At 60.8% G+C, this 56,730-nt stretch carries 50 protein-coding genes (1 of these 50 cut by a window edge); 30 read left to right on the forward strand and 20 right to left on the reverse strand.

All coding sequences use genetic code 11. From position 1 onward, the window contains the following. On the forward strand, positions 1–285 hold the 3' end of the coding sequence (locus tag INR99_RS04395; protein ID WP_194115095.1) for a methyl-accepting chemotaxis protein. The gene continues 1,827 nt to the left of window position 1, outside the view; only the last 285 of its 2,112 coding nucleotides appear in the window; its start codon lies beyond the left edge, outside the window; the stop codon is at positions 283–285. Positions 286–515: 230 nt separating this feature from the next. Next, positions 516–4,220: a hybrid sensor histidine kinase/response regulator gene (locus tag INR99_RS04400; protein ID WP_194115096.1), complete on the forward strand. Its 3,705-nt coding sequence runs from the start codon at positions 516–518 to the stop codon at positions 4,218–4,220. A gap of 47 nt (positions 4,221–4,267) precedes the next feature. Here INR99_RS04400 and INR99_RS04405 read toward each other — a convergent pair whose 3' ends face one another. Continuing rightward, complete coding sequence (locus INR99_RS04405; protein ID WP_194115097.1) at positions 4,268–4,861, reverse strand: DNA-3-methyladenine glycosylase I; 594 nt, start codon at positions 4,859–4,861, stop codon at positions 4,268–4,270. Further along, on the reverse strand, positions 4,858–5,760 hold the full coding sequence (locus INR99_RS04410) for a LysR family transcriptional regulator (protein ID WP_194115098.1): 903 nt from the start codon (positions 5,758–5,760) through the stop codon (positions 4,858–4,860). The genes INR99_RS04405 and INR99_RS04410 overlap by 4 nt, the downstream gene beginning before the upstream one ends. 93 nt (positions 5,761–5,853) lie before the next feature. Here INR99_RS04410 and INR99_RS04415 point away from each other — a divergent pair, with 93 nt between their 5' ends. The 6 genes from INR99_RS04415 (at position 5,854) to INR99_RS04440 (ending at position 13,831) form a co-directional block, all read left to right on the forward strand. Next, complete coding sequence (locus tag INR99_RS04415; protein WP_194115099.1) at positions 5,854–6,360, forward strand: lactoylglutathione lyase family protein; 507 nt, start codon at positions 5,854–5,856, stop codon at positions 6,358–6,360. 312 nt (positions 6,361–6,672) lie between these two features. Further along, on the forward strand, positions 6,673–7,461 hold the full coding sequence (locus INR99_RS04420) for an inositol monophosphatase family protein (RefSeq protein WP_194115100.1): 789 nt from the start codon (positions 6,673–6,675) through the stop codon (positions 7,459–7,461). 251 nt (positions 7,462–7,712) lie between these two features. Then, the gene (locus tag INR99_RS17310; RefSeq protein WP_228098082.1) at positions 7,713–9,734 is read left to right on the forward strand and encodes a carbohydrate-binding protein; all 2,022 of its coding nucleotides are present in this window, start codon (positions 7,713–7,715) and stop codon (positions 9,732–9,734) included. Positions 9,735–9,962: 228 nt separating this feature from the next. Beyond that, a complete protein-coding gene (locus INR99_RS17315) occupies positions 9,963–11,948 on the forward strand; it encodes a glycoside hydrolase family 19 protein (protein ID WP_228098083.1) in 1,986 nt (661 codons plus the stop codon). Positions 11,949–12,127: 179 nt separating this feature from the next. Then, positions 12,128–12,982: a sulfurtransferase gene (locus tag INR99_RS04435; RefSeq protein ID WP_194115101.1), complete on the forward strand. Its 855-nt coding sequence runs from the start codon at positions 12,128–12,130 to the stop codon at positions 12,980–12,982. A 69-nt stretch (positions 12,983–13,051) separates the two neighbouring features. Next, positions 13,052–13,831: a substrate-binding periplasmic protein gene (locus INR99_RS04440; protein ID WP_194115102.1), complete on the forward strand. Its 780-nt coding sequence runs from the start codon at positions 13,052–13,054 to the stop codon at positions 13,829–13,831. A gap of 45 nt (positions 13,832–13,876) precedes the next feature. Here INR99_RS04440 and trhA read toward each other — a convergent pair whose 3' ends face one another. From trhA to alaS, 3 genes are all read right to left on the reverse strand, one after another. After that, complete coding sequence (gene trhA / locus INR99_RS04445) at positions 13,877–14,494, reverse strand: PAQR family membrane homeostasis protein TrhA (RefSeq protein ID WP_194115105.1); 618 nt, start codon at positions 14,492–14,494, stop codon at positions 13,877–13,879. 80 nt (positions 14,495–14,574) lie between these two features. Next, positions 14,575–14,835 (reverse strand): DUF1653 domain-containing protein, encoded by a 261-nt coding sequence (locus INR99_RS04450; protein WP_194115107.1) that lies wholly within the window; start codon positions 14,833–14,835, stop codon positions 14,575–14,577. A gap of 86 nt (positions 14,836–14,921) precedes the next feature. Further along, a complete protein-coding gene (gene alaS / locus INR99_RS04455) occupies positions 14,922–17,552 on the reverse strand; it encodes an alanine--tRNA ligase (RefSeq protein ID WP_194115109.1) in 2,631 nt (876 codons plus the stop codon). Between the two features lie 347 nt (positions 17,553–17,899). Here alaS and INR99_RS04460 point away from each other — a divergent pair, with 347 nt between their 5' ends. Then, complete coding sequence (locus INR99_RS04460; protein ID WP_194115111.1) at positions 17,900–18,121, forward strand: bacterioferritin-associated ferredoxin; 222 nt, start codon at positions 17,900–17,902, stop codon at positions 18,119–18,121. 91 nt (positions 18,122–18,212) lie between these two features. Here INR99_RS04460 and bfr (INR99_RS04465) read toward each other — a convergent pair whose 3' ends face one another. The 3 genes from bfr (INR99_RS04465) to pepN form a co-directional block, all read right to left on the reverse strand. Next, a complete protein-coding gene (bfr, locus tag INR99_RS04465; protein ID WP_194115112.1) occupies positions 18,213–18,683 on the reverse strand; it encodes a bacterioferritin in 471 nt (156 codons plus the stop codon). Between the two features lie 18 nt (positions 18,684–18,701). Beyond that, on the reverse strand, positions 18,702–19,172 hold the full coding sequence (gene bfr / locus INR99_RS04470) for a bacterioferritin (protein ID WP_194115114.1): 471 nt from the start codon (positions 19,170–19,172) through the stop codon (positions 18,702–18,704). 127 nt (positions 19,173–19,299) lie between these two features. Next, entirely contained in the window at positions 19,300–21,942 is a 2,643-nt protein-coding gene (pepN, locus tag INR99_RS04475; protein WP_194115117.1) for an aminopeptidase N, read from the reverse strand. Positions 21,943–22,173: 231 nt separating this feature from the next. Between pepN and INR99_RS04480 the strand changes: the two genes are divergently transcribed. Together INR99_RS04480 and INR99_RS04485 are read left to right on the forward strand one after the other, a co-directional pair. Then, positions 22,174–23,862 carry a nitrite/sulfite reductase gene (locus INR99_RS04480; RefSeq protein ID WP_194115118.1) on the forward strand — a complete coding sequence of 563 codons (1,689 nt, stop codon included), beginning with the start codon at positions 22,174–22,176 and terminating at the stop codon, positions 23,860–23,862. Further along, a complete protein-coding gene (locus INR99_RS04485) occupies positions 23,859–24,356 on the forward strand; it encodes a DUF934 domain-containing protein (protein ID WP_194115120.1) in 498 nt (165 codons plus the stop codon). Before INR99_RS04480 ends, INR99_RS04485 begins: the two co-directional genes overlap by 4 nt. A gap of 469 nt (positions 24,357–24,825) precedes the next feature. On the opposite strand, the gene INR99_RS04490 is transcribed toward INR99_RS04485, so the two are convergent. Further along, positions 24,826–26,499, reverse strand: a complete 1,674-nt coding sequence (locus INR99_RS04490; protein WP_194115122.1) for a SulP family inorganic anion transporter — start codon at positions 26,497–26,499, stop codon at positions 24,826–24,828. Between the two features lie 137 nt (positions 26,500–26,636). On the opposite strand from INR99_RS04490, the gene murI reads away from it, so the two are divergent. The 4 genes from murI (at position 26,637) to INR99_RS04510 (ending at position 31,036) form a co-directional block, all read left to right on the forward strand. Continuing rightward, the gene (gene murI, locus INR99_RS04495) at positions 26,637–27,446 is read left to right on the forward strand and encodes a glutamate racemase (protein WP_194115123.1); all 810 of its coding nucleotides are present in this window, start codon (positions 26,637–26,639) and stop codon (positions 27,444–27,446) included. Continuing rightward, a complete protein-coding gene (locus tag INR99_RS04500) occupies positions 27,446–27,808 on the forward strand; it encodes a CidA/LrgA family protein (protein WP_194115125.1) in 363 nt (120 codons plus the stop codon). Before murI ends, INR99_RS04500 begins: the two co-directional genes overlap by 1 nt. After that, complete coding sequence (locus INR99_RS04505; protein ID WP_228098084.1) at positions 27,805–28,539, forward strand: LrgB family protein; 735 nt, start codon at positions 27,805–27,807, stop codon at positions 28,537–28,539. The genes INR99_RS04500 and INR99_RS04505 overlap by 4 nt, the downstream gene beginning before the upstream one ends. A 67-nt stretch (positions 28,540–28,606) precedes the next feature. Next, the gene (locus INR99_RS04510) at positions 28,607–31,036 is read left to right on the forward strand and encodes a response regulator (RefSeq protein WP_194115127.1); all 2,430 of its coding nucleotides are present in this window, start codon (positions 28,607–28,609) and stop codon (positions 31,034–31,036) included. Positions 31,037–31,086: 50 nt separating this feature from the next. Here the strand turns inward: INR99_RS04510 and cysG are convergent, their stop codons facing one another. Continuing rightward, positions 31,087–32,478 (reverse strand): siroheme synthase CysG, encoded by a 1,392-nt coding sequence (gene cysG, locus INR99_RS04515; protein WP_194115128.1) that lies wholly within the window; start codon positions 32,476–32,478, stop codon positions 31,087–31,089. Between the two features lie 128 nt (positions 32,479–32,606). Here cysG and INR99_RS04520 point away from each other — a divergent pair, with 128 nt between their 5' ends. From INR99_RS04520 to msrQ, 3 genes are all read left to right on the forward strand, one after another. After that, positions 32,607–32,918 carry a c-type cytochrome gene (locus INR99_RS04520; RefSeq protein ID WP_194115130.1) on the forward strand — a complete coding sequence of 104 codons (312 nt, stop codon included), beginning with the start codon at positions 32,607–32,609 and terminating at the stop codon, positions 32,916–32,918. Between the two features lie 126 nt (positions 32,919–33,044). Continuing rightward, complete coding sequence (gene msrP, locus INR99_RS04525; protein ID WP_194115132.1) at positions 33,045–33,965, forward strand: protein-methionine-sulfoxide reductase catalytic subunit MsrP; 921 nt, start codon at positions 33,045–33,047, stop codon at positions 33,963–33,965. Then, on the forward strand, positions 33,965–34,546 hold the full coding sequence (msrQ, locus tag INR99_RS04530) for a protein-methionine-sulfoxide reductase heme-binding subunit MsrQ (RefSeq protein WP_194115134.1): 582 nt from the start codon (positions 33,965–33,967) through the stop codon (positions 34,544–34,546). The genes msrP and msrQ overlap by 1 nt, the downstream gene beginning before the upstream one ends. Before the next feature lie 33 nt (positions 34,547–34,579). On the opposite strand, the gene INR99_RS04535 is transcribed toward msrQ, so the two are convergent. Continuing rightward, entirely contained in the window at positions 34,580–35,161 is a 582-nt protein-coding gene (locus INR99_RS04535) for a putative metalloprotease CJM1_0395 family protein (protein WP_194115136.1), read from the reverse strand. A gap of 165 nt (positions 35,162–35,326) precedes the next feature. On the opposite strand from INR99_RS04535, the gene gmk reads away from it, so the two are divergent. From gmk to trmB, 6 genes are all read left to right on the forward strand, one after another. Further along, positions 35,327–35,941 (forward strand): guanylate kinase, encoded by a 615-nt coding sequence (gmk, locus tag INR99_RS04540; protein WP_194115138.1) that lies wholly within the window; start codon positions 35,327–35,329, stop codon positions 35,939–35,941. 80 nt (positions 35,942–36,021) lie between these two features. Further along, positions 36,022–36,231, forward strand: coding sequence for a DNA-directed RNA polymerase subunit omega (gene rpoZ, locus INR99_RS04545; protein ID WP_194115140.1), 210 nt, complete (start codon positions 36,022–36,024; stop codon positions 36,229–36,231). Between the two features lie 11 nt (positions 36,232–36,242). Next, complete coding sequence (locus INR99_RS04550) at positions 36,243–38,426, forward strand: RelA/SpoT family protein (RefSeq protein WP_194115142.1); 2,184 nt, start codon at positions 36,243–36,245, stop codon at positions 38,424–38,426. Between the two features lie 474 nt (positions 38,427–38,900). After that, positions 38,901–39,101: a sulfur carrier protein ThiS gene (gene thiS / locus INR99_RS04555; RefSeq protein ID WP_194115144.1), complete on the forward strand. Its 201-nt coding sequence runs from the start codon at positions 38,901–38,903 to the stop codon at positions 39,099–39,101. Between the two features lie 85 nt (positions 39,102–39,186). Further along, positions 39,187–39,981 (forward strand): thiazole synthase, encoded by a 795-nt coding sequence (locus INR99_RS04560; protein WP_194115145.1) that lies wholly within the window; start codon positions 39,187–39,189, stop codon positions 39,979–39,981. 476 nt (positions 39,982–40,457) lie between these two features. Further along, entirely contained in the window at positions 40,458–41,171 is a 714-nt protein-coding gene (gene trmB, locus INR99_RS04565) for a tRNA (guanosine(46)-N7)-methyltransferase TrmB (protein ID WP_308431448.1), read from the forward strand. 60 nt (positions 41,172–41,231) lie between these two features. Here trmB and INR99_RS04570 read toward each other — a convergent pair whose 3' ends face one another. Then, on the reverse strand, positions 41,232–41,384 hold the full coding sequence (locus INR99_RS04570) for a hypothetical protein (RefSeq protein ID WP_194115147.1): 153 nt from the start codon (positions 41,382–41,384) through the stop codon (positions 41,232–41,234). Between the two features lie 120 nt (positions 41,385–41,504). On the opposite strand from INR99_RS04570, the gene INR99_RS04575 reads away from it, so the two are divergent. The 3 genes from INR99_RS04575 to INR99_RS04585 are packed head-to-tail and all read left to right on the forward strand — an operon-like array spanning position 41,505 to position 43,710. After that, positions 41,505–42,047, forward strand: coding sequence for an LPP20 family lipoprotein (locus tag INR99_RS04575; RefSeq protein ID WP_228098085.1), 543 nt, complete (start codon positions 41,505–41,507; stop codon positions 42,045–42,047). Next, positions 42,047–43,300 carry a flagella assembly protein FlgT middle domain-containing protein gene (locus INR99_RS04580; protein WP_194115148.1) on the forward strand — a complete coding sequence of 418 codons (1,254 nt, stop codon included), beginning with the start codon at positions 42,047–42,049 and terminating at the stop codon, positions 43,298–43,300. The genes INR99_RS04575 and INR99_RS04580 overlap by 1 nt, the downstream gene beginning before the upstream one ends. After that, positions 43,297–43,710 carry a hypothetical protein gene (locus INR99_RS04585; protein WP_194115149.1) on the forward strand — a complete coding sequence of 138 codons (414 nt, stop codon included), beginning with the start codon at positions 43,297–43,299 and terminating at the stop codon, positions 43,708–43,710. Before INR99_RS04580 ends, INR99_RS04585 begins: the two co-directional genes overlap by 4 nt. Before the next feature lie 10 nt (positions 43,711–43,720). Here INR99_RS04585 and INR99_RS04590 read toward each other — a convergent pair whose 3' ends face one another. From INR99_RS04590 to INR99_RS04610, 5 genes are all read right to left on the reverse strand, one after another. Beyond that, the gene (locus INR99_RS04590) at positions 43,721–44,434 is read right to left on the reverse strand and encodes an SPOR domain-containing protein (protein ID WP_194115150.1); all 714 of its coding nucleotides are present in this window, start codon (positions 44,432–44,434) and stop codon (positions 43,721–43,723) included. Then, a complete protein-coding gene (locus tag INR99_RS04595; protein WP_194115151.1) occupies positions 44,431–45,186 on the reverse strand; it encodes a type III pantothenate kinase in 756 nt (251 codons plus the stop codon). Before INR99_RS04595 ends, INR99_RS04590 begins: the two co-directional genes overlap by 4 nt. Position 45,187: 1 nt before the next feature. Then, complete coding sequence (locus INR99_RS04600) at positions 45,188–46,150, reverse strand: biotin--[acetyl-CoA-carboxylase] ligase (protein WP_194115152.1); 963 nt, start codon at positions 46,148–46,150, stop codon at positions 45,188–45,190. Positions 46,151–46,152: 2 nt separating this feature from the next. After that, entirely contained in the window at positions 46,153–46,686 is a 534-nt protein-coding gene (hslV, locus tag INR99_RS04605) for an ATP-dependent protease subunit HslV (protein ID WP_194115153.1), read from the reverse strand. A 73-nt stretch (positions 46,687–46,759) separates the two neighbouring features. Continuing rightward, the gene (locus INR99_RS04610; protein ID WP_194115154.1) at positions 46,760–47,971 is read right to left on the reverse strand and encodes an STAS domain-containing protein; all 1,212 of its coding nucleotides are present in this window, start codon (positions 47,969–47,971) and stop codon (positions 46,760–46,762) included. A 183-nt stretch (positions 47,972–48,154) separates the two neighbouring features. Here INR99_RS04610 and INR99_RS04615 point away from each other — a divergent pair, with 183 nt between their 5' ends. Continuing rightward, on the forward strand, positions 48,155–51,694 hold the full coding sequence (locus tag INR99_RS04615) for a DUF748 domain-containing protein (protein ID WP_194115155.1): 3,540 nt from the start codon (positions 48,155–48,157) through the stop codon (positions 51,692–51,694). 29 nt (positions 51,695–51,723) lie between these two features. Here INR99_RS04615 and INR99_RS04620 read toward each other — a convergent pair whose 3' ends face one another. Continuing rightward, a complete protein-coding gene (locus tag INR99_RS04620) occupies positions 51,724–52,323 on the reverse strand; it encodes an arylesterase (protein WP_194115156.1) in 600 nt (199 codons plus the stop codon). 23 nt (positions 52,324–52,346) lie between these two features. Further along, positions 52,347–53,225, reverse strand: a complete 879-nt coding sequence (rarD, locus tag INR99_RS04625; protein WP_194115157.1) for an EamA family transporter RarD — start codon at positions 53,223–53,225, stop codon at positions 52,347–52,349. A 144-nt stretch (positions 53,226–53,369) separates the two neighbouring features. Here rarD and INR99_RS04630 point away from each other — a divergent pair, with 144 nt between their 5' ends. Together INR99_RS04630 and INR99_RS04635 are read left to right on the forward strand one after the other, a co-directional pair. After that, complete coding sequence (locus tag INR99_RS04630; RefSeq protein ID WP_194115158.1) at positions 53,370–53,753, forward strand: DUF6394 family protein; 384 nt, start codon at positions 53,370–53,372, stop codon at positions 53,751–53,753. A gap of 19 nt (positions 53,754–53,772) precedes the next feature. Further along, on the forward strand, positions 53,773–55,473 hold the full coding sequence (locus tag INR99_RS04635; RefSeq protein ID WP_194115159.1) for a potassium channel family protein: 1,701 nt from the start codon (positions 53,773–53,775) through the stop codon (positions 55,471–55,473). Between the two features lie 108 nt (positions 55,474–55,581). On the opposite strand, the gene trpC is transcribed toward INR99_RS04635, so the two are convergent. Then, complete coding sequence (gene trpC / locus INR99_RS04640) at positions 55,582–56,391, reverse strand: indole-3-glycerol phosphate synthase TrpC (protein ID WP_194115160.1); 810 nt, start codon at positions 56,389–56,391, stop codon at positions 55,582–55,584. Positions 56,392–56,730 lie beyond the last annotated feature (339 nt).

Genomic DNA, 56,730 nt, shown 5'->3' on the forward strand with positions numbered 1-56,730 from the left:
GAGCAGGTGGTGGCGGGCTCGCGTCTGGCGGAACAAGCCGGCCAGCAGATGGAAGTAACCGAACAGAACACGGCGCAGCTGGTGAGGGCGGTACAGCAGATTGCTGCGGCGTCCGAAGCTCAGGTTCGGGTGAACCGTGATCTGGTGGTGCGTACCGAGGCCATTAATGCCTCCACGCAATACACGAACGAAAAGCTGAAAGAACAGGCACAGCATACCTATAGCCTCGTTGAGTACGCCCGCGGCCTGCTGTCTGCCGTTCGCGTATTCAAGCTGCCGGGCTGATGCGCAGAGGCGCGGGGGGCGGCTTGGCTCCCGTACTGCCCTTCAACCGTTCTCGATGCAGAAATGCCCCGAGCGTCGTTTGCGAAATGCCTGAGGTAGGTGCTGCCCAATAGGGCGAGCCGGCTCGGGCGACTGCATTTGTTCTCTACCGTCACCGGTGCCAGGCCGGTGCGAGTAATCCGCGTATTCCACAAGGGGGCCCAGTGCTCGCTGAATCGTCTGCTGCAATTTTGGCAGCACTAGCTACTGCCATTGATCATTATCACCAGGCTGCCACGGCCGAAGATGCTGCGCTAGCGCTGCGCGATGCCGTCCGTGTGGTGAACCAGCTGGGATCGCTGGCTGAAGATGTTGGCCAGATTGGTTTCTGCAGTTACTGCAGCATGCTGGGTGAGCAGCTCGGGCTTGTTGCCAGTCAGGGGGGCAGCCGAGTTTCTGCCGCCATGGTGTCGGTCATGGGGGCTTATCTGGGCAGTCCATCGGAGCAAACCCGCGCGGATTTGCTGGCGGTGCTGGCTGATCCATGCTGGAGCAGCCCGCTGGGGCACGATGACCTCCTGCTGATGGCTCAACTGCTGACGCTGGATATGTCCCTGGCTGAGGATGCTGGGGCAGGTGTGTCTGGCGCAGTGGAAGATGCCATACTGGACACTGTTCTGCTTGGCGATGTTCCGCAAACGCCTGATGACGGCGGTGAGGCCGAATTGCTGGCCTCGTTGGCAGAGCTCGAAGCCGAGGCGGCCACTGCCGCGCATGAATTGTTCGATTCCTTCGGATTGATTGATGACATTGCGGCATTGCTGCGTCAGGACTGGCATCGCCAGAGCCTTGCAAAAGCGCTACAGGCCTTGTCACTAGCTGCCCGCCATCAGCAGCAATTGGCTCTGGATTCACTGTGCCAGCATCTGGACAAGCTCTTGGAAGTTCGGGCCTGCCGCTGTCGCGAGCAACTGTCCGAACAGTTGCCCCTGCTGTTGCTGGATGCCGTGCTTGGCGACGCAGGTTGCGTTGCGGGGCTTTGGCAGCGGGCGGACGCCCTTTTTGCCGAGCAGTCTGATGCCGATTGCCTGGTTGACGTCGCCAACTGCATGGCTCCAGTCGCGCCGCAGGATACTGCTGCGAGCATGGTCGTTGCGACCGATGCTGACGATCCCGCTGTAGCGGAAGACATGCTCGCGATTCTGATTGCCGAACTGGATGACATTAATAGCCAGTTGCCGGCCCTGCAGGGGGGCGACAGTGGCCAGGAGTTGCTCGCGGAAATGCGCGGTTTGCTTGGCCGTCTTGAGGAAGTCTGCCGTGGTATAGGCATGCAGCCGCTGGCGGAATTGCTGGCGCTGATCGCGCAATCGCTGCACAGTAGCGATGTGGCAAGCCGCGATCTTGGCGAGAGCCTGTTACTGCTGCCATTCCGCCTGGGCCAGTATTGCAGGAATCTGCAGGACGAGCAGATTGTTGACGCACTGCTGGGCGGGCTGCCACTCACCGCAGCACCCAACTCCGCAATATTGGATGCATTGAAGCACCGTCTGCTGGCGCAGCCGCTGATGGCGGCCCAGCTGGCTGATCTCCCGCTGCGGCAGAAAGTGGCGCAAGCAGCCGATGTATCACTGGCTATTCCTGAAGATGTGAATCCGGAGCTGATGGAAGGCTTGCTGCAGGAGTTGCCCGTGCAGGCCGCCGCTTTTGCCCAGGCCATGCAGAAACTGGCAGCCGGGCAGGGTGCTGCAGCCGATATCGAGCTCGCCAAGCGTGCTGCACACACTCTCAAGGGGGCCGCCAATACGGTGGGGGTCGCCGGCGTTGCCAATCTGACTCACCATCTTGAGGATGTACTGATTGCCCTCTCGGAGCACGGGCGAATGCCGGGGCAGGAAATGGCCATGCTCCTGACCGAGGCGGGTGATTGTCTCGAGAACATGGCCGAGGCATTGATGGGCATTGCGCCTGCACCAGCCGACGGTCTGGCCGTTTTGCAGCGAGTTCTGGATCTGGCCAACGCGATTGACTGTGACGGTATTCCCGCTGCTCTGCCACTTGCCGATAGCCGGGCAACACCAGAGTCTGCCGCCGTGGTTGCGGCCGAGCCCCCTCAGGAGCAGGCAGAAGCCATGCTGCGCATTCCGGCCGCACTGGTTGACGAAATTCTTGGCCTGCTGGGCGAATCGATTGTCTCGGTGGCACAAATGCGTGAACTGCTGACACAAGCCAGGGAAGTCAACCGGCGCATGCGCATGCAGAACCAGAATGTTCAGCAGCTGGTGGCTGATTTCGAACAGCGGCTCGAGGTACGCGGCCAGGGTAGTGCCTTGCTGGCTGCGAACCAGGAATTCGATGCGCTGGAATTTGAAAGCTACAACGAATTGCACTCGATTTCGCGGCGGCTCACCGAGGCCAGCACGGATTCGCGTGAACTGGGGCTGGAAACGGAAAGTCTCTATCAGCGTCTGGGCGAAGCCATCGAAATGCAGCACAAGCTGCAGGTCAGCAACCAGGAGGTGGTAATGCGTACGCGCATGGTGCCGGTTAGCACCATCGAGGCCCGCCTGCAGCGCGCCGTGCGACAGACTTCGCGTCTGCTGGACAAGGATGTGGCCCTGATCGTACAGGGCGAACAAACCCTGATCGATAGTCATCTGCTCAACACGATTGTTGATCCACTCATGCATGTGCTGCGCAATGCCGTCGATCATGGCATCGAGAATCCCGCAATCCGCCTGCACGCAGGCAAGGATGAACAGGGCCGGATCTGCTTGTCCTTTGCCCGTGAGGGTAATGCAATTGTGGTGCGCTGCAAGGATGATGGCGGCGGCCTGGATCTGCCGGCAATCCGGCAGAAGGCCGAGAGGCTGGGGCTGGTCGGGCATGATGCAGTTCTCAGTCGCACTGAAACCGCGCGCCTGATCCTGCGGCACGGTTTTTCGATCCGCGACGAAGCCAGCCAGGTTTCCGGGCGCGGCATCGGGATGGATATCGTGCTGTCGACGGTCAATGCGCTCAAGGGTAACCTGATTCTGCATTCCGAGCAGGAGCAGGGCTTGCTGGTCGAAATGCGCTTCCCAGTTTCACTGGTTGCCAGCCATGCCCTGCTGGTTGAGTCCCAGCAACACCGGATGGCGATTTCAACCAGCGGCATTCTTGACTTGATCTATTACGATCTGGCTGATGTCCACAGCGAGAATGATGGAGGACGCGCGATCAGTGTCGGCGAGCAGCGCGTGCCGCTGATCGAGCTGGAAAAACTCTTCGGCTTGCCGGTGCCGGCAATCAGCGCCCAAAAGGCTGGCTTGCCAGCGATCGTGTTGCAGCTGGATTCGGGGGCATTGAAGGCCGTGCAGGTGCAGCGTGTCATCGATTCGCGCGATATCGTGCTGAAGGATCTCGGCCAGTTTGTGCCGCGCATCCCCGGTGTACTGGGCGCAACCGTACTGGGCGATGGTAGCGTCGCAACGGTGGTTGATCTGCGCGAATTGCTCGATAGTGAATTGATTGCGCTGAACGCGCTGGCAGCCGCAGGTCCGGATGCCGATGCGCCGCAGCTGCCACGGGCGTTGGTGGTTGATGATTCGATCTCTGCACGCCGAGCGACTACGCAATTCATGCGCGACTCAGGCTTTGAAGTTCGTTCGGCACTGGATGGTCTGGATGCGATCGAGCAGCTGGAAAACTGGCAGCCCGATATCGTACTGGTCGACATGGAGATGCCACGGATGAATGGCCTGGAGCTGGCCGCGTATTTCCGCACGCAGGAGCATCTGCGGCAGATCCCGATCATCATGATTACCTCGCGCTCGACCGAGAAACACCGCCGTCAGGCAGAGCTTTCAGGTGTTTCGCGCTATCTGGTGAAGCCCTTTCAGGATGAAGTGCTGATCACCCAGGTCATGGATCTCATGCAGCAGACCGGCTCGCCGGCTAGGGCGCTGGCGGTATAAGTCAGCACCCGTACCCAGCTCTGGGCCCGTGCCATCGCAGAGCAGGTTTATGGCCGGGCAAACGTCTGTCGCGCGGCAGTCACCCGCGCGCGGATCACGCAGTCGGCAGCGTGATCGTTGACCAGCCCCATTGCCTGCATCAGCGCATACATCGTCGTTGGCCCGACGAATTTCCAGCCCCGTTTTTTCAGGGCCTTGGACAGCGCCAATGATTCGGGCGTTTGCGCAGCAACTTGCGGGCCGGGGGCGGCCTGCGGCTCGTAGCGCCAGAAAAACGTTGCCAGCGAGCCGGCTTCGTCAACCAGCTCCAGCGCACGCTGCGCATTATTGATCGTCGCCTCGATCTTGCCGCGATGGCGCACGATGCCGGCATCCGCCAGCAGCCGCGCCACGTCGGCTTCCGTATAGCTTGCAACGATGCGGAAATCGAAACCGTCAAAGGCCCGGCGGAAGTTATCGCGCTTCCTGAGAATGGTGAGCCAGCTCAAGCCCGACTGGAAACCCTCCAGACACAACTTCTCGAACAGCCGCACGTCGTCCGCCACCGGATAGCCCCATTCATGGTCGTGGTAGGCGAGGTAGTCTGGTGCCGCGCCGCACCAGCGGCAGCGGGGGAGGTGGTCGGGGGCGAGTGTCGTCATGTCGGTAGCGGAGAATGAGTGGGGGATAAATGCTGTGCAAGCAGCTCATGAATCTGGCGGGATGCGAGTTCGGCCTGGCGGCTGAGCGGCCATTCCTTTCTGCGTACTAACCAGAGCGTGTCGGATACAGGGTGGCTTTGTGGCCACAGCGTGATGGCTTGCTGATCATGAAATGCGTCGATGGCCAGGCGGGGCAGAATGGCAAACCCCATGCCTGCTGCAACCGGCTGCAGGATCATGCCGATCTGATTGATGAAACCGCGCTGCGGCAACTCGGCCAGCCGGCGGCCGGGGAATGCCCGGGCCAGCCAGCGCGTGGCCATGGCCTCCCCGTCCGGATGGCCAATCCAGCCCAGTTCGCGGAGGTTTTCCCAGCTGGCCGCCGGCTTTGCTGCCGGCAAGGCCAGGCACAGCTCTTCCTTGCCCAGCGCCTCGCAAAGCAGATTGGGTGCAGCAGGTGGCAGGGTGACAATGCCCAGCTCGACGTCCTGCGCCAGCAGTGCTTGAGTCACGCTGGGCTCGGGGGCGAAGCGCATCTCCAGCGTGATGTCCGGGTGCTCGCGCAACCAGGCCAGCAAGCGGGGATAGAGTATCAGACCAACGCTGCCCGGAGTGGCCAGCCGAATCGGGCCACGCACCGGCCCTTCGGCCTGCAGTGCATCGCGCAGGCGGCTTTCGGCAATCCCGATTTGCTCGGCATAGTGTAGTACGGCCAGCCCGCGCGGCGTCAACTCCTGCCGGCGCCCGTTGCGCACAAACAGCCGGCCGGTCTGCGCCTCGAGCCTGGCGATATGCTGGCTGACTGCGGCCTGGGTCAGATTGAGCTGCTCTGCCGCCTGCGTGTAGGTGCCTGCGTTGACCACAGCGAGAAAAGAGCGCAGCCAGAGTGGGTTAACCATAATGAATTTTTATGTTTTCCATTACTTGATCTCGGTTCTTGTTATTCATTGCCCAGAATAAACTGGTGCTACCGATTTGAACAGGAGCCAGCAATGCAGACCCAGACTTATCCACGCAATTTCTCGCACATCGGCCTTACCGTCACCGATCTGGACGCCGCCGTACGTTTCTATACCGAAGTGATGGGCTGGTACCTGATCATGCCGCCGACCACCATTACCGAAGACGATTCGGCCATCGGCATCATGTGCAACGACGTATTCGGGCCGGGCTGGGGATCATTCCGCATCGCCCACCTGTCCACCGGTGACAAGATCGGCGTAGAGCTATTCGAGTTTCCCCACAGCGAGCGCCGCGAGAACAATTTCGAATTCTGGAAGACGGGTGTGTTCCATTTCAGCGTGCAGGATCCGGATGTGGAAGGGCTGGCCGCCAAGATTGTCGCGGCCGGTGGCAAGCAGCGCATGCCGGTGCGCGAGTACTATCCCGGGGAAAAGCCGTACCGCATGGTCTACATGGAAGATCCGTTCGGCAACATCGTGGAAATTTACAGCCACAGCTACGAGCTGACTTATTCGGCAGGTGCGTATCAGGCGTGACTTTTCGCTGCCCTATGGGTATGTTGCCAAAGCTGATTCATATCAGGGGATGTGCGGCCATATCCAGTTGGGTATGAGGTGTGGCGGGCTCGCTTTCCCTCTGCCAGCGCGAATGTTCCTGCGGGTGTTCTGCCCCCACGGTGCCTGGCCGCCGCCCCCTATGCAGCCATTGCCAGGGGCGGGTTGTCGCGCGCGGATACCTAGCAAGTTGCAGGAAATTCTGCCGCATTTTCTGCCCGCGGCCATGACGCTGATCCCCGTGCTGTGATAGCGTCGCACCCTGCCAAAGACGACCGAAAGGAAGCCCTCATCATGACCCTTGCCATCCCCGCCGAGCTGATCACGCTGGCAGGCCAGCTAGCCGACGCCAGTGCCGCCGCCATTCGCCCGCTGTTTCGCAGTGCCTTTGCCATTGATGACAAGTCGGATGACAGCCCGGTAACCGTGGCTGATCGCGAGGCCGAGCGGGTCATGCGTGCGCTGATCAATGCGTTGCGTCCGCAGGATGGCATCATCGGCGAGGAGTTTGGCGCGGAGCGCGCGGATGCCGAATGGGTATGGGTACTCGATCCGGTTGATGGCACCAAGTCCTTCACCGTGGGCCGTCCGCTGTTTGTGACGCTGATTGGGCTGCTGCATCGCGGTGTGCCGGTGCTCGGGGTGATCAATCAGCCGATCACCGGCGAGCGCTGGCTGGGCGGGGAGGGCGTGCCGACCACGCTCAATGGTGAAGCGGTGACGCTGAATGAAACCCGCGAGCTTGCCTGTGCCCGCATTGGTAGTACGGGGCCGGAGTATCTCTCTACAGGCCTTGCAGCATTTGAAGCGCTGGCCAATACCTGTCGCTACAAACTATGGGGCGGTGATGGTTATCTTTATGCGCAGGTCGCCAGCGGCTGGCTGGAAGTGGTGGTGGAGGAAGGCCTGAAGCTGCATGACTTTGCCGCGCTGGCGCCGGTGGTGAATGCCGCCGGGGGCAAGATGACCGACTGGCAGGGGCGGCCACTGACCATCGCCAGCGCCGACACTGGCCGCGTGCTGGCAGCGTGCAATCCGGCACTGCACGCGCTGGCCTTGCCCGCGATGCAGGTGATTGACTGAGCGTGATGATGCCTGACCGGCAAAGCTGACAAAACCGCTTGTCTCTTCCTGCGCCTTGGCAGCAGATTCTGATTTACGCCGCGAAATCAGCCGCCTATACTCGTCCGAGCCTGTAAGCTTACAGCTTGCAGGCCGGCCAGACCCAGTTTCCGGATACAGGAGACAGGCCTTGCTGCAGCAACAATTCCAATAATCGTTGTGTGACAAACCCGCAACGCCCGGGAGTGGCGGGAGGGTGGAGGATGAGAGCAATGAAAGTACGCAAGATGAGTCTTGCCGTGCGCGGTATCGCTTTGGCCGCGTTTATGGCCGGTGGTGCCAGCCTGCTGAATGCAGCGGTGCCCGGATGGTCGGGCAGCAAGATCGCCATGGGCGGGGTGATCAACGGCGGTGACGAAGCAGTGCTGCTGCAGCAGCGCCCGGTGGATGCACTCTTCACCTATGCCGGCATCGGCGGTGATGGCGACCGCACCCGCATCATTACGCTGGACACCAAGATCGACAAGATCATGAAGCAGATCCGGGCGATGGAGAGCAACCTCGCCGGGGAAACCTTCATGCCGACCATCGTGTTCTACACGGTCGACGCCAGCTCCAGCACCTACACGGCCAAGCTGGATCTGAGCAATGACAGCACCAATCACTACCTGCGCAATCACTACATCAACCTGATCAGCATGGCCAAGCAGCTGCAGTCCTACAAGGATGCCAAGCATCCGGTACCGGCGACGCTGCTGCTGAACCCGGATTATCTCGGCGAACTGCAGAAGCAGTGCGAGCCGACCTACTGCGACATTCCCTTTGACATGGCCGTGCCGGTAGCATCCGGCCTGACCGAGGCCTTCGATTATCTGGGGCTGGACAAGTCGCAGATCCCCGCGCAGTTCATGGCGGGCAACACGACCATTGCCGAATACAACCAGTCGGTCAGCTGGCTGGTGCGCCAGTTCGGTCCGGATATTCCCTTCGGCTGGCACGTGAACGTGTGGGCAGGGGACAAGCGCGGTCACGGCTGGCTGCAACTGGCCAGTACCACGCCGTCGATGGTGCCGGAGCATGTGACTGCCGTGAGCAACTTCCTCACGCAGATGAAGGTGTATGGCAATACCAACACCGCCTGGCTACCGGATTTCATCGCTTTCGACAAATGGGAACGTGATGCATTTGATGCGAGCCAGAGCGGCCTGCCTGTGCGCGGCGGCTATCTGTACAACGCGCCGGTGATGAATGCCTATCTCGATTACGTGAAGGGCGTTTCGGCTTCGGTCGCGCGTCCTGCGATGCTGTGGCAGATCCCCGGTGGGCATCTGCAGACAACGGGTGATGTCGATACCCGTGGCGACCACGGCTCGGCTGAGCCGGACTGGATTCTCGGTAATCCGGCGGTCGACCAGTATCTGTCGAATGTGCTGCCCTATATCGCCAACACCGCGATGCCGGACCCGACCACCAGTACCAATGTCTACTACCAGGGTGGGGCCAAGACGGTAAAAGCGCATCTGACCTGCCCGGCCTCCGAGCCGACCTGCTGGCAGACCGGACACCTCAACAAGCTGAAGGATGCCAATGTGTTCTCGGTGCTGTGGGGCGGTGGTTCGACCACATCGATTGCCGGCACCGCAAACGTCAAGGATGACGGTGGTTGGCTGTTTGCCCGCATCAAGGCGCTCGGGCTCAATAACGGCACTGGTAGCAGCGCGGCGATTCCGACGCCTGCCCCCACGCCGACCCCGGTGCCCGGAAGCAACTGCACGGCCTGGCAGAGCACGGTGGTATACAACGCCAACGATTGTGTGACCTACAACGGCGTCAATTACAAGGCGCAGTGGTATACGCAGGGCGACAATCCGGCGAGCAATTCCGGTGGACAGTATGACGGTAAAGTGTGGCTGATCCTGTCTGCGGCTTCGCCGACCCCGACCCCGACCCCGACGGCAACACCCACGCCTACCCCAACCGCAACGCCCACGCCCAAACCGAGCGCGACCCCCACCCCGACTCCAACTCCAACGGCTACACCTACACCAAGTGCGACGCCGACGCCGACACCGACACCGACACCGACACCGACGGCGACTCCGAGTCCAAGCGTTACTCCGACAGGGACGGTGGCAGCTTGCTATGCCGCTTGGAGTGCATCTGGCACCTATCTGGCCAATCAGACGGCCAGCTATGGTGGCCGCAATTACAGCGCCAAGTGGTGGACCAAGGGTGACGTGCCGACCGATTCCGGCGCCTGGGGCGTCTGGAAAGACCTGGGTATCTGCCGCTGATGAACGGCTGCAGCGTGACTCGCTGACGCGAGTTGCGCAGCAGCATTCCATTTCCATGATCGGCTGACGCGGTGCAATCTTCCCCGCCGCGGCCGGCTGGCGATCTGCCGGCCTGTCAGCACCCCGTCGCTGTTCAGGGGGCTGATTGCCTGGTTCGGATTTGACTCCGCCGGCTGGCATAGCGGCCAGCATCCGCCGTCGCCTGACGACTATTGATGGAGCACTATTATGAAAATTCGCATGCGAACCACTGCAGCTGCCTGCCTGGTTGCCCTTGGGTCACTCGCCCCGTTGCCATATCTGGCCGGCGTTGCCCAGGCCGCCAGCGCCTGGCAGGAAGGCGTGACCTACACCGCAGGCACCGTGGTGACCTACAAGTCCAATGACTACAAGGCGCTCGTGACTCACACCGCCTATGTTGGTACCAACTGGAATCCGGAAGCATCACCTACGCTTTGGGGGTTGATCGGGCCGAGCAGTGCAACTCCGACCCCGACGGCAACTCCTACCCCAACAGCAACTCCTACCCCGACAGCAACTCCTAGTCCTACTCCGACGGCAACCCCTGCTCCGACGGTAACGGCTACTCCTGCACCAGCAGCAACGTGCTATGCGGCCTGGAAATCCGGTACCGCCTACGTGTCGCCAAACCGTGTGACCTACAATGGCCGCAACTATGAAGCCAAGTGGTGGACGACTGACACGCCGAGCAATTCCGAATGGGGCCCGTGGAAGGATCTGGGCTCCTGCACAGGCAGTACCGCAACGCCTACGGCAACACCCACGCCTACGGCAACACCCACGCCTACGGCAACACCCACGCCTACGGCAACACCCACGCCTACGGCAACACCCACATCCACAGTAACGCCCACACCGGCTGTGACAGCAACTCCGGTGCCGACGGCCACCCCGAGCCCCTCGCCCGTTGCCTCCTACAAGCCGCAGATTACGTATGTTCCGCAGCCCTCAGGCTACCCGAGCAGCAGCCAGTTTGCCGCAGCCGAACAAGCGCTGGCGACCGGTGTGGGCAGTGATGCCGGTACGCTTGAACGTATCCGCGCCGCCTTGCGCGTGCGCCCGGATAGCGAGGTCGAGGCGGTTCTACCGGGGCGTGCCGCCAATCCGGATAATGTGCTGCGCGTCGAGCGGGTGCTGCCGCAGGCCAAGTTTGACCAGCTGTTGCCGGTGCGCAACGTTGCTTATACCTACACCAATCTGCTGCGGGGTGTCGCCAAATTCCCGGCGTATTGCGACAACTACACCGATGGGCGCAACGCCGATGCCATCTGTGCCAAACTGCTCGCGACGTCGCTGGCGCACTTCACCCAGGAAACCGGCGCCAGCTGGTCAACACTGACCCCGGCTGGCGTGAAGGCCTATCCGGACAATTACAACGCGGTGCTGGCGACCATGCCGCAGGACACGCCAATTCCGACCTGGAACCAGGCGCTGTGGTATCTGCGCGAAATGGGTTACAACGAGGGCTCGGCAATCGGTGCCTATCAGGATTGCTACAAGGGCGCAGGCAGCTCGATCTGGGGCATTTTCTATCCCTGCGGGCAGAATGCCCAAGGTAAAAACCTCGACTACTTCGGCCGTGGTTCCAAGCAACTGTCGTACAACTACAACTACGGCCCGTTCAGCAAATCGCTGTATGGCGATGTGAACGTCCTGCTCGACAATCCGGGCAAGGTTGCCGATACCTGGCTCAACTTCGCCTCGGCAATCTGGTTTGCCGTCTACCCGCAATCGCCCAAACCGCCGATGACCTGGGTGGTCGATGGTACGTGGAAGCCCAATGCCTATGATGTGTCGCAAGGCTTGCTGCCGGGCTTTGGCGCGACCATCAACATCATCAATGGTGGCATCGAGTGTGGTGGAGGCAGCGATGTACAGCAGGCCAAGAACCGTATCGCGGCATACAAGGAATACGCCAAGGTGCTGAATGTCGACATCAGCGGCGAGCAGCTGTCCTGTGCCAACATGCGGCCGTTCTCGGAAGGCTCCGCGGCAGCGACCAAGACCTATCTCGACAAGAACTGGGGCTATAACGCCGCCAATCCGAATGGTGCCAGCTACGCCTGCAGTCTGGTGGCTTATCAGACCCCCTTCTCGATTGCCCAGCCGGGTGATTATCAGTCCTGTGTGGATTACTTCTTCCGCGGCAAGGTTCTCTTCAATGGTCAGGTGACCGTGGACAATACCAAGTAATTGCGATTGTCTTCACCCATCAGACGGGCTTCTTCGGGAGCCCGTTTGGCTTTGGCACTGGTGAAGAGGCGTGCCAGCGCTGCTCTGCAGCATGGTTCTGCAATCGTCCGCGCCTTGCCTGACAGCGGCTTCGACTTCTTGTACGCTTGCGGCTTACATGACTTTTTGCAGGAGCTGTTATGTACCCACTAAGCAGTGTGTCCGAACTGCAAACCCGTCTGGGTGCGCCGGAACTGGTGATCGTTGACTGCCGGCATGAGCTGGCCAATCCGGCCGCCGGGCGTGCGGCCTACCTTTCGGGGCATATTCCCGGCGCGATTTTCCTGCACCTCGATGAGGATCTGTCTGGCCCGATGAACGGTCGCAATGGCCGTCATCCCTTGCCCGATGTGCGTACTCTGGTGCAGAAACTGGCCGCAGCCGGCATCGGCAGGGACAGTCACGTGGTTGCCTATGATGCAGCTGGCGGCCCGTTTGCCGCCCGGCTATGGTGGTTGCTGCGGTGGTTGGGACTGGGCGATGTTCAGGTGCTGGATGGAGGCTGGCCGGCCTGGCTGGCCGCCGGCGCACCGGTCAGTACGGCATTGCCACCGGCACAGCAGACTGATCTGCGTGCGGAGGCCGATTGGTCGCGCGTTGTGACTGCAGATGAAGTCGAAGCCAATCTGGCTGTGCCTCAATTCACGCTGGTTGATGCCCGCAGCCCCGAACGCTTTGTCGGCATCGGTGAAACGCTGGATCCGGTGGGTGGCCATATTCCGGGAGCCCGAAACCGCTTCTTCATGCATAACCTGCAGGCGGACGGCCGCTTCAAACCGGGCGCCGAACTGCTTGCCGAGTGGCTGGGAGTGCTGGGGGAATGCGCGCCGGAGACCGTGGTGCATCAGTGTGGCTCGGGGGTGACCGCCTGTCATAACCAGCTGGCGCTGGCCGTTGCCGGCCTGCCGCAAGGCCGGCTGTATGCCGGCTCCTGGAGCGAGTGGTGCAGTGACCCGCTCCACCCGGTCAGCACCGAGCCGCCTCCCGACCGCTAGACAAAGCTGGCTTTCTGCGGCCGATCTGATTCAATGAAAGGTAGCTTGCCGGCAGGAGGAGGGCTGAGGATGAATACTGCGCATTTATTCCGGTGCATGGCAGGGTTGCTGGCCTGGCTGGTGATCCTGCCGGTCTGGGCGGCCCAGAGCATTACCCTGACTCTGCAGGAGTACCCGCCTTTCATGGGTAAGGATCTGCCGTATCAGGGTTTGCTGACCCGGGTCGTGGTGGCGGCGTTTGCCCAGCAGCATATTGCCGTGAAACTGGAATCCGTACCGAATAACCGTGCGATCGAGGCACCACGACGGGGTCTCTACGATGGCAGTTTCGGCTGGGCTCGTTCACCCGAGCGGGAAAAGGATCTGTTCTACACCGAATCCGTCATGGCGTTGCGCATGGTGTTCTGCCAGCGCAAAGGGGAGAGCTACCCCTGGCAGACACTCGAGGAGCTTGCGCCTTATCGCATCGGGGCGACCAGCGGCAATTATTACTCGGACGATTTCACCAATCTGCAGAAAAGTGGTGTGTTGCAGGTGGATTTTGCCGGCAGCGATGTGGCTAATCTGCGCAAGTTGCTGGGCAAGCGCATCGACCTTTTTCCGATTGATGCCGAGGTCGGCCCCTATCTGATGGCGACCAATCTCGCGCCCGAAGAAACCACACAGTTGAGCTGCCAGGACAAAGCCTACTGGACGGCGCCATTGCATGTGGTGATCAGCCGGCAGCGGCAGGATGGAGGGCAACTGGTGCAGCAGTTCAATACGGGACTGGCCAAGCTCAAGCAGAGCGGTGAATTTGCCCGCATGCTGGATGAAACCCGGCGCCAGATCAATCAGCAGGCTCAGTAGCGGCTCACCTTGGTTACTGCAATAATCACACGCCCTGATTTCTTGCTAGTTCACATAGAACAGCACGCTGACAAACTGGCAGATGCTGCCGGCGAGCACGAAGAGGTGCCAGATGCCATGCCCGTGGCGGATGTGCTCGTCGTTCAGGAAAAAAAAGATGCCCGCGCTGTAGATCAGGCCCCCTGCCAGCAACCAGATCAGGCCAGGTGTGGCCAGGTTGCTGATCAGTGGGCCGGCAGCCAGCACGATCAGCCAGCCCATCGTGACATAGATCAGCATTGACCATAGCCGGGTGCGTTGCCCGATCAGCAATTCCTGGGCGATGCCGATGAGCGCCAGTCCCCAGTTGATGCCGAACAGTGTCCAGCCCCAGACACCGTGCAGCGTGACCAGCGTAAATGGCGTGTAGCTGCCGGCGATTAGCAGGTAGATCGCGCAGTGATCCAGGCGCTGGAAGAATGCCTTGTGGCGCCCGGAGGCACCGTGGTACAGCGTCGAGCACAAGTACAGCAGAACCAGTGTGCTGCCGTAGATGCTGAAACTGACCAGTTGCCAGATGTCTCCCGCAAGGCTGGCGCTGACCACCAGTGCGGTCAGGCCGCTCAGGGCCAGCAGGGTGCCACCGAGGTGGCTGAAGAAGTTGAAGCGCTCGCCGTAATGCATGACGGTTCCTTGGGACAGGGCGTCATCATGCGCGCTTGCGGCAGGGTTGGCTCGGCACTATTTACAGCGCGACTGGGGAACTATGCGGCAGTGTCCACTGGCGCGAAGCGCGCAACAGTCTGGCCGGCAACCTCAACGGTCTCGATGAACATCGCATACGGACGCACCCACAGTGCGCCTTCACCATACCGCGGGCGGTAGACAACCAGCCATTCCAGTGTTTCGCTGTGACGGGCCAGGTCAATCACGTCGTACTCATTGCCCTTGTAATGCCGGTAGCGCCCGAGTGTCAGTGGCGGACGGGCTGGTAGTTTTTCTTCGGGTATCGGGCTGGCGGCCATTATTTTCAAGTCCCTTGGTGGTATAGGCGGTGGTGTATGGAAAAAGGCCTCCTTGCGGAGGCCTTTTGTCGCTGCTGGCGCAAAGATTACAGCTTGCCTTCCAGCCAGGTGGCCGCTGCCTTCAGGGCCTCGGCGACCTTGCTGGTGTCGGTGCCGCCAGCCTGGGCCATGTCCGGGCGGCCACCGCCCTTGCCGCCGACAACCTGCGCGGCGACATTGACCAGTTCGCCGGCTTTTACCTTGCCGGTCAGATCCTTGGATACACGGGCAATCAGGCTGACCTTGCCGTCACTGGTGGCGGCCAGCAGCGCAATACCGCTTTCCAGGCGATCCATCAATTTATCGCTCATCTCGCGCAGCGTGCCGGCATCCACGCCCTCGACATTGCTGCCGATGCACTTCACGCCATTGATGGTGCGCATGCCGACACCGATCAGGTTGTCGAGCTGCGAGAAGGCCATCTGGCCCTTCAGTGCGGTGACTTCCTTCTGCGCGGCCTTCAGTTCGGCCTGCAGGCGTTCCAGCTTGCTGACCAGTTCGCCAGCCTGGGCGCCGGCAACGCCGGTTGCGGTCTTCAGCTCGCTATCCAGGCCCTGCACAAAGCTCAGCGCGCCTTCGCCGGTCATCGCTTCCACGCGGCGTACGCCCGCGGCCACACCACCTTCGGCGACGATCTTGAAGAAGCCGATGTCACCGGTGCGATGCACGTGGGTGCCACCACACAGTTCGGTCGAGAAATCGCCCATCTTCAGTACGCGCACTTCATCGCCATACTTCTCGCCAAACAGCGCCATGGCGCCGGCCTTGATCGCGTCGTCGTAGCTCATGCTGGCCACGTCTACCGCGTAGTTCTGCATGATGACGTGATTGACCACCGCTTCGAGCTTGCTGATTTCTTCCGCGGTGACAGCCTTGGGGTGGCTGAAGTCGAAGCGGGTGCGCTCGGCATTGACCAGCGAGCCCTTCTGCTCGACGTGCTTGCCCAGCACTTCGCGCAAGGCGGCATGCAGCAAGTGGGTCGCGCTGTGGTTGCGTTCGGTGTTGCGACGGGCGTGCAGATCGATGGTGGCGGTGACGTCGTCACCGACCTTCAGGCTGCCGCGCGCCAGCTTGCCCTGATGGCCGAAGACGTCGGCCTTGATCTTCTGGGTATCGAGCACATCGAACAGTGCGCCCACGCCACCGACGGTAAAGATCTCGCCGCGGTCGCCGACCTGGCCACCGGATTCGGCATAGAACGGGGTGTGATCGAGTACGACCACGCCTTCGTCACCGGCCGCCAGTTCCTTGACTGGCTCGTTGCCTTTGTAGAGGGCGATGACCTTTGCTTCGCGGCTGGTCAGCTCATAGCCATGGAAGCAGGAAGCGTCGCCCTCGTAGGCCAGACCCGCGCTCATCTTGAAGCTGCCGGCGGCCTTCGATTGCTGGCGCTGGGCTTCCAGCATTTGTTCAAACACGGCGATGTCGACGGTGACATTGCGTTCGCGGCACACGTCCGCGGTCAGGTCGATCGGGAAGCCGTAGGTGTCGTGCAGCTTGAACGCCACTTCACCATCCAGGACATGGCGGCCGCCACCCAGTACGGTGTCGAGCAGCGTCATGCCGTTTTCCAGCGTCTTGCCGAAGACTTCCTCTTCCTGACGCAACGCATCTTCGATATGCGCCTGTTTCTGGCGCAGTTCCGGGTAGGCATCGCCCATGACTTCGGCCAGCGGCGCGACCAGTTTGTGGAAGAAATAACCCTTCTGGCCCAGCTTGTAGCCGTGGCGTACCGCGCGGCGGATGATGCGGCGCAGGACATAGCCGCGGCCATCGTTGGACGGCAGCGCGCCATCGGCAATCAGGAAGGCGCAGGAGCGGATGTGGTCCGCGATCACACGCAGCGACGGGCTGTCGGCATCCGCCGCGCCGGTGGCTTTCTGGGCCGCGGCCAGCAGGTGCTGGAACAGGTCGATTTCGTAGTTGGCGTGCACCTTTTGCATCACCGCCGAAATGCGCTCCAGGCCCATGCCGGTGTCGACCGAGGGCTTGGGCAGCGGATGCAGCGTGCCGGACTCGTCACGGTTGAACTGCATGAACACGTTGTTCCAGATTTCGATGAAGCGGTCGCCGTCTTCATCCGGGCTGCCCGGAGGGCCGCCGGCGATGTGGTCGCCGTGGTCGTAGAAAATCTCGGTACACGGGCCGCAGGGGCCGGTGTCGCCCATCTGCCAGAAATTGTCCGAGGCGTATGGCGCGCCCTTGTTGTCGCCGATGCGCACGATCTTGTCCGCCGGTACGCCGACTTCCTTGTTCCAGATGTCAAAGGCTTCGTCGTCGGTCGCATACACCGTGACCATCAGCTTTTCCTTCGGAATGCCCAGCCATTCTGGGCTGGTCAGGAACTCCCACGCGTACAGGATGGCGTCGCGCTTGAAGTAGTCGCCAAAGCTGAAGTTGCCCAGCATTTCAAAAAAAGTGTGGTGACGTGCGGTGTAGCCGACGTTTTCCAGATCGTTGTGCTTGCCGCCGGCGCGCACGCATTTCTGCGAAGTGGTGGCGCGGCTGTACGGGCGCTTGTCAAAGCCGAGGAACACGTCCTTGAACTGGTTCATGCCGGCGTTGGTGAACAGCAGCGTCGGGTCGTTGTGCGGGATCAGGCTCGACGAGCTGACGATCTGGTGGCCTTTGGAGGCGAAAAACTCAAGAAACTTGGAACGAATCTCTGCTGCTTTCATGGCAAGCGGACCTGAATGGTAAAGAGAACAAAGGCGGCAATTTTACGGGAATTCGGGCGTGCGCGGATAGCACTTCCACCCGGGCTGCAGCATGGGAGCATGTTGTGCATGCAGTTGTGGCCACGCTCCTGTGTGCGGAGGGCCTGTCGTTCCCGGGCACGGCAGCCGGTGTTGCTGGGGTTGTATGGGTATGCATTGATTCGCTAGATTATTCATGGCCTGTAAACGCATAGGTGCGCATGTATGCTGGGGTGTGCAAAGTACCGATGAATGGCGAATGAGAATGCTTGCTAATAAGCTGCCGGTTAAGGAATAATTGAGAACAGTTATCACATGGATTGCCCCGCATGTACGTCTGCCTTTGCAACAATGTCACCGACAAACAGATCCGTCAGGCTGTCGCAGGCGGGGTCGACTCCTTTCTCGAATTGCAGTTCGAGACCGGCGTGGCAAGCTGTTGCGGCAAGTGTGAAAGCTGTGCGCGGGAGGTGATGAGCGAAGCCCTCTGCGCCAAGAGCAGCAGTGTGGCCTGGTTCCCCAGCCCGGCGCGGGCCTTGCAGGCCGCCTGACAGTATCCAATTTGTTCAAGCGGCAGGTTGGCCGCCGCAATGAAAAACGGGAAGCCTGGCTTCCCGTTTTTGTTGATCGCCGCGAGTGCGTTCAGCTCATCTGCGACTGCAGATAATTCGGCAGGCCGACGTGCTTGATCAGGGTGAGTTGCTGCTCCAGCCAGTGTGCGTGGTCGACCTCGGTATCGTCCAGCAGTGTGGTCAGCATCTCGCGGGTGACGTAATCGCGTTCCGTTTCGCACAGTGCAATCGCGGCTTTCAGCGCGGCGGCGACGTCGTATTCGGTCTGCAGATCGTTTTTCAGCATGGTTTCGACATCGCCGCCGATGCGCAGTGCCGTGCGCGCGGCAACGTTGGGGGTGCCATCCAGAAACAGGATGCGCTCGATCAGCCTGGTGGCGTGGCCGAGTTCATCGTCGCGTTCGTGATGAATGCGCTCGTAGAGTTTCTCAAACCCCCAGTTGCGGTACATCTCGCTGTGGACGAAATACTGGTCGACCGAGGTAAGTTCGGCGGCGAGGAGCCCGTTGAGTGCCTCGATGACTTTGCTGCTGCCTTGCATGGTGTCTCTCCTTGTTCCTTATTCGCCCATCTGCGACTGCAGGTAGTTGGCCAGGCCAATATCCCTGATCAGCGTCTGCTGGGTTTCCAGCCAGTCGAGAAATTCTTCCTCATCCTCCAGCATTTCGGTCAGCTCTTCGCGGCTCACATAATCCTGCGCGGCTTCGCAGGCCGTGATCGCCGCGCGCAGGGCGGCAATGTGGGCGCTGACCAGGCGCTGGTCGCACTCCAGCATTTCCACCGGGTTTTCGCCGATGAAGAGCTTTCCCAGTTGCTGCAGGTTGGGCAGCCCTTCAAGGAACAGGATGCGTTCGATCAGCTTGTCGGCGCGCTTCATGGCGTCGATGGACTCGTGATAATCCTTGTCGTTCAGGCCTTTGTAGCCCCAGTTCTTGTACATGCGGGCATGCAGAAAGTACTGGTTGATGGCGGTGAGCTCGTTGCCGAGGACGGTGTTGAGCTGCGCGAGGACGGTCTTGTCGCCTTGCATGCGGTTCTCCTTGGTTGTGGCAGGGCCGTTCTGTGCAGCCCGTTGCCGGAAAGTGTATGCCTTGCGCGGTTAATTACAACCTTGATTTGATTGGTGTTTTAAGGATTGATAGCTGTTCTCGTTCCGCTCATGCGGCCAGTGCCTTGCTGACAATCTCGAAGGTGTCTCCAGACAGTCCTTCATGCGCGGCGATGCGTTCCAGTTCGGTGCGCATCAGCTGGCGGCGATGGGCGTCGACCTTGGTCCAGCGGTTGAAGCACGTCGCCAGCCGGGCTGCGATCTGCGGGTTGAGGGCATCCAGCTCCAGAACGCGATCAGCTGCAAAGGCGTAGCCGTAGCCGTCGGCAGAATGGAAGTGCGCGAGGTTCTGCAGGCAGAAGGCATTGATGAGCGCGCGGACCTTGTTGGGGTTTTTCAGCGAAAAGGCCGGGTGTTCCAGCAGGTGTTGCACGCGTGAGAGGGTGCCCGGACGGCGGCAGGTGGCCTGCAGGGCAAACCACTTGTCCATGACCAGGGCATCGGCCTGCCAGTGCGTGGCGAAATCCGCCAGCTGTGCTTCGCCACCATCGCGGTTGACCAGCGCGCGCAGGCTGGCGAGACGGTCGGTCATGTTGTCGGCCTTGCGATACTGCTGGGCCAGCAGATCGCCGATCATGCCTTCGTCCAGCTCGGCGAGATAATCGAGGCACACGTTCTTGAGACTGCGCCGCGCCACCTGTTCGCCATCGTAGCGGTAGGGCGTGCCGTCGTTGAGCTGCTGGTAGCGCAACAGCAGTTGCGGGCGCAGCGCGCGCGCCAGTTGCAGTTTGACCTGCTGGCAGGTCTGCGCCAGCAGCACCGGATCCACATCGGCAAGCTGCTCCAGCAGATAGTTTTCGCGCGGCAGCTCCAGCATCAGTGCGACCAGCGCCGGATCCAGCTCCGGGTGAGCCAGCAGGGAACGGAAGGCCTCGCAGAACTGCGCCGGCACACTGACCGCGCCGCCGCTGGCCACTGCGGCGTACTGTGCGCACAGCAGGCGCACCGCGTAGGTGTTGGCGGCCTCCCAGCGCGCAAACGCGTCGTCGTCATGCGCCATCAGGAAGACCAGCTCTTCGTCGCTGTAAGGGTAGGCCAAGGTGACCGGTGCCGAGAAGTCGCGCAACAGCGACGGTACCGGCGGGCAGGGCAGGTTGACGAAGGTATAGCGCTGTTTCTCCGCGCGCAATTCCAGTACGCGGCTTGTTTCTCCGCCGTGCGCCTCGCCGTCCAGTTGCAGGGGGAGGGGCTGGCCGCGGCGGTCGATCAGTGCGATGGCGAGCGGGATGTGCATCGGTTGCCTCTCCGACTGACCGGTCTGTCCCGGAGTCGGAGCCAGGCTCTGGCGCACGGTCAGGGTAAAACTGCGCGCGGCTTCGTTCCACTCGCCATGCACGTCCAGATGCGGTGTGCCGGCCTGGCTGTACCACAATGCGAATTGCTCCAGATCGGCGTGGTTGGCGTCCGCCATCGCGGCGCGAAAATCGTCGCAGGTCACCGCTTGCCCATCGTGGCGCTTGAAATACAGGTCCATGCCGCGGCGGAAGCCCTCGCGACCCAGCAATGTGGCGTACATCCGCACCACCTCGCTGCCTTTTTCGTAGACGGTCCAGGTGTAGAAATTGTTGATTTCCAGGTATTCGTCAGGCCGCACCGGGTGTGCCTGCGGGCCGGCGTCTTCGGCAAACTGGTACTCGCGCAGGGCACGTACATTCTGGATGCGCTGCACTGCACGCGAGCCGATGTCACTGGAAAATTCCTGGTCGCGGTAGACGGTGAGGCCTTCTTTCAGCGACAGCTGGAACCAGTCGCGGCAGGTCACGCGGTTTCCCGTCCAGTTGTGGAAGTATTCGTGCGCGACCACCGAATCGATGCCGTCGAAATCGGCATCGGTCGCGGTGTCAGGCTTGGCCAGCACATACTTCGTGTTGAAAATATTCAGGCCCTTGTTTTCCATCGCACCCATATTGAAGTCGCTGACCGCGACGATCATGTAGGTGTCCAGATCATATTCCAGGCCGAAGCGCGCTTCATCCCACTGCATGGCTTTTTTGGCGGCCGCGACGGCGTGCGCGCACTTGTCCAGATTGCCCGGCTCGACATACACCTCGACCGCGACGGTGCGCCCCGAGGCGGTGACGTGGGTATCGGCCTGCACGACCAGCTTGCCGGCGACCAGCGCGAACAGATAGGCGGGTTTGCGGAAGGGGTCGACCCATTTGACCCAGTGGCGCCCCTTGTCCATGGCGCCGCTGCCCACGCGGTTGCCGTTGGACAGCAATACCGGGTATTTCTGCTTGTCGGCGATCAGCGTAGTGGTGAATTTCGCCATCACATCAGGGCGATCGAGGTAATAGGTGATCTTGCGGAAGCCTTCCGCCTCGCACTGGGTAAAGAAATTGCCGCTGGACACATACAGACCCATCAGGCTGGTGTTGCTGGCCGGATTGATGCGGGTGACGATTTCCAGAATCGCCTCTTCCGGCATGGCCGGAATGATCAGGCACTGTTCGTCGCGCTGATAATCGCTGGCCGGCAGCGGCGCACCATCGAGCTTGATCAGCTCGAGTGTCAGTGATTCACCATCAAGAATAAGGGGGGTATCAGCCGCGACCCCTTGATTCCGCTTGATGACCAGCCGGTTGGTTACCCGGGTATCGGTTTCATTGAGCTCGAAGGTCAGATCGGTGCGGTCAATCAGATAGGCGGGAGCGGTGTAGTCGAGGCGGCGGATGGCGGTGCGGTCGGTCATGTCCGGATAAGCTGGCGATAAGCAAAACCCGCGTAGCTTAACCTCTGTATCGGGATGTAACAATCAGTGAATGTGCCATTGCTTGCGATCCCGCAAAGCAGCAGGGGGAGTCTTGCGTTTCTATATAGCTTTTTTAGAGCGTCTTAGACGCAAATATTCGTTTTACCTATATGCAAACCTCGGTATAGTTGCCACCCTAAGCCCAAACCTAGCCCCAAGAGCGCAGATCCGATGTACATCTACGACGAATACGACCAGAAAATCGTGGACCAGCGCGTAGCGCAGTACCGCGACCAGACCCGCCGCTACCTCGCTGGCGAACTCACCGATGACGAATTCCGCCCGCTGCGCCTGCAGAACGGGCTGTATATCCAGCGCCACGCACCGATGCTGCGCGTCGCCATTCCCTACGGCAACCTCACCAGCCGCCAGGTGCGCAAGCTGGCCGAGCTGGCCGCGAAGTACGACAAGGGCTATGTGCATTTCACCACCCGCCAGAACGTGCAGTACAACTGGCCGGCACTGGAAAATGTGCCCGAAATGCTTGCCGAGCTGGCTTCTGTCCAGATGCACGCGATCCAGACTTCCGGCAACTGTATCCGCAATACCACGTCCGACCAGTTCGCAGGTGTGGCCTACGACGAGATTGTCGATCCGCGGCCGTGGTGCGAAATCATCCGCCAGTGGTCGACCTTCCACCCCGAATTCGCCCACCTGCCGCGCAAATTCAAGATCGCCGTGAATGGCGCCAAGGAAGACCGCGCAGCGATCATGGTGCACGACATCGGCATCACCGTGAAGCTGAATGCCGCGGGCCAGGTCGGCTTTGAAATCTACGTCGGCGGTGGTCTGGGCCGCACGCCGATGATCGGTGATCTGATCAAGCCGTGGCTGGAGCCGGAGCACCTGCTGACCTACCTCGATGCCGTGCTGCGCGTTTACAACCGCTACGGCCGTCGCGACAACAAGTACAAGGCGCGCATCAAGATTCTGGTGAAGGCCATGACCCCGGAAGCATTTGCCGCCAAGGTCGAGCAGGAGTGGGCGCATCTGAAGAGCGGCCCGCAGACGCTCACCGATGAAGAAATCGCGCGCAATCACCGCTTCTTCACGGCCCCGGCCTACGAAACCCTGCAAGGCGACGATCCGTCCTTCCTGGCAGCCATCGAGGCCAGCCCGGCCTTCTCGCGCTGGGTGGACCGCAACGTGTTCGCGCACAAGGTGCCGGGCTATGCCGCGGTGACCCTCAGCCTGAAAAAGCACGGCGTGCCGCCGGGCGATGCCACTGTCGAGCAGCTGGAGGCCGTGGCCGAGCTGGCTGACCGTTTCAGCTTCGGCGAGCTGCGTGTCTCGCACGGGCAGAACCTGATTCTGGCCGATGTGAAGGAAAGCGAGCTGTTCGCGTTGTGGGAAGAAGCCAAGCGCATCGGCTTTGCCACCCCGAACATCGGCCTCTTGACTGACCTGATCTGCTGCCCGGGCGGCGATTTCTGTTCGCTGGCCAACGCCAAGTCGATTCCGGTCGCCAAGGCGATCCAGGAGCGCTTCGACGAGCTGGATTACCTGTTCGATCTGGGCGAAATCGACGTCAACATCTCGGGCTGTATCAATGCCTGTGGTCACCACCACATTGGCAACATCGGCATTCTGGGCGTGGACAAGAACAACGCCGAGTTCTACCAGATCACGCTGGGAGGTCGTCAGGGCGCCGATGCCCAGATCGGCAAGGTGATTGGCCCCTCGTTCGCGCAGGAAGAAATGGCCGACGTGATGAGCAAGATCATCCAGGTCTTCGTGGAAAACCGCGAAGCTGACGAGCGTTTCATCGATACGTTTGATCGTATTGGCGCAGACCCGTTCAAGAACAAGGTGTACGAAGGTAAACCTGCCGGCAAGGCCAAGAAGGAGGTGGAAGCATGAGCCGCATCATCGTAGATAAAGCCATTGTCGAGTGCGACGCTCCCATCCTGCGCGTGGGTGAAGACGGCAGCTTCCCGGCTGTTCCGGCCAGTGGCCTGGTGTTCGTGTCGCTGCCGCAGTATCTGGCACAGAAAGCCGAACTGACCGCCCGCGGCGATGTTGGCGTGTGGTTTGCGCCGGCGGATGAGCCGGAGGTGCTGGGCGATGAGGCGGCTGGGCTCGCCTATATCGCGGTTGAATTCCCGGCCTTTACCGATGGCCGCGGTTTCTCGATCGGGCGGCTGTTGCGTGAAAGATATGGCTTTACCGGCCAGTTGCGCGCGTTTGGCGATGTGTTCAAGGACACGCTGAACTACCTCGCCCGCTGCGGCTTCAACGCCTTTGTCGTGCGGGCTGACAAGGACATCGAGGATGCGGTCAAGGGGATCGACGACTTCACCGAGTTCTATCAGAGCGCCGTCGGCCAGCCGCAACCGCTGTTCCGCCGCCGCTAAATCAGGTTGATTCGAGTGTATTGACCGGCAGTCATTTCAGAATAATTGCTGTAAGCATATACCCCGCTAACCAGGCAAAGCCCGTCCATGTGACGGGCTTTGTGTTTATTGCGGGCTACCTGGAGCCGCCACAGGCCGAGGATGGCGATAGCGGTTCGCCGTCTGCCGGATGGAAGGCATGGCCGTTTGTGCTGACTTCTGCTGGTTGCCTGTGGGTATATTGCGTAGCTCATTAACAACAAACAAGTTCAACCATATACCTGGCAATGTAATTACTCGGGGGTTCTTGCTGTCGGCGCTGATCAGCATCAAGCGTGGATCGGTTCAACGTTGTGGCAAATATGATCGCTGATGCAGTATGTGCAAGTAGTCGCGTGTGATGGAGACTTGGTTAGTTACCATGCTTCATCCATATGCCGTACCTGGTATGTACGGCAGCTTGCAATCAGGCACCCGTAAGGGCGTGACCTCAGGCACTTTGATCCCCCGTAGCCTGATTGGTGGCGTACTGATCGTTGAGTTCAAGTGCAGCCTGAAGGGTTGTGCGATAGCCCTCTGTTCCGAGTAAAGCTAGCAAGCCGGCTCGCTCCAGTTTGCCGAGCACATTCGGATTGGCTTCGCAGGCAATCACACGGATGTGTCGCTGCTGCAGCTGGAGAATAATTTTCTCAAGTGTTTGCAAGCCTGTCATATCCATGAAGGGCACGTGATGCAGGCGGATGATCTGTGTGCGAGCTTCGGTGTGTGTAGCGATCAGTGCCCGTTCACATTGTTCGGCAGCCGCGAAGAAGAAGGGGCCGTCGATGCTGTAAACCAGCGTCCCGTTCGGGAGTGACGAGCGCCCCATGATGGCCAGTTCATGTTTGAGGTCCGGTTCGCCCTGGCTGGTGACGCTCACCGTGCTGGCCATGCGGCGCAGGAACTGCAGGATGGCCAAAATTACGCCAATCTGCACGGCGACCACCAGATCGGTAAATACGGTCAGCACGAAGGTAATCAGCAGGATCGCCACATCCGCACGCGGCGCGTGAAACAGCATATGCACGAAACGGTGTGCTTCGCTCATGTTCCAGGCAACGACAAACAAGATGGCAGCCAGTACCGCCAGCGGTATGTGCCCGGCCAGCGGCGCCAGTAGCAGCAGGATGGCCAGCAGCGTCATGCTGTGCACGATGCCAGCCAGTGGCCCCGTGCCGCCATTGCGTACGTTGGTGGCGGTGCGGGCAATCGCGCCGGTGGCCGCGAATCCGCCAACCAGGGGGGTGAGCAGGTTGGCAATGCCCTGACCGATCAGTTCCTGATTGGCATCATGCCGTGTGCCTGCCATGCCGTCGGCAACGACGGCGGAGAGCAGGGATTCGATGGCACCGAGCATGGCGATGGTGAAAGCGGGTCCGATCAGTTGCAGAATGCGACTGAAGGACAAGTCCGGCATGACCAGTTCGGGCAGCTGCTGCGGAATTCCACCAAAAGCGCTCTGGATGGTGCGGACGCCCTCAAAACTGGCGAAATACTGCACTAGTGTAATGCCGACCAGGGCAATCAGCGGACCGGGTACGCGGCGCAGGCCGGGCAAGCGGTTGCCCCGCAGCGTCAGCAGCAGGGCAAGGCTTGCCAGTAGAGTGGTCGGGCCATGCAGACCGGGGATCTCGTGCAGCAGCCCCCAGACTTTTTCATGGAAGTGGGTGCCGGGCGGGTTGGCCAGCCCGAAAAAATAGGGCCACTGACCGACCCAGATCACCATGCCGATACCACTGGTGAAACCGAGTATGACAGGTGCCGGGATGAAGCGGATGACGGCGCCCATGCGCGCCAGCCCCAGTAGCACCAGCATGATCCCCGCTAGCAGGGTTGCAGTTTCCAGCCCCGCGATTCCATAGCGGGCAGTGATGTCGGCCAGGATGACGACAAAGGCACCGGTGGGCCCGGCGATCTGCAGTCGCGAGCCACCAAAGGCTGCAACCGCAAAACCGGCGATGATGGCGGTGTACAGCCCCTGCTCGGGTTTCGCGCCGCTGGCAATCGCGAAGGCCATTGCCAGCGGCAGTGCGACGACGCCAACGATCACGCCCGCGATCACATTGGGCAGCCAGTTGCTGCGGGTAAATAATCCGGCTAGCCAGGCTTCACGCAATGCAATCATGGGGAGCTCCTCCTCGTTTCAGTGTACGCCTTGGCGGTCCGGGATGAGGAACTGCTCGGTAACGTAATTTGTTGCACTGCGACGTGCTCGCATGATGGGGAGGGCGGGGGTAAAATCGCCTTTTCTACGAGGATGTCATGCAAACATCGCTTCCCCAGCATCCGATTGGTGTGTTCGATTCCGGCGTCGGCGGCCTGACCGTGGTGCGCGCACTGATGGATCGCCTGCCTTTTGAAAACATCATCTATTTCGGCGATACGGCCCGTGTTCCCTATGGCGTGAAATCGGTTGCCACCATCGAACACTACACCCAGCAGATCGCCGACTTCCTGCTCAGACAGCAAGTCAAGATCCTGATCATCGCCTGCAATACCATGGCTGCAGTTGCTGCCGACAAGGTGCGTGCGGCTTCACCGGTCCCGGTGCTGGACGTTATCGAAGCCGGTGCGCGCAACGCGGTCGCCCGTTCGGCCAGTGGCGGCATCGGAGTCATCGGTACGCCGACGACCATCAATTCCAACGCCTATGCCCGCGCAATTCACCGCCTGAATCCCGATAGCCGCGTGTACTCGCAGGCTTGCCCGCTGTTTGTACCGCTGGTGGAAGAAGGCTGGCTCGATCATCCGGTCACCCGTCTGACTGCGCAGGAATACCTCAAACCGGTCTTTGTCGAGAGTATCGATACGCTGGTGCTGGGTTGCACCCATTATCCGCTGATCAAGCCGCTGCTCAGTGACATTACCGGCCAGCGTTTGCAATTGGTCGACTCTGCGCTATCGATTGCGGATCAGGCCGCGCAATTGCTGCAGGACAGCGGGCTCGCCAATCCGCAGCACGAATTGCCCGATTATCAGTATTACGTGACCGATCTCCCGGTGAAATTCCAGACCATCGGTGAGCGTTTTCTCGGGCGCAGTCTCAACCGTCTGGATCTGGTCAGCCTCTGATGCTGTACGGATTTACCTTTCTGGTGATATTCCAGCTGCTGGGTGAGGTACTCAGCCGGGGGCTGCATCTGCCGGTGCCCGGGCCTGTGCTGGGCATGCTCCTGCTGGTCGCCTGGGCGGTGATCAAGCGGGGCGTGGATGACCGGGTTGGCCGGGTGTGCTCCGGCCTCCTGCGCTATATGGCGCTGCTGTTTGTTCCTGCCGGAGTCGGCTTGATGCTGCTGGGGCCCTTGCTTCGTGATGAAGGCTGGGCCATGTTGGCTGTGCTGGTATTGTCGACCATCATCACGCTGCTGGTGGCCGGGCTGACTTTGCACCGGTTGTTGCGCCGACGGCATCCATCGGCTGACGAGTTCTCATGAGCTTTGCCAATCCGCTTGACTCACAAGCCATGCTGCTGGCTTTGCAGACCGCGCCTTTCCTGTGGCTGGGAGTAACGGCCGGCTGTTTCCTGCTGGCGGAGCGGCTCTATGCCCGGACACGGCATTTCCCGCTGCTGCACCCGGTGCTGGTGAGCATCGTGCTGATCGTGGCGATTTTGCGTCTCTGCGGTGTGCCCTACCAGTCCTATTTCAGCGGGGCCCAGTTGTTTCACTGGCTGCTGGGAACCGCGACGGTCGCGCTGGCGGTGCCCTTGTTTGATAATCTTCAGCGGGTTCGAGCCTTGCTGTGGCCACTCCTGATCGCCTTGCTCATCGGCGGGCTGGCCGGCATGCTGAGCGCACTGGCACTGGGCAAGCTGTTCGGCTTGTCGCCGGCGGTGCTGGTTTCCTTTGTGCCGAAATCCGTGACGACGCCGATCGCCATGGCTTTGTCCCAGCACGCGGGAGGACTGCCGGCATTGACTGCAAATGTCGTCATCCTTACCGGCATTTTCGGTGCCATGATTGCCGTGCCGTTATTGTCGCTGTTTGGGGTGCGCAGTGACATCGCCCAGGGATTTGCACTTGGGATTGCAGCACATGGCGTAGGTACAGCAAGGGCCATGCAGATTTCGCCGACGGCCGGGGCATTCGCGGGGCTGGCGATGGGGCTCAATGGTGTGCTCACCTCGCTGACACTGGCGCTATTGCTGGCATTCTGGCCTGCCTGAGACCATTTTTCTGCTGTACCAAATCTGCTTGCTACCTATAGTTCAGCTGATACCAACTGGGTGATGCATGAACTGGCGCAATCTTGGCGAGCTGCTCCTTCCCGCGTTCTTCTTGCTGACTGGGGCAGGGCTCCTGACCAGCCATCTGGCCTCGCAGGAGGAGGCACGAGCCTGGCAACAGGCTGAGGAAATTGCGCTCAACGAGGCTGGCCAGTTGCGCTCGGCTGTCGAGTCCGAACTGAACTCGACGCTGTTTGTCGCAGGGGGCCTGACGGCCTTTATCCGAACCGCCGAACCCGCCCAGCTGGAGCGGCAACTACCGGCGATGATGGCACTGCTGTATGGCCAAGCCCGCAATCTGCGCAATATCGGCATTGCGCCCGACAATCGGATTCGCTGGGTATTTCCGCTCACGGGCAATGAAAAAGCCATCGGCCTGTACTACCCGGACAACCCCAAGCAGTGGCCGGCAGTTCGTCAGGTCATCGAATCGCGCCAGCCTTTTCTTGCCGGCCCCATCGCCCTGGTTCAGGGGGGGCAGGGGCTGATTTTCCGTATTCCGGTTTTTACCACGGATGGGCGCTACTGGGGCTTGATCAGTTCCGTGGTCCAATTGGAAACATTCTGGAACAGGGTGGGTATCCGCGAATCCGCCCATCAGGGACGCCTGAGAATTATCGGTGCGGATGCGCAGGGCGCGCATGGGGGGGTGGTATGGGGTCAGACGGTGCCTTTGAGTGGCCATACGGTCAGCCTGCCGATCCGTGTGCCCGGGGGCAGCTGGCAGCTGGACTACGCCGTACAGCTTCCCGGCGGGGAGCGAAGTGCTGCGAACGTCGTCTGGGTGGCGGGGGGCATCATTACGTGCCTGCTGATTGTGGCGCAGCTACTGCTGGTGCTGGCCGTGCAGCGTGATCGCCAGCGCGTGGCGGCACTGTCAAAAGCCAAAGATGCGGCAGAAGCCGCCAGTCGCGCCAAAAGTGTCTTTCTGGCCAATATGAGCCATGAAATCAGAACACCCATGAATGGCGTCATCGGCATGAGCCAGCTGCTGCTGGATACGCCGCTTAGTCCGCAGCAGCGCGATTATGCCCAGACCATGCGCAACAGCTCGGAGGCTTTGCTTACCGTGCTGAACGATATCCTGGATTACTCGAAGATCGAGGCCGGCAAGCTGGAAATCGAGCACATCGAGTTTGCCCCGGCGCCCCTGCTGGAAGATGTATGCGATCTGCTGGGCTTGCGCGCGCAGGAGAAGGGGCTGGAGTTGCTTTGCGATATTGATCCGTTACTGCCGGCAAAGCTGCTTGGTGATCCGAACCGCTTGCGCCAGGTTGTGCTCAATCTGCTGGGAAATGCCATCAAGTTTACACAGGGCGGCGAAGTGGCCTTGCTGGTGCGCGTCATCGAGGCCGGTGAACAGCTGGTCCGGGTGGAAATCAGTGTGCGTGACAGTGGCATCGGTATCGCCGCCCATCAAGTCGAGTCGATCTTTGAAGCTTTTCGCCAGGGTGATGCTTCTGTATCGCGCCAGTTCGGCGGCACGGGGCTGGGGCTTTCCATCTCGCGTCGTCTGGTGGCGCTGATGGGCGGTGAGCTGACCGCCAATAGTGCCGAAGGCGTGGGATCCTGGTTCAGTTGTCTCCTGCCCTTCCAGATTGCCGCGCCACCGGCTGCAGCGGCCTGGAGCCTGCCCGAGGGAAGCCAGGTGCTGCTGGTCGAGCGCAATCCTTATGCCCGTGCCTTGCTGGCACTGCAGATCGGGCGCTGCGGTGGACAGCCGCTGCTGGCGGGAACGCTAGCCGAAGCCCTTGATCTGCTGGCGCGCGCTCAAGCCGAGGGGACGCTCCTGACACTGGCACTGCTTACCAGAGAGCTGGATGATGGTGACGGCTTCCTGCTGGCGTCCCAGCTCAAGCAGGCTCAGCCCGGCTTGCCGATGATTCTGTTGCAGGGGCGCGAGCGGCCATTGACTTCACGCTTCTGGCAGGAGGCAGGGTTCGCCGACACGCTCGACAAGCCGGTGCGACAGAGTTTGCTGCCCGTGGTGCTGTCGCGGGTGATCCATGGCCGTCTGCCGGTGGCCGAGCCGCCGAAAGTCTTGCCGGTCTTGCCGCAAGTTGAGCTGCCCTTGCTGCTGGTTGAGGATAATCCCGTCAACCGCAAGGTGGCGCTGGCGATGCTGGCCCGGCTGGGCTTGAGTGCCGATGAGGCCGGCAATGGGCTGGAGGCCCTGCAGATGCTGGCCCGAAAGGATTACAGCGCGGTGCTCATGGATGTGCAGATGCCCGAGATGGATGGGTTGACCGCGACGCGCGTGCTGCGCAAGGGGGAAAAAAAGGTGCGAAATCCAAACATCCCGGTGATCGCCATGACAGCCAATGCCATGCTCGGCGATGAGGCCGATTGCCGCGCTGCCGGTATGGATGATTACATCAGCAAGCCGGTGCAGTTTGACCGGCTGGCTGAAGTTATCGCGCGAATTCTTGCGAAGTGAATGGGTATTGCTTTCGAGGCAATAATATAAAAAGATTGTGTGCTTATAGGTTATTGGGTATGTCGCCAGTTCAGTGTGGCGTGCAGCTTGACCACATCACCGATGATGATGAGGGCCGGCGGTTTGATGCCGGCTTGCGCCAGATCGTCAGGCAGACTACCCAGCGTGCTGATGACCACCTGCTGGTCGGCGCGTGTCGCGTTGGCGACGATTGCCGTGGGGGTATCCACCGCTCGGCCGTGCTCGATCAGCTTCGCACAGATCGTTGGCGCTTGTGCTACGCCCATGTAGACGACCACCGTTTCGGAAGGGTTGACCAGCCGTGGCCAGTCCAGCTCGATTTCGCCATCGCGACGGTGGCCGGTGACAAAGGTGACCGATTGGGCGAAATCGCGATGGGTGAGTGGGATGCCGGCATAGCAGGAGGCGCCGGCCGCGGAGGTAATGCCCGGAACGACTTCGAAGTCGATGCCGGCGGCCGCCAGTTCGGCAATTTCTTCGCCGCCCCTGCCGAAAATGAAGGGGTCGCCGCCCTTGAGCCGCAGTACCTTCTGGCCCTGTTGCGCCAGTTTCACCAGTAGCTGGTTGATTTCGTCCTGCGGTAGCGCATGGTTGTTGGATTTCTTGCCCACGTAGATGCGCTCGGCGTCGCGGCGCACCAGCTCCATGATGTCGGCGCTGACCAGGTTGTCATAGAGCACCACATCAGCCTGCTGCATCAGGCGCAGGGCGCGGAAGGTCAGCAGGTCGGGGTTCCCCGGGCCGCTGCCGACCAGATACACCGCGCCGCGCTTGAGCGTGCTGCTGTCAGCTTGCCGCAGTGCCGTGGTGATTTCCTCGCGGACTGCCGTGACTTCGCCGGCGAACACGCGGTCCGGCAAGGGGCCGGACAGAATGTGCTCCCAGAAATGCCGCCGCGCCGCGGGGTCCGGCAGTTTTTCCTTGGCCAGCGGCCGCAGTTCGCTGGCCAGTCGTGCCAGATCGCCATAACCGTGCGGAATCAGCGCCTCCAGCTGCGCCCGGAGCTGGCGGGCCAGTACCGGAACACCACCTCCGGTGGACAGGGCCACCATCAGGGGCGAGCGATCAATGATGGCCGGGGTGATGAAGCGGCTGTGCTGCGGATCGTCCACGCTATTGACCAGAATGCCGGCTGCTTCGGCATCGCGGAATACGGCGGCATTCACTGCCGCGTCATCGGTGGCGCTGATGATCAGCCGCCAGTTGCGGGCCAATTGGTCCGGCGTGTAGACGCCTGCGTGCCAGACCAGTTTGCCGCTCTCGTGCAGGGCTTGCAGTTCTGCATTGAGCGTGGGAGCGACCAGCTCCAGCGCCGCGCCGGCGGCAAGCAGCAGGCGCGCTTTGCGCAGCGCGATGTCTCCTCCGCCGACAATCAGGCAGGGTTGTTGTTGCAGATCAAGGAAAAGCGGGAAATAGTCCATGCACGATGTAGCCTGTCCGGAGATACACTGCATTTTCGCATGTCTGAACCGGTCTGATGTGGTCGGATTGGCAATTTCGCCCCGGCCTTCCATAAAAAACAGAATACCTTTTACCCAGGAGAGCCCTGATGAAAGTGATGATGAGTCTGCTGGCTGCGGCTGGCGTCCTGCTGGCTGGCAGTGCGATGGCCGCCAACCCGGCCGATCTGGCCAAGTCCAAGGCCTGTATGGCCTGCCACGCGATCGACAAGAAGCTGGTCGGTCCTGCCTATAAGGATGTGGCTGCCAAATACAAGGGCGACAAGGGAGCAGTGGCCAAGCTGGCGACCAAGATCCAGAAGGGCGGCTCCGGTGTGTGGGGCTCGATGGCGATGCCGGCCAATGCGGTGACGGATGCCGAGGCCAAGCAGTTGGCCGAGTGGGTGCTGGCCCAGAAATAAGCGGCTTCACCGGCCACCAGGCGCCCTGCGGGGCGCTTTTTTGCGACTGTCGACGATGAGAACCCATCCGTGCTTCGGTTTGTCAGAAAATGAGTGATGCTGCGACCAAGCGAAAAGGAGAGAGCCATGCTGATTCGTTCCCCTGTCGATGTACCGCCCAGCGAGATTACGCCGCGCGAGGTTTATCTGGATCGTCGCCGTTTCATGCAGGCTGGCGCTGCGGCGACACTGGCACTGCTGGGGGGCAATGCCGCCGCCGGTTTGCTGGCAAAACCATCCCCCTGGTCTACCGGTGAAGCACCGAACAGTCGCAAGGACATTACCAGTTACAACAATTTCTACGAATTCGGCACCAGCAAATCCGATCCGGCTGACTCTGCGCAGACCCTCAGAACTGCTCCGTGGAGCGTGGTCGTGGAGGGCGAAGCGGGCAAGCCGCGCCGCTTTGCGATCGAGGAGCTGTTGAAAATCGCGCCACTGGAGGAACGCGTCTATCGGCTGCGCTGTGTGGAAGGCTGGTCGATGGTGATTCCCTGGGTCGGTTTTCCGCTGGCGAGCCTGCTCAGGCTGGTCGAGCCCAATTCGCGGGCCAAGTTTGTCGCCTTCGAGTCGCTGGCTGATCCGCAGCAGATGCCCGGAGTGAAAAGCCGGGTGCTGGACTGGCCGTATCGCGAGGGCTTGCGCATCGACGAGGCCATGCATCCGCTGACCATTCTGGCGGTCGGATTGTATGGCGATGTTCTGCCTAGGCAGAATGGCGCGCCGATCCGGCTGGTAGTGCCGTGGAAATACGGCTTCAAGAGCATCAAGTCCATCGTGCGTATCCGTCTCCAGGAGGCGCAGCCGGTGACCAGCTGGAGCACGGCAAATCCATCCGAATACGGTTTCTATTCGAATGTGAATCCCGACGTCGATCATCCACGCTGGAGCCAGGCGACCGAGCGGCGCATCGGTGAGTTCTTCAGGCGCAAGACTTTGCCATTCAATGGTTATGCCGAACAGGTGGCCGGCCTGTATCGCGGCATGGATCTGCGCAGGTTCTTCTGATGCTGCCGCGCTGGGTCAAACCGCTGTATTTCCTGCTGGCCTTGCTGCCACTGCTGCGCCTGGTGGTGCTGGTGCTGACGGGAGGGGCGGTGAATCCGGTCGAGTTCATCACGCATTCGACCGGCACCTGGGCGCTGATCGGCTTGCTGGTCACGCTGGCGCTGACCCCGCTGCGGCGGCTGAGCGGGTATGCCCCGCTGCTGCGTTTGCGGAGGATGGCCGGCCTGTTCGCGTTTTTCTATGCCTGCCTGCATGTGCTGACGTATTTCGTACTGGATCAGTCTTTCGATCTGCAGTTGTTGTGGCGGGATGTGCTCAAGCGTCCGTTTGTCACGCTGGGCTTTGTCGCGTTCGTGCTGCTGCTGCCGCTGGCGGTCACGTCGACCGACGGCTGGATGCGTCGCTTGAAGCGCAACTGGGGGCGGCTGCATCGGCTGGTGTATCCGGCGGCCATACTGGTGGTGCTGCATTATCTGTGGCTGGTGAAGCGCGATCTTACGCAACCGCTGGTGTATGGATTGCTGCTGGCAGTGCTGCTGGGGGGGCGTGTGTACTGGTGGTATAGGGGTATGCGAAGCTAGGCTTCTGATTTCATGTTCTGTGTTGGCATACAGTCAGGCGTATGTTGAAAGCAGCGTCGGGGCACTGCTGCTGCGGTAGTGGCGGGAAACTCTGGCCTGCCGCGCTTGCTGCTCGGCAAGCGCGCTGGATGCCTGTTCTTCCATCCGCGCCGCTTGTGCCGCGACCGCGCGATCCTGCGCCGATGGATCGGGTGGGGCGAGCGCGGCCACCTGGATCGCCCGCGCTTTCCACAGGGTTTCGTGATGGTCGCGACCTGGTGAGGTATCGATTTCGACTTCACCGGCCACGGCGTAGCGGCGCCCATCCGGCCCATCCTGCAGATCAAAATGCGGGCCGCTCACCTGAATGCCCTGCGCGGCATTGATGTGCATCTGCTCGTGGCTGCGGACGCGGCGGTCGGTCTGCTGCAGATCGGCAACTTCGGCCTGCTGCTCGTTGCTCAGCGGTTTGCCGTCCGAACCCCGCGGCGTCCAGGCATTCCCGCGGGCATCGCTGGCGACTGTGCTGCGGGCTGTGCCAGGCAGCAGGGCACCCGGTGCGGTGTCACTGCGGCGCACCAATTGTGAGACACGGTCGATAAGGGCAGTCATTGCGCTGCCCACGTTCGGGCTCATGGCATTGACTCCTGTCTAACATCATGATTTTACTGCGATGTTGTCAAGCTTTTGGCGTGGCTCTGCAAAGCCGAGCGACGAAAGGACGCGGTGGATGCCTGCGCCATGTTCCGGCAGCTTTGTGCTACTCTTCGCTCACCCGCAACACATTCGATTTATCCGTTCATGGCAAAAGGCAATCTGTACATCGTTACCGCGCCGTCCGGTGCAGGCAAAACCACGCTGGTGAAGGCGCTGCTGGCGGCGGATCCGCTGATCCAGCTCTCCGTGTCGTTCACGACGCGAGCGCCACGGGAAGGGGAGGTGAATGGCCGGGATTACCATTTTGTCGAGCGCACCGAATTCGAACGGATGATCAATAATGGCGAATTCCTCGAGCATGCCGAGGTTTACGGCAACTATTACGGCACCTCGCAAACCTGGATCAACAGCGTGATCGAGAGCGGCAGCGATATCCTCCTGGAAATCGACTGGCAGGGCGCCCAGCAGGTGCGCCGCCTGTTTCGCGAGGCGATCGGCATCTTCGTGCTGCCGCCATCACTGGACGTGCTGGAGCAGCGCCTGCGTGGCCGCGGCAAGGACAGCGACGAGGTGATCGCGCGCCGCATGAAGGTGGCTCGTGAGGAAATGAGCCATGTCGACGAGGCTGATTTCGTCATCGTCAACGAGCACATCGATGAAGCCGTGCGCGACATCATCGCGGTCGTGCGCGCCGAGCGCCTGCGTCTGGTCGCGCAGTCTGCGCGCCATACGGCACTGATCAGCGCACTGAAGGGGTAAACGCGCCGCTTCTGGTATAATCGACTTCTTCTGGTGTGATCCGCATCGATCACACTGCACGTTTTTCCGGAGATTGCCGCATGGCCCGCATTACCGTTGATGATTGTCTGAACCGCATCCCGAACCGCTTTGACCTGACGCTGGCTGCTGCCTACCGCGCACGCCAGATCGAAAACGGCTCCACCCCGCAAGTCGATAACCATGGCAAGGACAAGCCCACCGTGCTGGCCCTGCGTGAAATGGCTGCCGGCCTTGTTGGCCCGGAAATCCTGACCCGCAACCGCGGTTAAGGCGGTCACCGATGGAAGCGGTGATCGGCCTCGCGGACGTGCCGGCCCTGCAGGGTTCTCCCCACGTCATCGATGATGCCAACCGCTTCCTTTCCGAGCACTCCGCCTATCTGAAGGCCGAAGACCGCGATTATCTGCGGCGCGCCTTCCTGTTTGCCGAAGCTGCGCATCGCGAACAGCAGCGCAAGTCGGGCGAGCCGTATATTTCCCACCCGCTCGCGGTGGCGACCATCCTCACCCAGTGGAAGCTCGATGCCCAGGCGCTGGCTGGTGCCTTGCTGCACGATGTCATGGAAGACAGCGGCGTCACCAAGCTGGAGTTGACCGAAAAATTCGGCAAGACCGTTGCCGAGCTGGTCGATGGCATGTCGAAGATCGACAAGCTGGAATTCCAGAGCAAGGAAGAGGCGCAGGCGGAAAACTTCCGCAAGATGCTGCTGGCGATGGCGCATGATCTGCGCGTCATTCTCATCAAGCTGGCCGACCGCTTGCACAATATGCGCACCATGGATGCGATGCGCGCCGACAAGCAAAAGCGCATTGCCCGCGAAACGCTGGAAATCTATGCGCCGATTGCCAACCGCATCGGCCTGAATGCCGTGTATGTCGAGCTGGACGATCTGGCGTTCAAATACCTGCATCCGCATCGCTATGACGTGCTGTCCAAGGCGCTGAAGGCGGCGCGGGGCAACCGTCGCGAAGTCGTTGGCAAGATTCTGGATGGCATCCGCAACAAGCTCGCAGGTGCCAGCATCGAGGCGACGGTCAGTGGGCGCGAAAAAAACCTCTTCAGCATCTATCGCAAGATGCAGGAAAAACACCTCAGTTTTTCCGAGGTGCTGGATATCTACGGTTTCCGCGTGCAGGTCAAGGATGTGCCGTCCTGCTATCTGGCGCTGGGAGCTTTGCATTCGCTCTACAAGCCAATCGCCGGCAAGTTCAAGGATTACATCGCGATTCCGAAGCAGAATGGCTATCAGTCGCTGCATACCACACTGTTCGGCCCCTATGGCACGCCGATCGAGATCCAGATCCGTACTGGCGACATGCACCGCATCGCTGACGCGGGTGTGGCCAGTCACTGGATGTACAAGTCCGGTGACGAAGGCTTTTCCGAAGTGCAGAAGAAAACGCACCAGTGGCTGCAGAGCCTGCTGGAGCTGCAGGCCGATTCCGGGGATGCGGTCGAGTTCCTCGAACACATCAAGGTCGACCTTTTCCCTGACCAGGTCTACGTATTCACCCCGAAGGGCAAGATCCTGTCGCTGCCGGCGAGTGCGACCTGTGTCGACTTTGCGTACGCGGTTCATACCGATGTCGGCAATCGCTGCATCGCCGCCAAGGTCAATCATGAACTGGTGCCACTGAGAACCCGGTTGAAGAATGGCGATTCGGTCGAGATCGTCATGGCGGCGCATGCCCACCCCAACCCCTCCTGGCTGACCTTCGTCACTACCGGCAAGGCGCGCAGCCATATCCGGCATTTCCTCAAGACCATGCGTTTCGAGGAGTCGGTGCATCTGGGCGAGCGGCTGCTGCAGCAATCCCTGACCGCGCTCAACCAGAGCCAGCCGATTGGCGACGAGGTATGGGAACGCTATCTGCGCGAGCATGGCGACAAAGCCCGCGATGAGGTGCTGGCCGAGCTGGGGCTGGGCAAGCGCCTGGGAGTGGTCGTCGCCAAGCGCCTGTTGCAACTGGCCGGCAACTGGGAAGAAGACACAGTCGCCGGGCGCAAACCGCTGGCGGTGACCGTGCGTGGCACCGAGGGCATGGCCATCCAGTTCGCGCATTGCTGCAATCCGATACCCGGGGACCCTATCCTCGGAATGGTCAAGAAAGACCAGGGTTTGCTGATTCATACCCATGATTGCCCCCTGGTGGCGCGTGGTCGTGTCGATGCTGACAAGCTCATCTATGTCGAATGGGATCCCGAGGTCTCGCGCATGTTCGATGTGCCGGTCAAGGTGCTGGCCAGCAACGAGCGTGGCACGCTGGCCTGCCTCGCGGCCGCGATTGCCGAGGCCGATGCGAACATCGCAGCAGTCAGCATGAATGACCAAACCGAAAGCGACGAACGCTTTATCCAGGTGCAGTTCACTCTGCAGGTGCACAACCGTGTGCATCTGGCGCAGGTGCTCAAGAGCCTGCGTGGCCTGCAACTCGTTCACCGCCTGCAGCGGGTGCGGGGCTAAGTGCAAGCTTGGGTTGTACTGCTCTTTCTCTGTAACGGCGCACTTGTAACTGCTTGTGCTTGGCGTTTGTTTATGTGGCGCCGACTACCTTCTGAAGCAGCTTGGGTTTATCTCAAACTGGGTGTGGCCGTTGTTTTGACGTGGGTTCTTTTGGGTATTCTTATAGTCTTTGCGTTGATGCAGTTCGGCAAAACGGTTCAGAGCGAAGCTCTGATCTATGTCCCGTTGGGACTTTGGATCTGTTTGACGCTGTGGTTCGCGATGCAATACCAAAAGGTGCTGCCAAGCGTACGAGAGCACGATCCCGGGTGATGCAATTTCTTTACGATTAAACCACACGCTCACTAATAACCCGGATTGGTATGACAAGGCTTCTTGTTTTTACTGATTGCAAACCCTGAGTCGCATCAATGCGGCATCCCGAGTGCATGCTAGAATCGCGCCGGTTCAGTATTGCAATGACAGGGGCTTGGGATGCAGCTTTCTCTCAATGGCGAACGCCGCGAATTCAATGATGGCATTACCGTGGCCGGCATGGTCGAAGCACTGGGCTTGACCGGCAAACGCATTGCGCTGGAGCGCAATGGCGAGATCGTGCCGCGCAGCCAGCATGGCGAGACTGTCCTGCAGGACGGCGACGTGCTGGAAATGGTGGTCGCGGTTGGCGGGGGCTGATCGTCGGCGTTAGTACATCACCTTCAATCGATATCAATGACCCGTTCAGCGGGCGCCAGCAGGTTCAACAACAAGGGGTTAATCCATGAGTGACGATATTTTCCAGATTGCCGGCAAAACCTATAACTCGCGCCTGATCGTGGGGACCGGCAAATACCAGGATTTCGCGCAGACCCGCGAGGCGGTAAAGGCGTCCGGCGCCGAGATCGTGACTGTGGCGATCCGCCGCGTGAACATCGGCCAGAATGCCGGCGAAGCCAGCCTGCTGGATTATCTGCCGCCATCCGAATTCACCTACCTGCCCAACACGGCAGGGTGTTACACCGCCGAGGACGCCATTCGTACATTGCGCCTGGCGCGCGAACTGCTGGATGGTCACAAGCTGGTCAAGCTCGAAGTGCTGGGTGACCAGCACACCCTGTTCCCGAACGTGCGGGAAACGCTGAAAGCGGCTGAGGTGCTGGTCAAGGATGGCTTTGACGTGATGGTATATACCTCGGATGACCCGATTATCGCCAAGGAGTTGCAGGAAATCGGTTGCTGCGCGGTGATGCCGCTGGCTTCGCTGATCGGTTCCGGCATGGGTATCCTGAATCCGTGGAACCTGCGCCTGATCATCGAGCAGCTGTCCGTGCCGGTGCTGGTTGATGCGGGTGTTGGTACGGCATCGGATGCGACGATTGCGCTGGAACTGGGTTGCGATGGCATCCTGATGAACACCGCGATTGCCCATGCGAAAGATCCGGTGCGCATGGCCCGCGCGATGAAGCTGGCGGTCGAAGCCGGGCGCGAATCCTTCCTGGCCGGCCGTATGCCGAAAAAGCTGTACTCGGCTGACCCGTCCAGCCCGGTGTCGGGGCTGATTGCAGCAAGCAAGTAAACCGTGTCATGTATTGTCATGCAGCCCTTTTCATTCAGGGTTTGCATGGCAATACCCTTGTGAGGTTGTGGCGCTGTCGCTGACTGTCGTGGCCGCGACTGTCGCCCTGCTGCACAGTGCCGAGCTGTATTCGTTTATAATCCGCTTATTACCACGCCGCCGCTGGCGGCGTTTTTCTTTGGCTGGACAAAACGATGAGCGACAAAAAACTGCATCTCGCGCTGGGTGTGACCGACCTGGCCGCAAGCGTGGCCGATTACACGACCCGGCTAGGTGCCGAGCCCGTGCTGGTCATCGACGGGGAATACGCACTGTGGCGTACCAAAACGCTGAATGTGTCGATCCGCACGGTGGAAGGGGCGCCCGGCCTGCGCCATCTGGGCTGGGAAGATCCGCAGGCCGAGGCCATGACGGCCTCCCCGGATGTCAATGGGCTTGTCTGGGAACACTTCACCGCCGAGCAGCAGGCCGAGGAAATCCGCAGTGTGTGGCCGCAGGCCGATTATCATGGCCCGGATACCAGCAAGCATCGCCGCATCAAATCCTTCGTCTTGCGCCAGGGGCATTTGTCGAAAGGCCAGGAAAAGGCGCTGCATGATTTCGGACCGAAATACTGCATTCCCTACCGTGATCAGCTGCTGGATCTGGATGCCGCATTCGGGCGCAGCGCGCCGCGCGTGCTGGAAATCGGCTTTGGCATGGGGCAGGCGACAGCGCAGATTGCCGCTGGTCGCAGCGATACCGATTTTATCGGTGTGGAAGTGCATACGCCGGGGGTGGGCAGTCTGCTCAAGTTGCTGGGTGAAGGGGACATCGGCAATGTGCGAATCGTGCAGCACGATGCCGTTGATGTGCTGCAACAGATGATCGCCCCTGCGGGGCTGGATGGCGTGCACGTCTATTTTCCCGACCCCTGGCACAAGAAGCGGCACAACAAGCGCCGCCTGATCCAGCCAGCCTTTGTCGAGTTGCTGGTTTCACGCCTGAAGTCCGGTGGCTATATCCATCTGGCGACCGACTGGGAAGACTATGCAATCCAGATGCTGGAGGTGCTCTCTGGCAACGCCGATCTGCTAAATACCGCTGACGGTTATGCTCCGCGCCCGGATTATCGTCCGCTGACCAAGTTCGAAAACCGCGGCATCAAGCTCGGCCACGGTGTTTGGGATCTGGTTTTTCGCAAGCGCTAAGCAAGTACCGGACTGCAGGCATTCAAGATTGCCCGGTTCAGGCCGATACCATGCGGTGTATCAGTCGACCATGTCCTGATGTTCGAAGCGACCCTTGCCGGTTGCCAGAATGTGGTCATCCTGATGCAGACGGTTGTAGAGTGCCTCCAGCTCCTCATCGGAGAGCTTGTCGAGCAGATCGAGAATGCCTTGCAGAACCTGATTGCGAGTCATGATGTGTCTCCTGGGGCTTTGTTGCAGCATAGCCGTTGCCAACGCGGTATGCAGCTGGCCTCCGGGCTGGGCGTGCTCTAGACTGGAATCCGGCTGAATGAACGCTTAAGGAGCAGGCAGATGAAGGCATGGCAAAGTCTGGTGGTAATCACGGGGCTGTTGCTGCTGAGTGGTTGCAGCAGCATGCAGTCTGGCAGCAAGGCAAGTGCCGATACGCCCGCAGCCCACCTGCCAGCTCGCGTTACGGCTGTAGGGTATGGCACGACACCGACCATCGAAGGGCTCTCGCCGGATCAGCGCCGCATGATGGCAATCCGGGCCTCCAAGCTGGATGCCTATCGCTCGCTGGCGGAGACGGTTGCAGGGCTCAAACTGACAGGCCAGAGCACGGTGAATGCCGCCACGCTGACCAGCGACAGTTTTCGCGTGTATGTCGAGGCTTATCTGCGTGGTGCCCGGGTAGTGAGTGTGACGCCGCTGCCGGGTAATGGCTACGAAACGGTGCTGGAACTGTCGTTGTCTCCTGACTTTCAGCGTGAGGCACAGCAGGCTGCCGTAGTGAGCGAATCCGGTTCGTCGTCCGCTACTGCCGAATCACGTACCGTTGCACTGCCCGCGACCCGTACGGCAAATGGCAGCAACAATTTCTACCTCGCCGAGTAATGCAAAAACTGCTTCTAGCCATCCTGACAAGTCTCGCGCTGCCGCTGTCGGCGGCGCAGTTTGAGGGTGTCGCGCCACTGGGCTCTGCGGGGGTCGAGGCTGCGCGCAGCGAGGCGATTCGCGATGCGCTGCTCAATGCCGGTCTGGCTGCGGGGGCATCGGTACGCAGCAACACCACAGCACAGGGTGGGGAGCAACTGGAGGTCCGTACTGCACCCGTTGGTGAATATCGGCTGCTGAGTGAATGGGAAGCCAATGGCTTCTGGCATGTAAAACTCGATGTTCAGTCCGCTGCAGTGGCCGTGGTTCCATCCGGCGCAGGACAGTCACTTTCCGGGTGTGCCGCCGACCGCTACCGCCGCAAGGTGCTGCTTACGCATTTTTATGTGCAGCAGCCGGGGCAGGTGGTTGACCTGATGCGCGTGCCGGAAAACCTGCAGGCCTATCTGGCTCGTCAGCTGCAGGACTCCGGGCGCTACCTTCCCCAGCAGGCCGCCTATCAGGCCGCATTCCAGTTCAATCCCCGCTTTGTCGAGCCGCAGCAGTTGCCTGCACGGGTGCATGAGTTGGCGGTCCGCTACAACACCCAGTTTGTTGTCGGAGGCATCATCCGCGATGCCGGCAGTAGCGGGCAGCGGGTTGGCGTGGCGGCCGATGGCGAGCTTCGCGAAGGCGAGCGCAAACAGGTGCTGAATGTGCCTGGCGCCCATTTTTTGCGGCTCGGGATCAAGACTTCGCCCAAGGATCGCCGTTTCGATATCGAGACCTTTGTTTACGATGGTATCTCCGGAACATTGCTGAGCAGGCAATTGTTCCCCGGGCAGGTTTCCGGGGAAGTGGCGCAGGCCGAGGGAACCGAGTTTGCGGGTCCGCGTTTCTTTGCTACCGATTATGGCCGCATGGTTGAGCAGCAGTTGCAGCAGGTGCTGGGGCAAATTGATCTGTCCCTGCGCTGTTTGCCGATGACCGCACGGGTCGTGCGTGTGGAGGGCAAGCAGGTGTATGTCGATGCGGGGGGGCAGAGCGGTCTGCGCCCCGGGGATCAGTTGCGGCTGTATCGCTTGCAGCCGGGGGGCTTGCCGGTGGACACACTATCCACGCCGGCTGATAGCGCCTTGGGACTGCCCGAGCTGCGCAGTGGGACATTCCTGGTCGCCGCCGTTCAGCCCCTGTTTGCCGTAGGAACGGTGGAGGGGAGTGTGCAGGCCGGCGATTATGTACGTGTTGACAGTGGCAAGGAGTCCCGCCGATGAATGTCGTGACATCATTGTGGTTGCGCAGTGTGGTGCTGGTGCTGCTTGGCGGCTTGGCCGCCGGAGCCGTTGCCAGCTCATCCGTGCATCGCAAGCCCCCTGCCGCCAAGGGGCATGGTTCGGCGCGTTCTGCTGAGCCCGTGTATACCGGCCCGGGGGTTGTTCGTGTGTTGCCGGGTACCGAGTTGCCAGCCAATGCCGTTCTGCCGCCTGCACGTGGGTATTCGGTCAGCAGTAGCCATGCGCCTGCCGCAACCGCTGCCAAGCCCGCTCCGATTTTCGGGGCGGCTGCTGGTGCTGCAGCAGCCGGCAAGGCTGAAGGTGCTCCTCCGGCAGCCAAACGGCCGACCAACGAGTTTTATATCGTGAACAACCCGGAGCTGCGCTGGCAGCAGTACAGCTATCCCTGAGCGGGCACAATCAGTTGCAGGAGGCGAGTTCCTGCAACTCCGCGCCGCGGTAGCGGGTACTGGCGCGCTTGAGTGCATTGTACTGCTCGGTGGTGGCAGACCGGATCAGGAAGTCGGTGCGGCGCAGGGTGTCATCACGATCGCGTAATACGGCCGATTTCACCCCCTTGGCGCGGAATTCTTCCAGTGCCCGTTCACCGGCTTCGCGAGTGGAGTAAATCCCCAGTGAAATCGCGTTCTGCCAGCGCCGCCCATCATTGACGATGAAGTAATCGTCAACCCCAAGGCCTTTAAGCTGTTCGGCCTTGGCCTTGGCCTGCTCCATGGTGTCCAGCGGCGGGATATACACCCAGACGCGGTTGTTGCCACTGCTGCCTTTTTCCTGCGCATTCAGCGAGAGTGCGGCGAGATCCTGTCGTGCCGCAGCGATCTGCTCGCCGACCAGGCCATGCCAGCGCAGACAGAGCTTACCCTCGCTGCCTGCATTCGTTGCAGATGAGCCAGAAGCTGCCTGGCTTGTGGCCGCGTTGTCTTGTGTCGTTGCATCGGCATCACTGCTCGGGGTGCTGGCAGCGGGGACATGACCTTCACTGACAATCTGGATGGCGCTGGCGTTGATTTCCCGATTGGCCGGGTTGCTTGCAGTAACCGCGGGTGGCAACAGCCTGGCAACCGCAAAAATCGCGAGGTTGGCGACCAGCAATACGAAAAACAGCCATTTCATGGCAGAAACTCTCCTTCCCCGCTGGTGCGTAGTGCAGCCAGACCGTGCAGGGCGAGATTATCTACCAGCAGTGCGGGCTTGTTAAGTTTGTCCGCCAGCAAAGGTGCATCGCCACCGGTCAGCAGCAGCAACGGGATTACGGTGCTGTTCCGGGCGAGGCGGGAAAATGCGGTTTCGACGCAGGCGGTGAGGGCGCTGACACAGCCTGTCGCAATCGCATCTGCAGTATTATGCGGAAACTCGCGATACTCACCTTCCCGCAAAGGCAGGCGGGCGGTGTGCTGATGCAGAGCCTGGCGCTGCAGCCGGTAGCCTGGAAGGATCATGCCGCCGAGAAAACGGCCATCCACACTCATGCTGTCGAGCACGCAAGCCGTTCCGGCAGAGACGATCAGCAAGGGGGTGTCGGGGTAAAGACTGCGAGCTCCGGCCAGTGTTGCCCAACGGTCGCTGCCCAGTTGGGTGAGGTCATAGTCACTGCTGAGCCCCAGGCAACCCGCAGCAGGGCGCAGCCAGCCGGGTGATCGGTGCCAGTGCTGGCGTGTCCAGTCCGAGATCTGCTGCTGCAAATCCGGGCACCCGACTGCACAGCCGCTGATGCTGCGGGGGGGCGGTAGCCGCAGCCAGTGCTGCAGTAAGCCTGCAAGATCTGTCGCATTGCCACTGGTTTGCCACTGGGCCCCAGCCTGATAATCAGTGTCCAGCAGGGCCCACTTGGTCCGGGTGTTTCCCAGATCGATCAGCAACTCCATGTCAGGCGCTCTGCCTGAGGCTGACATCGCCGCTGCCCAGCAGAATTTCTTCTGCGCCAGTGGCCAGCCGCAGATTGCCATCAGCACTGAGGCCGACCGCTTTGCCGCGCTGCCTGCTGCCGTTGGCCAGCAGAGCCTCCACTTCACAGCCCTGCCATGCATGCCGGCTTTCCCATTGGCGGATCAGCGCGTCGGTAAAGCCATCTTGGGCAAACTGAAGCAACTGTTGCTCGAGCCCCTGCAGCAGATTGGCCAGCAGGGCATTGCGCGTGCAGCCAAGCCCGGCGCCGCTGAGGCTGCTTGCCTGCTGGTCGACGTCAGCAGGCGGAGCAAGTACGTTCAGCCCGATGCCAATGACGACCAGCGAGGGGCCTAGCGCATCACCCTGCATCTCGATCAGGATACCGCCGACTTTTCCCCAGCCATGGCCCATCGGTAGCAACAGATCGTTGGGCCATTTCAGGGCGATATCCTGAACCCCAAGCCGGGCCAGTGTTTGCGCAACCGACAGCCCGACCACCAGGGGGAGGCCGGCCAGTTGGCTTGGCCCGCCATCGAATTGCCAGCACAGTGAGAACAGCAGCGAGCTGCCGATCTGCCCCTGCCAGTTGCGGCCGCGGCGGCCGCGTCCTGCGGTTTGCCACTCTGCGGCTAATGCCAAGCCATGGCCCGGGTTTTGCAGTAACTGGCGGTTGGTGGAATCCGTGATGCCGGTGCAGCGGATCTGCAGCTGTGAATTTGTCGCGAGCTGTGCTTGCAACTGGCGCTGGTCGAGCCAGTCTACTTTGGGTATCAGCCTGTAACCAACGCCATGTTTGCGTTCCAGGGCTATACCGTAGGTTTCGCTCAGGGCGAGTGCCCCGGAAATCGTGGCGCGGGAACACTGGAAGCGCTCGGCAAGCGCCGCGCCAGAGGTGAAGTGTTCGGTGCTGAGGGCCTGCAGGATGCTGAGCGTGTCGGCCATCGTTACAGGGTTTCGATAACGTGGTTCTGGTTGGTGTAGATGCAGATGTCGCCGGCAATTTCGAGCGCTTTCTTGACCACTACATCTGCGGGCAATTCGGTATTCTCGTAGAGCGCGCGTGCGGCAGCCTGGGCAAACGAGCCGCCAGAGCCGATCGCCGCAATACCCTGTTCCGGTTCAAGAACGTCGCCATTGCCGGTGATTACCAGCGTGGCCGTCGGGTCGGCGACGATCAGCATCGCTTCCAGTCGCCGCAGGGCGCGATCCGTGCGCCAGTCCTTGGCTAGTTCGACCGCGGCACGGGTGAGTTGTCCCTGATGTTTTTCGAGTTTGGCCTCGAAACGCTCGAACAGGGTAAAGGCATCTGCCGTGCCGCCGGCAAAACCGACAATCACACGGTCGTTGTAGAGTTTGCGTACTTTGCGCGCCGTCCCCTTGATCACCACATTGCCCAGCGTGACCTGACCATCTCCGCCTACGGCAACCTGATTGCCACGGCGAACCGATACGATGGTGGTGCCGTCGAATTGCTGCATGACTTGTCCTGTGTCGTTGGTCTTACGGGCAGAGATGGGTTCGTCCGGCCAGATCTCAAGGCGCGGTAGCGAATTAGCGCTTCTTGCGGCTGACGCTGACCAGTTCGGTGATGCCCATCAGTCGCAGCAGGCCGTAGACCATTTCATTGCTCTGTTGCAGTGAAACCGTCTTGCCGGGCATGCCCATGAAAAGGTTGAGCAGCATGCCGGCGGATTCGAAATCGATCCGTTTGACCCTGGCCAGGTTGATGCTCAGATGATCCCGGCCTTCCGCGTGTTTGCGGATTGTATCCAGCGCTTCACACTGCTTGGCAGTGATTTCGCCGCTCAGGCTCAGTTCTCCGTCGCTGCCTGCCGGTGCTGCATCCTGGATTTCGGCCTTGGCCTTGGCCTCGTCTGCCGCGACCTGGCTAGCCGTTCGCGGTGCGTGGCGCGAATCCCAGGAGGGCGGAGAAACCTCGTAAGTGATCGCATAATCCACGGCAAGGTTTTCGAATTCTTCCTGCAGCCCAAGGGCCTGGTAAAGCTCGATCAGCAGCAGCCAGAAGGGGGCTTCTGCCGGCATCGGGCGACCTACTTCGATCTTTTCCGACAGCAGGCTGGCCATTTCCTTGGAGCCCAGTACCTGCAGGCTGAGCTTGCGTTTTTGGGCCTGCTGCCAGCTCACCAGCAGTTCTGCTGCGCCGAGCGTGTCAATCTGGCGAACTTTGGCAAAGTCCACGCGCAGAATCGGCGATTTGTCAAAACTGGCGCTAAAGCGGCTGATTTCAGCTGAGATTGTGTCTGCTGCCAGTTTTTCGCCGAAGGCGAAATAATTGCTCCCCGGCCCTTTGCTGCCGGTACCGGCTTGCGGTGTGGCGTTCTGCCAGATGGGCGGCGATGTTTCGAACTCGACCACATAGTTGAGCCCAAGTGCGTCGAATTGCTGACGGCGGCCGGTCTGCTGGTACAGCTCGAACAGCATCAGCCAGGTTTCCAGGCGACGTTTGCCCTTGACCTGGGCGATTTCCGGTTCCAGCACCGCGATGGCGGCATCCGGCTGATTGTTGGCATGCAACATCACCGCCTGCTCTTCGCAGGGGCTGAGCATCTCGGAGCCTACCCCCACCTCGATGGCCATGGCAGCATGGTCAAAGTGAGCGGCTGTGTCCGCCTTGTCCTGCGCAGCATTCCCCTGGGGCCCAGTACGCCCCGCATCGGGCATGACGGTCTGGCCGGAACGCATGCTCGTTGCCGGGCCCTTGGCATCATCCTGATCTTTCTTGCGGAAAAACGAGAACACCACGCTACATCCCTGCCGCCTGATCGGCGTATCGAATACAAGTGTGCATTGTAGCCTCAGGCCCCGCCTAATGACAGTACAGCATTATCCAGAGGGGCTGAAAATCAGCGTATTTACGGCTGTCTGCATGACACCTTGGCATTCATCGGGTAGATTGAAACAAAGCCTCTATCGCCTTGGTCCATCATGAAATTCAGCTTGTTCTCCCGCTTTAATGCACGTCGCTTGCGGCGTCTACTGCTGATCTGTGTAAGCTTTGTGTTGCTGCTTGGGATCGTGGGTGGTGGGTTGCTGCCTTGGCTGGTACGGCCTTGGCTGGAGAGGGAGTTGTCCAGCACATTGCGCCGCCAGGTCAGCATTGCCGAACTTTCGTTCAATCCTTATCTGCTGAGGGTGCAGGCAAGTGATGTCCGTGTACTGGATCGCGATGGCAAGCCCTTTGTGGCCATCAGAGGCCTGGGCATCAATGCCCAGCTCAGCAGCCTCTGGCATCAAGCCCCGGTGATCAGCGAGCTGAGTGTGGATGGTTTGCAGGTGAATATCATCCGGCTTGGGCAGGGTAAGTTCAATTTCTCGGATTTGCTTGCCCCGGACACGACACCATCATCCCGTCAGGATGCCGGCCCGCCGCGTTTTTCGCTGAACAATATCCGCATTGCCGATGCTAGCGTAGCACTCGATGACAGGGTGGCGGGACAGCGTCATGCGCTGACCAAGCTGCAGATCGCGCTACCCTTCATTTCTTCGCTGCCATACCGTCTGGATGAGTACATTACCCCTTCGGTGAGTGGCAGCATCGACGGCACCGCATTTGCCTTGACTGGAAAAAGCAAGCCTTTCGCGCAAGGGCATGAGACCGAACTCGAGCTGGAGGTACGGCAGCTGGATCTCACCAAGTATTCCGGCTACATGCCCCTGCCGGAAGGCTACGGCCAGCTCGCAGGATTATTGAGCTCCAAGGTGCAAGTGGTATTTCGGCAGACGGAGGCGCCAGCGGTGTTGCTGCGAGGCTCTTTGCAGCTGGAGCGATTCAGTGTTGGCTGGCAGGGGCAACCCCTGCTTCAGTTTGGCAAGCTCGGGGTCAGACTGGACGAGCTGGAGCCTCTGCGGCAGCGTTATGCCATCGGACGCATCCAGCTGGATGACTGGCGATTGAATTTGCTGCGCGGCAGAAATGGCCAGATTGGCGGCCAGCCTGTCGGTGAGCACCAAGCCCGGGCTCCCTCCTCGCCGTCTTCCGCTTTGAACTTCAAGCTGGGCGAGCTGGTGCTGAACAAGGGCGAGGTGAGCTGGCGTGATGAAACCACTACGCAGCCGTTTAAGCTGCTGCTGGCAAATCTTCAGGCCAGTATTGCCGGTGTCGAGTTGGGCTCCGGCAAGCCTGCCCGGGTATTGCTGACAGGACGCAGCGATGCCAGTGATGATTACCGTATCGAGGGACAGCTCCGGCCCGAATCGCTGGATGGAGAGCTGAAGGTAAGCATTGGCGGACTTCAGTTGGCCCGCTTGCAGCCCTATCTGGCCGGGTTTTCCCGTGCCGAATTGCAGGGCAGGGTAGCGGCAGAGGCGAAGCTGATGCTCAGAAATGCCATGCCTGAGAAGGTTGGTGATCTGGCAGTTGAGCTGGATGGGGTTGCGCTGCGACTGCCACATACCCGTGCGCCGTTATTTGAAAGTGGCCAGCTGGCCTTGCAGGGCGGCGAGGTCGATCTGCAGCAGCAGCTTGTCCGGGTGGCCGCTGTAACCGGGCAGGGCGGTGGTCTTGCCATGCAGATGGGGGTGGATGGACAGCCCAGGCTTGATGGCTTGCTGGTGGCAACCGAGCGGAAGGGGGCGGCAGCCAAGCCCTGGCAGTTTGGCCTTGCCGCGCTGGACCTGACTGGCTGGCGCGTCCAACTGGCGGATGAGCGGCTGGGAAAAACCCCGCCCTTGTTGCTGCGTGAGATTCGCCTTGGCGTACAGGATTTCGATCTGCACTCCGGCAAGCCAGCCAGCATGACTTTCTCTGCACTGGGAAGTCGCCGGGGCAGCTACAAGCTCGCTGGTACCGTGGTGCCCTTCCCATTCTCCGGGCGCTTCCAGCTGGATCTCAACGGGCTGGATCTTGCCTATGCCCAACCCTATTTCACCCGCTGGCTGAATGTGTCGCTGGCCAGCGGTTTCGTTTCTGCCAAAGGCGAGCTGCAACTGGTGACTCATCCGTCCTTACGGGGCAGTTACCGTGGCATGGCGCAAGTTTCCGATTTTTATGCGCTGGATAAAGTGAGCGGCGATGATTTTCTGCGCTGGAAGCAGTTGCGTCTGAGCGGAATTGATGCCCAGCTCGATCCGCCAGCACTCAAGGTGGGCGAAATCCTGCTGGGGGATTTCTATTCACGGCTGATTCTCTCCGCCGATGGCCGATTGAATCTGCAGGATATCGTCGTGCAGGACGGGCAGGCCGTTTCGGTAACCAGCGAGAATACCGCGGGCAAAGTGGTGGCGCAGACTGCGGCCAGTCAGGCTGCCGTCGCCAGCAGTGCCAGCGCACGTGTGGTGCCCGTGAGTGTGGGGCGGCTGGTCTTCAAGCGCGGCAATATCAACTACAGCGATCTCTTCATCAAGCCGAATTACACCGCCAACATGACAGACATGACCGGCCAGGTGGTTGGGCTCTCGACGGATCTGTCTGCACGGGCCTCGCTGGAGCTCAATGGCAGCGTGGACAGAATTGCACCGGTGACCATCTCAGGCTCCCTGAATCCGCTGGCTAAAAATCTGTTTATCGATGTCAAGGGCAGTGTCAAGGGCTATGACCTGACTGCCGCATCGACGTATTCGGCCAAGTATGCCGGCTACGGGATCGAGAAGGGCAAGCTCTCGATGGATGTCGCCTATTTTATCGACCAAGGCAAACTCAAGGCCAGCAACAAGGTGTTTCTGGATCAGCTGACGCTGGGCGAGCAGGTCGACAGCCCGGATGCCACCAAGCTGCCGGTCAAGTTTGCCCTGTCGCTGCTCACCGATCGCAAGGGACAGATCAATCTCAATATCCCTGTGGAGGGTTCGCTGGATGATCCCCAATTCAGCATGGGCGGGCTGATCTGGCAGGTGATCGGCAATCTGCTGGAAAAGGTCGTCACCGCGCCCTTTGATGCGCTCGCCAGTGCTTTTGGCGATGGGCCGCAATTCTCGCATGTGGCTTTTTCACCGGGCAGCAGCAGTATTGACGATGCTGGCCGGGAGAGCATCCGCCGCCTTGCCGATGTATTGCAGGACAGGCCGGCGCTCAGGCTGGATATTTCCGGCTGGGCTGCTCCTGCCGAAGACGCACAGGGCATCCGCCGCAACAAACTGGATGAGCAGATTCGTGCCTTGCGGGTGGCCGAGTTGGGTGAGCAGGCCGAGTCACTGGATGCGACAACCCTGGTGATCAGCAAAGCGGATTACCCGCGCTTGCTGGAACAGGTCTACAAGGCGGGCAAATTCAAGAAGCCCAAGAATCTGCTGGGGTTGAGCAAGAGCCTTCCGCCCGCGGAGATGGAGAGCCTGATTCTGGCGAATACCGTCGTCAGGGATGACGATCTTGCGGAACTTGCGCTCAGGCGAGCCCAGGCAACCAAGAGTGCACTCAAGGAGGCAGGGGTCGAGGATAGCCGCCTGTTCGTGGTCAAATCGCGCATTGATGCCTCCGCCGCCGATGCCAAGGATGGCCCGCCCAGCCGGGCGCATTTCAAGCTGCAATAAGCAAGCAGGTTAATTGCAAGTACGAGTGCTTAGCGAACGGCACCCAGTTCGCGCAGCTGGCTGGCGAGCTCATCGGCCAGAATCTGGTAGCCCTGCGCATTCGGATGCACCAGATCACTCTTGAGTTGCTGGCGCCCGAGAATGGATGCCAGTGCCGTATCGTTCAGGGGGACTTGATGCTGCTCGGCTAGCGCTTGATACAGGGGTGGGGTATCAAGGCCGAACCCCAGTTTGGGGACGCCTATCAGCAAAACCGGAACTTTACGGCTAGCCAGCAGCGCCAGCATGGCGTCCAGATTTCGCTGCGTTTCTGCTTCGGGTTTGCGCTGCAGGAAGTCGTTGCCGCCCAGGCACAGCAGCACCAGTGCCGGCCGGGTTTCGTTCAGTGTCGTTGGCAGTCTCGCCAGACCTTCGGCCGTGGTTTCGCCAGGAATCCCGGCGTTGATGACCGGATGACCAAGCTGTGCCGCAAGCCGGCTGGGATAATCGGCACCATTCTCGGCGCCGATGCCGTAGGTGAGACTGTCACCAAAGGCCAGAATGGTGGCCCCTTGTGCCAGCCGGGGCAGCTCGGGCTGGCCGCAGGCCACGAGCAGAATGGTCAGGCAGCATAGAAGCAGATGGCGCATGCGGGCATTTCCGAGGGTGATGCTTACAGCTTACAGCCCGATTGGCGTTGTTGCCATACGCTTTCGAAGGTAAAGAGCAGCAGCGCTCCCCAGATCAGGGCAAAGCCTGCCGCTTTGGCGGCGCCAAACGGCTCGTGCCAGACGAGAACACCCAGCAGCAGTTGCACGGTCGGGCCGATGTACTGCAGTAGGCCGAGCTGGGTCAGGGTGATGCGGCGTGCGCCGGCGGCAAACAGCAACAGGGGGATGGCGGTAACTGGCCCGGCCAACAGTGCCAGCAGCTGAATCCGGGGAGATGCGCTGATGAAACCGCTTTGCCCCTGGATAAGCAGCAAGGCCAGTGCCGTGGCGGCGAGCGGGAACAAGAGGGCGGTTTCCAGTGCCAGCCCTTCCAGTGCGCCAAGGCTGGCTGTCTTGCGAAGCAGGCCATACGTGCCAAAGGTCAGCGCCAGGATCAGCGCAATCCACGGCAGTTGCCCGATGCTGACGGTCAGCCAGAGTACACCAGCGGCAGCCAGGGCAATTGCCAGCCACTGACCACGGCGCAGCCGTTCATGCAATACCAGTACGCCCAGCAGCACATTCACCAGCGGGTTGATGAAATAACCCAGGCTCGCGTCGACGACCCGTCCGGCCTGCACGGCCCAGATATAGATGAACCAGTTCACCGAGAGCAACAGGGCGGAGAGTGCAAAGCCGGCCAGCAGGCGCGGATTGCGCAGCTGTTGCAACCACTGCCATTGCCGGCGCAGTAACAGGATGGCCCCCAGAAAGACCAGTGACCACACCATGCGATGCAGCAGGATTTCCATGGCCGGCAGGCCATGCAGGCTTTTCAGGTACAGCGGCAGCAGGCCCCAGATCAGGTAGGCGCCGGTCGCATACAGGATGCCGCGATTCATCGGCGCTCCACAGGGTATCGGAGTGACCTTGTACCACCGCTGGCGCGGACTGCCTAGTTGCGGGAATGCCTAGTCAGTCTGGCGAAATGTGGCGGCAGATGCAGTACACTGAAAGCTGTTCCTCATCGCCACAGGCTCAGCGCCATGAATCTGGAAAAGGTCATCTTCGGGTTTTTCATCATCCTTGCCTTCACGCTCAATTTCGGTTTTTTTGTCGGTGAGCTCGATGCCATCCATCAGCACGATTCCTTCGAGCTGTTTGCCGCGATTGTGGTCAATCTGATTGCCACGGTGCTCAAGGTCGGCGACCGTACCCAGCTGGGGGCCGTGCATCTCTCGACCAGCCTTGTGGCTGATCTGCAGTTGCTCGTGGCTGCCTGCGTGTGGGGGTATGCCTCGTTTGGCAGCCCGGACGGCATGACACCCAAGCTGATGGCGACCATCGTATCGCTCGCCGGCGGGGCGATGATGGCCAATATCGTCTCGGTGGTGTTGCTGATCGGTGAAACGCTGACCCAGCGCCGCTAGCCGGCAGAATCGCCCCATCATGTACAACATTTTCTTTCTGGCCCTGCGCCGGCTGCGGGTGCCGCTGATCACGCTGATCCTGATCTATGCCGTGTCGATGTTCGGCCTGGTGCTGATGCCGGCACCGCCCGGGCAGCCGGCGCTCGATTTCTTTCACGCCTTCTATTTTGTCAGCTATACCGCCACGACCATCGGTTTTGGCGAGATTCCCTACACGTTTTCCCCCGGCCAGCGAGCCTGGGTGCTGGTATGCATCTATCTGTCGGTGATCGGCTGGACCTACACACTGGGTAGCCTGCTGGCGCTGTTCCAGGATCGCAGCTTCCTGCATGCGTTGCGGCTGGCCAAATTCACGCTGAAAGTGCGGCGCATGCCGACGGGCTTCTATCTGATTCTGGGTTACGGGCAGACCGGCCAGCTGCTGGCACGGGCGCTGGACGAACGTGGCGAGCGTTTTGTGGTGGTCGAGCAGCGCGAGGAGCGGGTAAACGAAGTACTGCTTGCTGGCTATCACGCCGATGTGCCGGCAATTGCCGGCAATGCCGCCAATCCCGAGCTGCTGCAGCTGGCCGGTATTCTGCACCGCAACTGCCGCGGGATTCTGGCGGTTACCGGGGACGAAAACGTCAATCTGGCCGCGATGATGGCCAGCCATGCACTGCGCCCCAGGCTGCTCAGTATCGGCCGGGCCCGCTCGCTGCACGTCTCGCGCAATATGTCCTCGTTTGGCGCCAATCACGTGGTCAACATGTTCGAAACAGTGGGCATGGAATTCCGCATGGCGCTGCGCTCGCCCAGCCACTACCGGCTGTGGCAGACGCTGACCCAGCTGCCGGGGCGTCCGATACCATCCTTGTTCCAGCCGCGTGCCGGGCTGTGGCTGGTGGTCGGCTTCGGGCGTTTCGGCCATGCGGTCTACGAGGCGCTGGTGCATCAGGGGTATGCCGTGCGCGTGATCGACGAGGAATCCCATCCAGATTTGCCCATCGGTGTGCAGGTTGCCGGGCTGGGGGTCGAGGAGCGTGACCTGCGAGAGGCCGGAGTGCGCGAAGCCGTGGGGCTGATTGCCTGCCACGATCACGACATCAACAACCTGTCGGCGATTGCCACGGCTCGTGAGATGAATCCGGGGCTGATGATCGTGGCCCGGCAGAATCTGGCGCAGAACCGCAGTCTGTTTACCGCCATTCACCCCGATCTGACAGTGGTGCGCAGCCAGATTGTCGCTCGCCAGACGCTGATTGCGATGACGACCCCCTTGCTGACGCAATTTCTGGAGCTGATGCAAGGCTATAGCGTCGAATGGGCCGGCAAACTCGAAGAGCAGTTGCTTGGGCTTTGCGACGGCGAGGTGCCCGAGCGCTGGGCGCTGGAGCTGACGGCGCAGAACAAGGGCTTTGTGCACGCCTTTCTGGCCCAGCCGTTACCGCCGCTGCGGCTGGGGGATCTGAGCCGTCACCCCGACCGGCGCGAGCAAGCGCTGGATTGCCTGGCGCTGTTGTACCAGTATCAGGGGCACGACATCGTGTTGCCGCAGGCCAGTCAGCAGCTGCAACTTGGCGCGCGCATCCTGTTTGTCGGCAGCCCGAAAGCCCGCCGCCTGATGCAGTGGGCACTGGAAAGCCCCGAGCTGGTCGATTACCTGCGCACCGGGCTAACCCCGCCGCGCGGTGCCGTGTTCAGGTGGCTGGCGGCGCGCAAGCAAGCCAAGCCTGGATAGTGAAGCTGATCGCGCTTCGGACAAGAAAACACCTCCGCGTGCGGAGGTGTTTATCTTGGGTATGACTCGCAAATCTATGGCTTTAAAGGCGTACAGGGGTATACATTGTCAGATTGCGGGGTAGGCCGGCTGGAATAGCGCCTTGAGCGTCGCGCCCGGCTGCGGTTGTTTCATGAAGGCTTCGCCGACCAGGAAGGTGTGTACGGCGTTATCGCGCATCAGCGCCACATCGTCCGGTGCCAGGATGCCGGACTCGGTGACCACGATGCGGTCCGGCGGAATGCGCGCCAGCAGATCAAGCGTCGTTTGCAGGGTGACGTCGAAGGTGCGCAGATTGCGGTTGTTGATGCCGGTGAGCGGCGTTTTCAGCTGCAGCGCGGCATCCAGCTCTTCACCGTTGTGCACTTCCACCAGCACGGCCATGCCCAGACTGTGGGCGATGGCTTCGAAATCGCGCATTTCCGCGAGGCTGAGTTCGGCGGCAATCAGCAGGATGCAGTCGGCACCCCAGGCGCGCGCTTCGAAGATCTGGTATTCGTCGACCATGAAGTCCTTGCGCAGTGCCGGCAGCGTGCAGGCGGCGCGGGCGGCCTTCAGATAATCCTCGTGCCCCTGGAAGTAGGGCGCGTCGGTCAGCACCGAAAGACACGCCGCACCATGCGCGGCGTAGTCTGCGGCATGTTCGGCGGGGCGGAAATCAGCGCGGATCACGCCCTTGGACGGGCTGGCCTTCTTGATTTCGGCGATGATGCCCGGCAGGCCGGCGGCATGCTTGGCGCGCAGTGCGCCGACAAAATCACGCAGATCGGCACCGTTGGCCTCCGCCTGGGCACGGATTTCGGCCAGCGGGATTTTGGCCTTGGCGACGGCAACTTCCTCGCGCTTGGTGGCCCAGATTTTTTTCAGAATGTCGGACATGGCACAGCTCGGTATGGCGTTTCGCGAAAGGAGCTTTTTACCACAAATCTCCCCCGGCTTGCCTGGGCTGGCGCAAATTGGCTACGGCAGTCCCAGTGTGCGGCGCAGCAGAAGGGGGGCGATGCGATCCGTGCTAACACTGCTCCGCGCGGCTCAGCGAATTCTGGCGCCGCAGTGGAGCGCAGGGTTTCCCCGCCCTGCGTGCAGCGTTTTGCCCTTCTGCCACGCTCGCAAGGATGGCTTTAACCGCATAAGGGCAATGACCGGTTGATGTTTGCCGGCCCTCCCATTTAACTAGATCCAGCGCTTTGCTCCTGTCGCAGTCGGCGACGCTGATCA

Source organism: Chitinilyticum piscinae (genome assembly GCF_015223195.1).
Classification (GTDB): domain Bacteria; phylum Pseudomonadota; class Gammaproteobacteria; order Burkholderiales; family Chitinibacteraceae; genus Chitinilyticum; species Chitinilyticum piscinae.

Excerpts from the sequence above, each read along its gene's own strand:
- INR99_RS17310 (WP_228098082.1), top strand. The coding sequence starts at position 7,713 with ATGAAAGTACGCAAGATGAGTCTTGCCGTGCGCGGTATCGCTTTGGCC.
- INR99_RS04550 (WP_194115142.1), top strand. The coding sequence starts at position 36,243 with ATGGAAGCGGTGATCGGCCTCGCGGACGTGCCGGCCCTGCAGGGTTCT.
- trhA (WP_194115105.1), bottom strand. The coding sequence starts at position 14,494 with ATGCATTACGGCGAGCGCTTCAACTTCTTCAGCCACCTCGGTGGCACC.
- trpC (WP_194115160.1), bottom strand. The coding sequence starts at position 56,391 with ATGTCCGACATTCTGAAAAAAATCTGGGCCACCAAGCGCGAGGAAGTT.
- murI (WP_194115123.1), top strand. The coding sequence starts at position 26,637 with ATGCAAACATCGCTTCCCCAGCATCCGATTGGTGTGTTCGATTCCGGC.
- INR99_RS04535 (WP_194115136.1), bottom strand. The coding sequence starts at position 35,161 with ATGAGCCCGAACGTGGGCAGCGCAATGACTGCCCTTATCGACCGTGTC.
- rpoZ (WP_194115140.1), top strand. The coding sequence starts at position 36,022 with ATGGCCCGCATTACCGTTGATGATTGTCTGAACCGCATCCCGAACCGC.
- gmk (WP_194115138.1), top strand. The coding sequence starts at position 35,327 with ATGGCAAAAGGCAATCTGTACATCGTTACCGCGCCGTCCGGTGCAGGC.
- INR99_RS04520 (WP_194115130.1), top strand. The coding sequence starts at position 32,607 with ATGAAAGTGATGATGAGTCTGCTGGCTGCGGCTGGCGTCCTGCTGGCT.
- cysG (WP_194115128.1), bottom strand. The coding sequence starts at position 32,478 with ATGGACTATTTCCCGCTTTTCCTTGATCTGCAACAACAACCCTGCCTG.
- thiS (WP_194115144.1), top strand. The coding sequence starts at position 38,901 with ATGCAGCTTTCTCTCAATGGCGAACGCCGCGAATTCAATGATGGCATT.
- INR99_RS04620 (WP_194115156.1), bottom strand. The coding sequence starts at position 52,323 with ATGCGCCATCTGCTTCTATGCTGCCTGACCATTCTGCTCGTGGCCTGC.
- INR99_RS04635 (WP_194115159.1), top strand. The coding sequence starts at position 53,773 with ATGTACAACATTTTCTTTCTGGCCCTGCGCCGGCTGCGGGTGCCGCTG.
- INR99_RS04560 (WP_194115145.1), top strand. The coding sequence starts at position 39,187 with ATGAGTGACGATATTTTCCAGATTGCCGGCAAAACCTATAACTCGCGC.
- INR99_RS04590 (WP_194115150.1), bottom strand. The coding sequence starts at position 44,434 with ATGAAATGGCTGTTTTTCGTATTGCTGGTCGCCAACCTCGCGATTTTT.
- INR99_RS04615 (WP_194115155.1), top strand. The coding sequence starts at position 48,155 with ATGAAATTCAGCTTGTTCTCCCGCTTTAATGCACGTCGCTTGCGGCGT.
- INR99_RS04490 (WP_194115122.1), bottom strand. The coding sequence starts at position 26,499 with ATGATTGCATTGCGTGAAGCCTGGCTAGCCGGATTATTTACCCGCAGC.
- bfr (WP_194115112.1), bottom strand. The coding sequence starts at position 18,683 with ATGCAAGGCAGCAGCAAAGTCATCGAGGCACTCAACGGGCTCCTCGCC.
- bfr (WP_194115114.1), bottom strand. The coding sequence starts at position 19,172 with ATGCAAGGCGACAAGACCGTCCTCGCGCAGCTCAACACCGTCCTCGGC.
- rarD (WP_194115157.1), bottom strand. The coding sequence starts at position 53,225 with ATGAATCGCGGCATCCTGTATGCGACCGGCGCCTACCTGATCTGGGGC.
- INR99_RS04510 (WP_194115127.1), top strand. The coding sequence starts at position 28,607 with ATGAACTGGCGCAATCTTGGCGAGCTGCTCCTTCCCGCGTTCTTCTTG.
- INR99_RS04435 (WP_194115101.1), top strand. The coding sequence starts at position 12,128 with ATGTACCCACTAAGCAGTGTGTCCGAACTGCAAACCCGTCTGGGTGCG.
- INR99_RS04575 (WP_228098085.1), top strand. The coding sequence starts at position 41,505 with ATGAAGGCATGGCAAAGTCTGGTGGTAATCACGGGGCTGTTGCTGCTG.
- INR99_RS04480 (WP_194115118.1), top strand. The coding sequence starts at position 22,174 with ATGTACATCTACGACGAATACGACCAGAAAATCGTGGACCAGCGCGTA.
- INR99_RS04420 (WP_194115100.1), top strand. The coding sequence starts at position 6,673 with ATGACCCTTGCCATCCCCGCCGAGCTGATCACGCTGGCAGGCCAGCTA.
- INR99_RS04440 (WP_194115102.1), top strand. The coding sequence starts at position 13,052 with ATGAATACTGCGCATTTATTCCGGTGCATGGCAGGGTTGCTGGCCTGG.
- hslV (WP_194115153.1), bottom strand. The coding sequence starts at position 46,686 with ATGCAGCAATTCGACGGCACCACCATCGTATCGGTTCGCCGTGGCAAT.
- alaS (WP_194115109.1), bottom strand. The coding sequence starts at position 17,552 with ATGAAAGCAGCAGAGATTCGTTCCAAGTTTCTTGAGTTTTTCGCCTCC.
- INR99_RS04580 (WP_194115148.1), top strand. The coding sequence starts at position 42,047 with ATGCAAAAACTGCTTCTAGCCATCCTGACAAGTCTCGCGCTGCCGCTG.
- INR99_RS04415 (WP_194115099.1), top strand. The coding sequence starts at position 5,854 with ATGCAGACCCAGACTTATCCACGCAATTTCTCGCACATCGGCCTTACC.
- INR99_RS04410 (WP_194115098.1), bottom strand. The coding sequence starts at position 5,760 with ATGGTTAACCCACTCTGGCTGCGCTCTTTTCTCGCTGTGGTCAACGCA.
- pepN (WP_194115117.1), bottom strand. The coding sequence starts at position 21,942 with ATGACCGACCGCACCGCCATCCGCCGCCTCGACTACACCGCTCCCGCC.
- INR99_RS04405 (WP_194115097.1), bottom strand. The coding sequence starts at position 4,861 with ATGACGACACTCGCCCCCGACCACCTCCCCCGCTGCCGCTGGTGCGGC.
- INR99_RS04600 (WP_194115152.1), bottom strand. The coding sequence starts at position 46,150 with ATGGCCGACACGCTCAGCATCCTGCAGGCCCTCAGCACCGAACACTTC.
- INR99_RS17315 (WP_228098083.1), top strand. The coding sequence starts at position 9,963 with ATGAAAATTCGCATGCGAACCACTGCAGCTGCCTGCCTGGTTGCCCTT.
- INR99_RS04460 (WP_194115111.1), top strand. The coding sequence starts at position 17,900 with ATGTACGTCTGCCTTTGCAACAATGTCACCGACAAACAGATCCGTCAG.
- INR99_RS04630 (WP_194115158.1), top strand. The coding sequence starts at position 53,370 with ATGAATCTGGAAAAGGTCATCTTCGGGTTTTTCATCATCCTTGCCTTC.
- INR99_RS04500 (WP_194115125.1), top strand. The coding sequence starts at position 27,446 with ATGCTGTACGGATTTACCTTTCTGGTGATATTCCAGCTGCTGGGTGAG.
- msrP (WP_194115132.1), top strand. The coding sequence starts at position 33,045 with ATGCTGATTCGTTCCCCTGTCGATGTACCGCCCAGCGAGATTACGCCG.
- msrQ (WP_194115134.1), top strand. The coding sequence starts at position 33,965 with ATGCTGCCGCGCTGGGTCAAACCGCTGTATTTCCTGCTGGCCTTGCTG.
- INR99_RS04595 (WP_194115151.1), bottom strand. The coding sequence starts at position 45,186 with ATGGAGTTGCTGATCGATCTGGGAAACACCCGGACCAAGTGGGCCCTG.
- INR99_RS04505 (WP_228098084.1), top strand. The coding sequence starts at position 27,805 with ATGAGCTTTGCCAATCCGCTTGACTCACAAGCCATGCTGCTGGCTTTG.
- INR99_RS04585 (WP_194115149.1), top strand. The coding sequence starts at position 43,297 with ATGAATGTCGTGACATCATTGTGGTTGCGCAGTGTGGTGCTGGTGCTG.
- INR99_RS04485 (WP_194115120.1), top strand. The coding sequence starts at position 23,859 with ATGAGCCGCATCATCGTAGATAAAGCCATTGTCGAGTGCGACGCTCCC.
- INR99_RS04450 (WP_194115107.1), bottom strand. The coding sequence starts at position 14,835 with ATGGCCGCCAGCCCGATACCCGAAGAAAAACTACCAGCCCGTCCGCCA.
- INR99_RS04570 (WP_194115147.1), bottom strand. The coding sequence starts at position 41,384 with ATGACTCGCAATCAGGTTCTGCAAGGCATTCTCGATCTGCTCGACAAG.